At 70.5% G+C, this 54,901-nt stretch carries 60 protein-coding genes (2 of these 60 running past the window's edge); 20 read left to right on the plus strand and 40 right to left on the minus strand.

Going from position 1 to position 54,901, the window contains the following annotated elements:
- Window positions 1-790 carry the 5' portion of a 23S rRNA (adenine(2503)-C(2))-methyltransferase RlmN gene (rlmN, locus tag ACFW0G_RS22435; protein WP_378327307.1) on the minus strand. Its footprint begins 317 nt before the window's first position, so 790 of the gene's 1,107 nt are visible here — the first part of the coding sequence; its start codon is at window positions 788-790; its stop codon lies off the left edge, out of view.
- Window positions 791-908: 118 nt separating this feature from the next.
- Here rlmN and ACFW0G_RS22440 point away from each other — a divergent pair, with 118 nt between their 5' ends.
- A complete protein-coding gene (locus ACFW0G_RS22440; RefSeq protein ID WP_378327308.1) occupies window positions 909-1,511 on the plus strand; it encodes a PadR family transcriptional regulator in 603 nt (200 codons plus the stop codon).
- On the opposite strand, the gene ACFW0G_RS22445 is transcribed toward ACFW0G_RS22440, so the two are convergent.
- Window positions 1,451-2,290, minus strand: a complete 840-nt coding sequence (locus ACFW0G_RS22445) for a class I SAM-dependent methyltransferase (RefSeq protein ID WP_378327309.1) — start codon at window positions 2,288-2,290, stop codon at window positions 1,451-1,453. The two genes, ACFW0G_RS22440 and ACFW0G_RS22445, sit on opposite strands and share 61 nt — an antisense overlap.
- A gap of 117 nt (window positions 2,291-2,407) precedes the next feature.
- Here ACFW0G_RS22445 and ACFW0G_RS22450 point away from each other — a divergent pair, with 117 nt between their 5' ends.
- Window positions 2,408-3,253, plus strand: coding sequence for a VOC family protein (locus ACFW0G_RS22450; protein ID WP_378327310.1), 846 nt, complete (start codon window positions 2,408-2,410; stop codon window positions 3,251-3,253).
- A 29-nt stretch (window positions 3,254-3,282) separates the two neighbouring features.
- Here ACFW0G_RS22450 and ACFW0G_RS22455 read toward each other — a convergent pair whose 3' ends face one another.
- The 6 genes from ACFW0G_RS22455 to rpsB form a co-directional block, all read right to left on the minus strand.
- The gene (locus ACFW0G_RS22455; RefSeq protein ID WP_378327311.1) at window positions 3,283-4,608 is read right to left on the minus strand and encodes an MFS transporter; all 1,326 of its coding nucleotides are present in this window, start codon (window positions 4,606-4,608) and stop codon (window positions 3,283-3,285) included.
- A gap of 69 nt (window positions 4,609-4,677) precedes the next feature.
- Window positions 4,678-5,583, minus strand: a complete 906-nt coding sequence (locus ACFW0G_RS22460; RefSeq protein WP_378327312.1) for a phosphatidate cytidylyltransferase — start codon at window positions 5,581-5,583, stop codon at window positions 4,678-4,680.
- A complete protein-coding gene (frr, locus tag ACFW0G_RS22465) occupies window positions 5,583-6,140 on the minus strand; it encodes a ribosome recycling factor (protein ID WP_378327313.1) in 558 nt (185 codons plus the stop codon). Before frr ends, ACFW0G_RS22460 begins: the two co-directional genes overlap by 1 nt.
- A 51-nt stretch (window positions 6,141-6,191) precedes the next feature.
- Entirely contained in the window at window positions 6,192-6,935 is a 744-nt protein-coding gene (gene pyrH / locus ACFW0G_RS22470; RefSeq protein WP_378327367.1) for a UMP kinase, read from the minus strand.
- 164 nt (window positions 6,936-7,099) lie between these two features.
- Window positions 7,100-7,915 carry a translation elongation factor Ts gene (tsf, locus tag ACFW0G_RS22475; protein ID WP_378327314.1) on the minus strand — a complete coding sequence of 272 codons (816 nt, stop codon included), beginning with the start codon at window positions 7,913-7,915 and terminating at the stop codon, window positions 7,100-7,102.
- A gap of 93 nt (window positions 7,916-8,008) precedes the next feature.
- Window positions 8,009-8,869 (minus strand): 30S ribosomal protein S2, encoded by an 861-nt coding sequence (gene rpsB, locus ACFW0G_RS22480; RefSeq protein ID WP_378327315.1) that lies wholly within the window; start codon window positions 8,867-8,869, stop codon window positions 8,009-8,011.
- A gap of 371 nt (window positions 8,870-9,240) precedes the next feature.
- On the opposite strand from rpsB, the gene ACFW0G_RS22485 reads away from it, so the two are divergent.
- Window positions 9,241-9,846 carry a murein hydrolase activator EnvC family protein gene (locus ACFW0G_RS22485; protein WP_378327316.1) on the plus strand — a complete coding sequence of 202 codons (606 nt, stop codon included), beginning with the start codon at window positions 9,241-9,243 and terminating at the stop codon, window positions 9,844-9,846.
- Here ACFW0G_RS22485 and ACFW0G_RS22490 read toward each other — a convergent pair.
- The 18 genes from ACFW0G_RS22490 to ffh all read right to left on the minus strand — a co-directional run bounded on the left by ACFW0G_RS22490 (window position 9,803) and on the right by ffh (window position 25,388).
- Entirely contained in the window at window positions 9,803-10,651 is an 849-nt protein-coding gene (locus ACFW0G_RS22490) for a FliA/WhiG family RNA polymerase sigma factor (RefSeq protein ID WP_378327317.1), read from the minus strand. The two genes, ACFW0G_RS22485 and ACFW0G_RS22490, sit on opposite strands and share 44 nt — an antisense overlap.
- 109 nt (window positions 10,652-10,760) lie before the next feature.
- The gene (locus ACFW0G_RS22495; RefSeq protein ID WP_378327318.1) at window positions 10,761-11,759 is read right to left on the minus strand and encodes a tyrosine recombinase XerC; all 999 of its coding nucleotides are present in this window, start codon (window positions 11,757-11,759) and stop codon (window positions 10,761-10,763) included.
- 90 nt (window positions 11,760-11,849) lie between these two features.
- Window positions 11,850-12,992, minus strand: a complete 1,143-nt coding sequence (dprA, locus tag ACFW0G_RS22500; RefSeq protein WP_378327319.1) for a DNA-processing protein DprA — start codon at window positions 12,990-12,992, stop codon at window positions 11,850-11,852.
- Between the two features lie 292 nt (window positions 12,993-13,284).
- Window positions 13,285-14,799 (minus strand): YifB family Mg chelatase-like AAA ATPase, encoded by a 1,515-nt coding sequence (locus ACFW0G_RS22505; protein WP_378327320.1) that lies wholly within the window; start codon window positions 14,797-14,799, stop codon window positions 13,285-13,287.
- Window positions 14,800-15,195 (minus strand): YraN family protein, encoded by a 396-nt coding sequence (locus ACFW0G_RS22510; RefSeq protein ID WP_378327321.1) that lies wholly within the window; start codon window positions 15,193-15,195, stop codon window positions 14,800-14,802.
- Window positions 15,196-15,398: 203 nt separating this feature from the next.
- Window positions 15,399-15,722 (minus strand): DUF2469 domain-containing protein, encoded by a 324-nt coding sequence (locus ACFW0G_RS22515; RefSeq protein WP_003096226.1) that lies wholly within the window; start codon window positions 15,720-15,722, stop codon window positions 15,399-15,401.
- Window positions 15,719-16,498, minus strand: a complete 780-nt coding sequence (locus ACFW0G_RS22520; protein ID WP_378327368.1) for a ribonuclease HII — start codon at window positions 16,496-16,498, stop codon at window positions 15,719-15,721. Before ACFW0G_RS22520 ends, ACFW0G_RS22515 begins: the two co-directional genes overlap by 4 nt.
- 78 nt (window positions 16,499-16,576) lie before the next feature.
- Window positions 16,577-17,527: a signal peptidase I gene (lepB, locus tag ACFW0G_RS22525; protein ID WP_378327322.1), complete on the minus strand. Its 951-nt coding sequence runs from the start codon at window positions 17,525-17,527 to the stop codon at window positions 16,577-16,579.
- A 31-nt stretch (window positions 17,528-17,558) separates the two neighbouring features.
- Complete coding sequence (gene rplS / locus ACFW0G_RS22530) at window positions 17,559-17,927, minus strand: 50S ribosomal protein L19 (protein WP_378327323.1); 369 nt, start codon at window positions 17,925-17,927, stop codon at window positions 17,559-17,561.
- A gap of 175 nt (window positions 17,928-18,102) precedes the next feature.
- Window positions 18,103-18,843 carry a tRNA (guanosine(37)-N1)-methyltransferase TrmD gene (gene trmD / locus ACFW0G_RS22535; protein WP_378327369.1) on the minus strand — a complete coding sequence of 247 codons (741 nt, stop codon included), beginning with the start codon at window positions 18,841-18,843 and terminating at the stop codon, window positions 18,103-18,105.
- Between the two features lie 5 nt (window positions 18,844-18,848).
- Entirely contained in the window at window positions 18,849-19,559 is a 711-nt protein-coding gene (locus ACFW0G_RS22540; RefSeq protein WP_378327324.1) for a hypothetical protein, read from the minus strand.
- 80 nt (window positions 19,560-19,639) lie between these two features.
- Complete coding sequence (gene rimM, locus ACFW0G_RS22545; RefSeq protein ID WP_378327325.1) at window positions 19,640-20,155, minus strand: ribosome maturation factor RimM; 516 nt, start codon at window positions 20,153-20,155, stop codon at window positions 19,640-19,642.
- 19 nt (window positions 20,156-20,174) lie between these two features.
- Complete coding sequence (locus tag ACFW0G_RS22550; protein WP_003103110.1) at window positions 20,175-20,414, minus strand: RNA-binding protein; 240 nt, start codon at window positions 20,412-20,414, stop codon at window positions 20,175-20,177.
- Window positions 20,411-20,851 (minus strand): 30S ribosomal protein S16, encoded by a 441-nt coding sequence (gene rpsP, locus ACFW0G_RS22555; protein WP_378327326.1) that lies wholly within the window; start codon window positions 20,849-20,851, stop codon window positions 20,411-20,413. The genes ACFW0G_RS22550 and rpsP overlap by 4 nt, the downstream gene beginning before the upstream one ends.
- Before the next feature lie 171 nt (window positions 20,852-21,022).
- The gene (locus ACFW0G_RS22560; protein WP_378327327.1) at window positions 21,023-21,811 is read right to left on the minus strand and encodes a CPBP family intramembrane glutamic endopeptidase; all 789 of its coding nucleotides are present in this window, start codon (window positions 21,809-21,811) and stop codon (window positions 21,023-21,025) included.
- Window positions 21,812-21,966: 155 nt separating this feature from the next.
- On the minus strand, window positions 21,967-22,737 hold the full coding sequence (locus ACFW0G_RS22565; protein ID WP_378327328.1) for a CPBP family intramembrane glutamic endopeptidase: 771 nt from the start codon (window positions 22,735-22,737) through the stop codon (window positions 21,967-21,969).
- A 44-nt stretch (window positions 22,738-22,781) separates the two neighbouring features.
- The gene (locus tag ACFW0G_RS22570) at window positions 22,782-23,855 is read right to left on the minus strand and encodes an amidohydrolase family protein (RefSeq protein WP_378327329.1); all 1,074 of its coding nucleotides are present in this window, start codon (window positions 23,853-23,855) and stop codon (window positions 22,782-22,784) included.
- Window positions 23,856-25,388, minus strand: coding sequence for a signal recognition particle protein (ffh, locus tag ACFW0G_RS22575; RefSeq protein ID WP_378327330.1), 1,533 nt, complete (start codon window positions 25,386-25,388; stop codon window positions 23,856-23,858).
- 209 nt (window positions 25,389-25,597) lie between these two features.
- Here ffh and ACFW0G_RS22580 point away from each other — a divergent pair, with 209 nt between their 5' ends.
- The 3 genes from ACFW0G_RS22580 to ACFW0G_RS22590 all read left to right on the plus strand — a co-directional run bounded on the left by ACFW0G_RS22580 (window position 25,598) and on the right by ACFW0G_RS22590 (window position 29,128).
- Window positions 25,598-27,391, plus strand: a complete 1,794-nt coding sequence (locus tag ACFW0G_RS22580; RefSeq protein WP_378327331.1) for an ABC transporter ATP-binding protein — start codon at window positions 25,598-25,600, stop codon at window positions 27,389-27,391.
- A 10-nt stretch (window positions 27,392-27,401) separates the two neighbouring features.
- Window positions 27,402-27,848, plus strand: coding sequence for a MarR family winged helix-turn-helix transcriptional regulator (locus ACFW0G_RS22585; protein ID WP_378327332.1), 447 nt, complete (start codon window positions 27,402-27,404; stop codon window positions 27,846-27,848).
- A gap of 80 nt (window positions 27,849-27,928) precedes the next feature.
- On the plus strand, window positions 27,929-29,128 hold the full coding sequence (locus ACFW0G_RS22590; RefSeq protein ID WP_378327333.1) for a nucleotide disphospho-sugar-binding domain-containing protein: 1,200 nt from the start codon (window positions 27,929-27,931) through the stop codon (window positions 29,126-29,128).
- A 271-nt stretch (window positions 29,129-29,399) separates the two neighbouring features.
- On the opposite strand, the gene ACFW0G_RS22595 is transcribed toward ACFW0G_RS22590, so the two are convergent.
- The 3 genes from ACFW0G_RS22595 to ACFW0G_RS22605 all read right to left on the minus strand — a co-directional run bounded on the left by ACFW0G_RS22595 (window position 29,400) and on the right by ACFW0G_RS22605 (window position 31,228).
- Window positions 29,400-30,284 carry a Ku protein gene (locus tag ACFW0G_RS22595; RefSeq protein WP_378327334.1) on the minus strand — a complete coding sequence of 295 codons (885 nt, stop codon included), beginning with the start codon at window positions 30,282-30,284 and terminating at the stop codon, window positions 29,400-29,402.
- Window positions 30,285-30,336: 52 nt separating this feature from the next.
- On the minus strand, window positions 30,337-30,714 hold the full coding sequence (locus tag ACFW0G_RS22600; RefSeq protein WP_378327335.1) for a hypothetical protein: 378 nt from the start codon (window positions 30,712-30,714) through the stop codon (window positions 30,337-30,339).
- 94 nt (window positions 30,715-30,808) lie between these two features.
- Window positions 30,809-31,228 (minus strand): MarR family winged helix-turn-helix transcriptional regulator, encoded by a 420-nt coding sequence (locus ACFW0G_RS22605; RefSeq protein WP_378327336.1) that lies wholly within the window; start codon window positions 31,226-31,228, stop codon window positions 30,809-30,811.
- A 178-nt stretch (window positions 31,229-31,406) separates the two neighbouring features.
- On the opposite strand from ACFW0G_RS22605, the gene ACFW0G_RS22610 reads away from it, so the two are divergent.
- Window positions 31,407-32,105 carry an SDR family NAD(P)-dependent oxidoreductase gene (locus tag ACFW0G_RS22610; protein WP_378327337.1) on the plus strand — a complete coding sequence of 233 codons (699 nt, stop codon included), beginning with the start codon at window positions 31,407-31,409 and terminating at the stop codon, window positions 32,103-32,105.
- 12 nt (window positions 32,106-32,117) lie between these two features.
- Here the strand turns inward: ACFW0G_RS22610 and ACFW0G_RS22615 are convergent, their stop codons facing one another.
- Genes ACFW0G_RS22615 through ACFW0G_RS22630 form a run of 4 tightly spaced genes read right to left on the minus strand, consistent with a single transcriptional unit; the run spans window position 32,118 to window position 36,824 of the window.
- Complete coding sequence (locus ACFW0G_RS22615) at window positions 32,118-32,738, minus strand: maleylpyruvate isomerase family mycothiol-dependent enzyme (RefSeq protein ID WP_378327338.1); 621 nt, start codon at window positions 32,736-32,738, stop codon at window positions 32,118-32,120.
- Between the two features lie 43 nt (window positions 32,739-32,781).
- On the minus strand, window positions 32,782-35,094 hold the full coding sequence (locus ACFW0G_RS22620; RefSeq protein WP_378327339.1) for a [protein-PII] uridylyltransferase: 2,313 nt from the start codon (window positions 35,092-35,094) through the stop codon (window positions 32,782-32,784).
- Between the two features lie 9 nt (window positions 35,095-35,103).
- Window positions 35,104-35,442 carry a P-II family nitrogen regulator gene (locus tag ACFW0G_RS22625; RefSeq protein WP_378327340.1) on the minus strand — a complete coding sequence of 113 codons (339 nt, stop codon included), beginning with the start codon at window positions 35,440-35,442 and terminating at the stop codon, window positions 35,104-35,106.
- Window positions 35,439-36,824, minus strand: a complete 1,386-nt coding sequence (locus ACFW0G_RS22630) for an ammonium transporter (protein ID WP_378327341.1) — start codon at window positions 36,822-36,824, stop codon at window positions 35,439-35,441. Before ACFW0G_RS22630 ends, ACFW0G_RS22625 begins: the two co-directional genes overlap by 4 nt.
- A gap of 174 nt (window positions 36,825-36,998) precedes the next feature.
- Between ACFW0G_RS22630 and ACFW0G_RS22635 the strand changes: the two genes are divergently transcribed.
- From ACFW0G_RS22635 to ACFW0G_RS22645, 3 genes are all read left to right on the plus strand, one after another.
- The gene (locus ACFW0G_RS22635; RefSeq protein ID WP_378327342.1) at window positions 36,999-37,859 is read left to right on the plus strand and encodes a putative RNA methyltransferase; all 861 of its coding nucleotides are present in this window, start codon (window positions 36,999-37,001) and stop codon (window positions 37,857-37,859) included.
- On the plus strand, window positions 37,856-38,485 hold the full coding sequence (locus tag ACFW0G_RS22640; RefSeq protein ID WP_378327343.1) for a (2Fe-2S)-binding protein: 630 nt from the start codon (window positions 37,856-37,858) through the stop codon (window positions 38,483-38,485). Before ACFW0G_RS22635 ends, ACFW0G_RS22640 begins: the two co-directional genes overlap by 4 nt.
- 96 nt (window positions 38,486-38,581) lie before the next feature.
- Window positions 38,582-39,010, plus strand: coding sequence for an RICIN domain-containing protein (locus ACFW0G_RS22645; RefSeq protein WP_378327344.1), 429 nt, complete (start codon window positions 38,582-38,584; stop codon window positions 39,008-39,010).
- Here the strand turns inward: ACFW0G_RS22645 and ACFW0G_RS22650 are convergent.
- On the minus strand, window positions 39,007-39,615 hold the full coding sequence (locus ACFW0G_RS22650) for a TetR/AcrR family transcriptional regulator (protein WP_378327345.1): 609 nt from the start codon (window positions 39,613-39,615) through the stop codon (window positions 39,007-39,009). The two genes, ACFW0G_RS22645 and ACFW0G_RS22650, sit on opposite strands and share 4 nt — an antisense overlap.
- A 90-nt stretch (window positions 39,616-39,705) precedes the next feature.
- On the opposite strand from ACFW0G_RS22650, the gene ACFW0G_RS22655 reads away from it, so the two are divergent.
- The 6 genes from ACFW0G_RS22655 (at window position 39,706) to ACFW0G_RS22680 (ending at window position 44,643) form a co-directional block, all read left to right on the plus strand.
- A complete protein-coding gene (locus ACFW0G_RS22655; protein WP_378327346.1) occupies window positions 39,706-41,232 on the plus strand; it encodes an FAD-dependent oxidoreductase in 1,527 nt (508 codons plus the stop codon).
- A gap of 15 nt (window positions 41,233-41,247) precedes the next feature.
- On the plus strand, window positions 41,248-42,537 hold the full coding sequence (locus ACFW0G_RS22660) for an O-acetylhomoserine aminocarboxypropyltransferase/cysteine synthase family protein (RefSeq protein WP_378327347.1): 1,290 nt from the start codon (window positions 41,248-41,250) through the stop codon (window positions 42,535-42,537).
- Window positions 42,534-43,010 carry a CoA-binding protein gene (locus ACFW0G_RS22665; protein WP_378327348.1) on the plus strand — a complete coding sequence of 159 codons (477 nt, stop codon included), beginning with the start codon at window positions 42,534-42,536 and terminating at the stop codon, window positions 43,008-43,010. Before ACFW0G_RS22660 ends, ACFW0G_RS22665 begins: the two co-directional genes overlap by 4 nt.
- Before the next feature lie 9 nt (window positions 43,011-43,019).
- Window positions 43,020-43,517, plus strand: coding sequence for a GNAT family N-acetyltransferase (locus ACFW0G_RS22670; protein ID WP_378327349.1), 498 nt, complete (start codon window positions 43,020-43,022; stop codon window positions 43,515-43,517).
- Window positions 43,518-43,569: 52 nt separating this feature from the next.
- Window positions 43,570-44,325, plus strand: a complete 756-nt coding sequence (locus tag ACFW0G_RS22675; RefSeq protein WP_378327350.1) for an MBL fold metallo-hydrolase — start codon at window positions 43,570-43,572, stop codon at window positions 44,323-44,325.
- Between the two features lie 144 nt (window positions 44,326-44,469).
- Window positions 44,470-44,643, plus strand: a complete 174-nt coding sequence (locus ACFW0G_RS22680; RefSeq protein ID WP_378327351.1) for a hypothetical protein — start codon at window positions 44,470-44,472, stop codon at window positions 44,641-44,643.
- Between the two features lie 776 nt (window positions 44,644-45,419).
- Here ACFW0G_RS22680 and alc read toward each other — a convergent pair.
- Window positions 45,420-46,439: an allantoicase gene (gene alc / locus ACFW0G_RS22685; RefSeq protein ID WP_378327370.1), complete on the minus strand. Its 1,020-nt coding sequence runs from the start codon at window positions 46,437-46,439 to the stop codon at window positions 45,420-45,422.
- A gap of 1 nt (window position 46,440) precedes the next feature.
- Window positions 46,441-47,766 carry an allantoinase AllB gene (gene allB, locus ACFW0G_RS22690; protein ID WP_378327352.1) on the minus strand — a complete coding sequence of 442 codons (1,326 nt, stop codon included), beginning with the start codon at window positions 47,764-47,766 and terminating at the stop codon, window positions 46,441-46,443.
- An 80-nt stretch (window positions 47,767-47,846) separates the two neighbouring features.
- Between allB and uraD the strand changes: the two genes are divergently transcribed.
- From uraD to ACFW0G_RS22710, 4 genes are read left to right on the plus strand one after another with little or no spacing between them, the layout of a single operon-like run.
- On the plus strand, window positions 47,847-48,338 hold the full coding sequence (gene uraD, locus ACFW0G_RS22695; protein ID WP_378327353.1) for a 2-oxo-4-hydroxy-4-carboxy-5-ureidoimidazoline decarboxylase: 492 nt from the start codon (window positions 47,847-47,849) through the stop codon (window positions 48,336-48,338).
- A complete protein-coding gene (uraH, locus tag ACFW0G_RS22700; RefSeq protein ID WP_378327354.1) occupies window positions 48,335-48,661 on the plus strand; it encodes a hydroxyisourate hydrolase in 327 nt (108 codons plus the stop codon). The genes uraD and uraH overlap by 4 nt, the downstream gene beginning before the upstream one ends.
- A gap of 2 nt (window positions 48,662-48,663) precedes the next feature.
- The gene (gene pucL, locus ACFW0G_RS22705; RefSeq protein ID WP_378327355.1) at window positions 48,664-49,539 is read left to right on the plus strand and encodes a factor-independent urate hydroxylase; all 876 of its coding nucleotides are present in this window, start codon (window positions 48,664-48,666) and stop codon (window positions 49,537-49,539) included.
- A gap of 57 nt (window positions 49,540-49,596) precedes the next feature.
- Window positions 49,597-50,148, plus strand: a complete 552-nt coding sequence (locus ACFW0G_RS22710) for a TetR/AcrR family transcriptional regulator (RefSeq protein ID WP_378327371.1) — start codon at window positions 49,597-49,599, stop codon at window positions 50,146-50,148.
- Window positions 50,149-50,152: 4 nt separating this feature from the next.
- Here the strand turns inward: ACFW0G_RS22710 and ACFW0G_RS22715 are convergent, their stop codons facing one another.
- The 4 genes from ACFW0G_RS22715 to ACFW0G_RS22730 form a co-directional block, all read right to left on the minus strand.
- A complete protein-coding gene (locus ACFW0G_RS22715; RefSeq protein WP_378327356.1) occupies window positions 50,153-51,166 on the minus strand; it encodes an NADPH:quinone reductase in 1,014 nt (337 codons plus the stop codon).
- 112 nt (window positions 51,167-51,278) lie between these two features.
- Window positions 51,279-52,004 carry an MgtC/SapB family protein gene (locus ACFW0G_RS22720; protein WP_378327357.1) on the minus strand — a complete coding sequence of 242 codons (726 nt, stop codon included), beginning with the start codon at window positions 52,002-52,004 and terminating at the stop codon, window positions 51,279-51,281.
- A 104-nt stretch (window positions 52,005-52,108) separates the two neighbouring features.
- Window positions 52,109-54,400, minus strand: coding sequence for a xanthine dehydrogenase subunit D (pucD, locus tag ACFW0G_RS22725; protein WP_378327358.1), 2,292 nt, complete (start codon window positions 54,398-54,400; stop codon window positions 52,109-52,111).
- Window positions 54,397-54,901 carry the final stretch of an 8-oxoguanine deaminase gene (locus ACFW0G_RS22730; protein ID WP_378327359.1) on the minus strand. 836 nt of this gene lie beyond the right edge of the window, so the window shows 505 of its 1,341 coding nt (coding positions 837-1,341); its start codon lies off the right edge, out of view — the gene reads right to left on this strand; it ends in the stop codon at window positions 54,397-54,399. Before ACFW0G_RS22730 ends, pucD begins: the two co-directional genes overlap by 4 nt.

Here is a 54,901-nt window from a genome sequence, read left to right on the forward strand (position 1 = left end):
GAACCTCGTCCACCGACCACCGGTTGTTCACCGGCACCAGCGTGTCCCGCAGCTCGTCATCCGGAGTGTGCAACGAAACCGCCAGCCGCACCTGCATCTTCTCGTCCGCCAGCTTCCGGATCGCCGGAGCAAGGCCCACCGTCGACACCGTCACCGAACGCTGCGAGATCCCCAAACCCGACGGCGCGGGGTCCGTGATCCGGCGCACCGCGGCCACCACCCGCTTGTAGTTGGCGAGGGGCTCGCCCATGCCCATGAAGACGATGTTCGACAGGCGGCCGGGGCCGCCGGGCATGAGGCCGTCGCGCATGACCGCTGCCGCGGAGCGGACCTGGTCGACGATCTCCGCCGTCGACAGGTTGCGATCGAGACCGCCCTGGCCGGTCGCGCAGAAGGGGCAGGCCATGCCACAGCCGGCCTGGCTCGAGATGCACAGCGTCGCGCGGTCCGGGTAGCGCATCAGGACGCTCTCCAGCAGCGTGCCGTCGTGCGCGCGCCACAGGGTCTTGCGCGTGGTGCCCTCGTCCGTGGTGAGCGCGCGGACCTCGGTCAGCAGCGGCGGCATGAGCTCGCCGACGAGCCGTTGCCGGGCCGCGGCCGGGATGTCGGTCATCGCCTCGGGGTCGACGGTGAGGCGGGCGAAGTAGTGGTTGGAGAGCTGCTTGGCGCGGAACGGCTTCTCACCGAGCGCGGCCACGGCCTCGGCGCGTTCGGCGGCCGAGAGGTCGGCGAGGTGACGCGGCGGGAGGCCGCGCTTGGGCGCGTCGAAGACGAGGGGGAGGGCAGTCATAGCACGTCCAGTGTCCCATGCCGGGCGTTGCGGGCCACGTCACACCATCGATGTTGCCAAACGACAGGTTCCGATATATCGTGAACGTGTCGGAATACTTCGAGAAAGGACTCAGATCATGAGACGACACCAACGATTCCCTCGCGAACGTGGCCGGGCGGACTTCGGGCCGTGGGCCCGTGGCGGCTTCGGCGACTTCCCCCCGGGGCGCGGGCACGGCTCGCGTGGACGGCGGGGAGGCGGACGGCGCAGCAGGCGCGGCGACGTCCGGGCCGCGATCCTGGCGCTGCTCGCGGAGCAGCCCCGGCACGGCTACGAGATCATCCGGGAAATCGGCGAACGCAGCGGCGGCTTCTGGAAGCCGAGCCCCGGCTCGGTCTATCCGACGCTGCAGATGCTGGCCGACGAAGGACTCGTCCTCAGCAAGGACGAGCACGGCAAGAAGCTCTTCGAGCTGACCGACGAGGGCCGCGCCGCCGCCGAGCGGCAGGACTCCACGCCGCCGTGGGAGCACATCGCCCACGACGTCGACCCGAACGAGGTCGGGCTCCGCAAGGCGGGCGCCGGACTGGCCGCCGCGGTCGTCCAGGTGATGCGCGCCGGTTCCGAGAGCCAGCAGGCCCGCGCGGCGGACGTGCTGAACGAAGCGCGTCGCTCGATCTACGCCATTTTGGGTGAGGTCGAAGAGGACGCACCCGAGTCCCCGGCGGCGGCCGAGTGACCGGGCAGGGCGAGGCCGGTGGGCTTGACGCGCACATGGACGCGATAGCCCACCGGCAGCGTCATTTCCGCGCTCCCGGCGTGGAATTCCCTGGCGTTGCGGCGATGCACCTCGGCGATCGCCCGCGCCGCGACCTTCGCGCTGAACTCGATCTTCAGCACTGACTCCATCGCGGCGGCGTCTTCGAACCGCCAGCGCGTCGCCACCCGGCGGCACCGGAACCCCGCCCGGTCGAAGAACCGCTCGACGGCGGGCGGGTCGTAGGCCGGCAGATCCTCACGCATCCAGCTCCCGTACGGATCGCTGGTGACGTCGAGGTCCACGATCAGGATCGCGCCACCCGGCCGCAGCACGCGTTCGGCTTCGCGGAGCCCCGGCTCGCAGCCCGGCCCGAAGAAGTACGCGGTGCGCGCGTGCACCACGTCCACGCAGGCGTCGCCGACGGGAAGCCGTTGCGCCCGGCCCTGCCGGACCTCGGCGTTCGCCAGGTCCCGCACCCGTTCGGCGGCGTCGCGGGCGAGCGGTTCGTGGGGCTCGACACCGAGCACGGAACGAGCGTCGCGGGCGAAGTACGGCAAATGGAAACCGTCGCCGCAGCCCACGTCGAGCACGTCACGGCCGGCCCAGTCGTACTCCTCGCGCAGCACCCGCCAGATCTCGCCGTCGATGTCCTGCGCACGGTTCTCCACCTCGTAAGCCCGCTGGTAGTACCAGATGTTCGGGCTCGGCACGACCTCGGACCGCCGGGCCTGCGCCACGGACCGGGGCAACCACCGCACTTCGGATCTCCCTTTCCGGTAGTCGGCAGGAGGATCCTCGATCTTCCGGCATCGAAACTTGGCGAAAAACTTATGCGACCCCTCTAGACTCCACCGAAGCCCGGAGGGAGACCCAGTATGCCGTCAGGTCCGCCCAGCCCACCATCCCCGGTCGCCACCGGGCTTCCCTGCTGGATCGAGCTCGGCTGCCAGGACGAGGCCGCGGCGCAACGGTTCTACAGCGGGCTCTTCGGCTGGCAGTACACGACCAAACGGGACCCGGCGACGCCGGACCGGCGCTACTCCATCGCGACCTCCGGCGGGATCCAGGCCAGCGGTCTGTACCGCGCGAGCGCCCAGAGCCCGCAAGGCTGGGTCCCGCATCTGGCGGTGCCGCACACCGCGAGCGCCGCGGAGTGGGTCGTCCACCTCGGCGGCCGGGTGACGCTCGGGCCGCTCCCGATTCCCCATCGCGGCGCGATCCTGCACGTGATCGACGCCTGCGGCGCACCGCTGGTGCTGTGGGAGGTTCCGCCGGACTGGCAGTTCGCGACCGGACGCCCCAACACCTTCAGCGGCGCCGACCTCAACACCCACGACGGCGCGTCCGCCGATCACTTCTACTGCAAGCTGTTCACGTACTCGAGCCATCAGATCGGCGACGGCGAGTCGATGGACTACGCGGAATGGATGGTAGAGCACGAGCCCGTGCTCTACCGCTACGTCATGGGCCCGGAATACCGCCGCGACACTCCCCCGCACTGGCTCGTCTACTTCGACGTCGACCCGGTCCGCGGCAGTGACGCCGCGGCCGCCGACGCACTCGCCCTCGGCGGCGCCGTCGTCATCGAGCCCTACGACACCCCGTTCGGCCGAGTGGCGATCCTCGCCGACCCGGACGGTTCGGTGTTCGCGGTAATCGACCACTCGCGCGCGGCCGAGACCTGGGGCAGCGCCGAGGTCGACGACCCCTACGACGACTGATCCCGCGCGGCGGGAGCAAGGGACCTTTGCTATCGCCGGACGCCGAGAGCGAGCAACGCGATCACGACGTACCCGGCCGCGACCAGCCACATGGCCGTGCCGGGAAGCAGGCCTCCGACGAGCGCGACACCGACAGCACCGCCGGTCTGCCGTGACGCGTTGAGTACCCCGGCGGCGAGTCCTGCCTTGTCCGGCAACGCGTTCATCGCCACCGACGTCATCGCGGGCATCGCCAGCGAGCAGCAGCCGTAGATCGCCGAGAAGACGATCAGCACGAGCACCGACCGGCCGGCGGGCAGCAGCGCGAACCCGATCGAACCGGCGAGCCCGGCCAGCGCACCGGCGACGATCGGGAGGCGCGCGCCGAACCGGCTGGTGAGCCTGCCGGAGAAGAACGCGTTGATCCCGACCACTGCGGTCAGCGGCACCAGCGCCAGCCCCGCGGGCAGCGCGCCCAGTGTCCACACCCGTTGCAGGAACAGCGCGAGGCAGAACAATGCGCCGTACATGCCGAAGTTGAACAGACCGCCGATCGCGGTCGCGACCGCGAAGTTCCGTACGCGCAGCGCACCCGGCGGAAGCACCGGCGCGGGCACGATCCGTTCCACGATAACGAAAAGCGCACCGCATACCACCCCGGCCCCCAGCAGCACGAGCGTCGGGGCGGCAAGCCACCCGGCATGGCCCGACTCGATGAACCCGGCCACGAGGCACGCCAGCGCGGCCGTGCCGAAAACCTGGCCCATACCGTCGATGCGTGTGCGCGCCCGCAACGGCGTCTCGGTCACCGCGCGGCGCGTCAGCACGATCGCGAGCAACCCGACCGGGACGTTGACCGCGAACACCAGCCGCCAGTCGGCCAGCCCCACCGCGAGCCCGCCCAGCAGCGGCCCCGCGGCGAGCCCGATCCCGCTCATCCCGCCCCATACGCCCAGTGCTCGTGCCCGCGCGCCGGCGTCGGGAAACTGATGCGCGATGAGCGCCAGCGACGAGGGCAGCAACGCCGCGGCCCCGGCACCCTGCACCGCGCGGGCGGCGATCAGCCAGGGCAGTGAACCCGCTGCGGCACAAGCGATCGAGGCGAGGACGAACACGGCGACGCCCGCCTCGAACACCCGCCGCGCACCCCAGCGGTCCCCCGCCGCGCCCCAGGTGAGCAGGAACGCCGCGAGCGTCACCGTGTAGGCGTCGACGACCCATTGCAGCGCGGCCGTGGACGGTTCGGCGTAGTCGGCGCTGATCGCCGGGAGCGCGAGGTTCACGATCGTCGCGTCCAGCGTGATCATGAAGAAGCCGAGGCAGACCGCGGTGAGCGCGAGCCGGGCCGGTGCCTGCGGTGTGGTCTCGGTGATCATGCCTTCAGTGAACCGCCGGAACGGTTCGGCGGTCGCCGAAAAATCCCCTTCCCTGCCCGCGGAACGGGCTCAGGGAGTGGGGACGAACGCCGAAAGCAGCAGCCAGGAAACGACCGCCGAGGGCAGCAAGGAGTCCAGGCGGTCCATCAGCCCGCCGTGGCCGGGCAGCATCGTGCCCATGTCCTTGATCCCGAGGTCACGCTTGATGAGCGACTCGACGAGGTCGCCGAGCGTCGCGGTCAGCACGACCGCCACGCCGAACAGCATGCCCTGCCAGGCGTGGCCGTTCAGCAGCAGGCTGAGCGACAGCGCGCCGGCGACCAGGCCCGCGACCATCGACCCGGCGAAGCCCTCCCAGGTCTTCTTCGGGCTGATGGACGGTGCCATCGGGTGTTTCCCGCCGAGGACACCGGCGATGTAGCCGCCGGTGTCGGAGGCGACGACGCAGATCATGAAGGTGAGTACCCGGCCGACGCCGTCGCCGGGGTCGACGAGCATCGCCGCGAACGCGCCGAACAGCGGGAGGTACGCGGCGGCGAACACCGAGGCACCGATGTCCCGCAGGTAGCCCTGCGCGCCGCCGGGCAGCCGCCACAACAGACACGCCAGCACCGTCAGCACGAACGCGGTGATCATGCCCTCGCGGCCGAACGGCCAGGCGAGCCAGATCATCGCCTGCCCGCCGACGAGCACCGGGACGAGCGCGACCCGGATGTCCGCGGCCCGGCGCAGTGCCCCGGCGAGCTCGACGGTGCCGACGCCGATCGCGATGGCCACGATGCCGATGAACAGATGACGGACGGTGAGCAAGGAAACGATGATCGCCGCGCCCAGCACCACGCCGACGGCGATGGCCGCGGGGAGATTGCGGCCTGCTTTGGAAACCTTCTTCGGCGGTTCCGGCTGCTCCACCGGATCCGGCTCGGGTTCCGGGGTGTCCACCCGGTCCTCGCGCTCCTCGCTCACCTGTGCCATCAGACCTCGAGCAGCTCGGCTTCCTTGTGTTTCACCAGGTCGTCGACCTGGTGCACGTAGGTGTCGGTGAGGTTCTGCAGCTCCTTCTCCGCGTGCACGACCTCGTCCTCACCCGCCTCGCCGTCCTTCTTGATACGGTCCAGCTCTTCCTTCGCCTTACGACGGATGCTGCGGATGGAGACGCGGGCGTCCTCACCCTTGCCCTTGGCGACCTTCACCATCTCCTTGCGCCGCTCCTCGGTGAGCTGCGGGATGACGATGCGGATCACGTTGCCGTCGTTGCTCGGGTTGACACCGAGGTCGGACTCGCGGATCGCCTTCTCGATCGCGGCCAGCTGGGTCGTGTCGTAAGGCTTGATCAGCGCCATCCGGGCCTCGGGGACGTTCACGCTGGCGAGCTGGTTCAGCGGGGTCGGCGCACCGTAGTACTCGACGACGATGCGCGAGAACATCGACGGGGTGGCCCGGCCGGTGCGTACCGACGTCAGGTCCTCCTTCGCGACGGACACCGCTTTTTCCATCTTCTCCTCGGCGTCGAGGAGGGTCTCGTCGATCACGGCTACTCCCGGTGGTTGTGATGGTGGGCGCTGCGATAGATCCCAGCAGGTCTAGGCCGATACCCCGTCAGCGGGGGTACTGACCAGGGTGCCGATCCTCTCACCACTGACCGCACGGGCGATGTTCCCCTCGGTGAGCAGGTTGAACACGATGATCGGCATGTTGTTGTCCATGCAGAGGCTGAACGCGGTGGCGTCGGCGACCTTGAGATCCCGCTCGAGCACCTCGCGGTGGCTGATCTCGTGGAACATCTTGGCACTCGGGTCGCTCTTCGGGTCGGCGGTGTAGACCCCGTCGACGGCCTTGGCCATCAGGACCGCCTCGCAGCCGAGCTCGAGCGCGCGCTGGGCGGCCGCCGTGTCGGTGGAGAAGTAGGGCATGCCGACCCCGGCGCCGAAGATGACGACGCGGCCCTTCTCCAGGTGCCGCTCGGCACGGCGCGGGATGTAGGGCTCGGCGACCTGGCCCATGGTGATCGCGGTCTGCACGCGGGTGGGCAGGCCCTCCTTCTCGAGGAAGTCCTGCAGCGCCAAGCAGTTCATCACGGTGCCGAGCATCGCCATGTAGTCGGCGCGATCGCGGTCCATGCCACGCTGGGACAGCTCGGCGCCGCGGAAGTAGTTGCCGCCGCCGATGACCACGGCGATCTGGACCCCGGTCCGCGCGACCGCGGCGATCTGCCGGGCGACCGAGTGCACCACATCCGGGTCGACGCCGATGGAACCACCACCGAACATCTCGCCGCCCAGCTTCAGCAGCACCCGCCGATAGCCGCCCTCGACCCGGTCACCCATTCTCACGCGCCTCCTGTTGTGTGCTCATGGACCCGCTTCGCGAATCCCGCCAGACCCACCTGTGCCCCGTCCCCGATGAGCGGAGACGGGGCACAGTGGTGTCGAACTCCGCAGACGTACTCTCTCCCGCGGAGGCGGCGTCAACCCTAGCCGTACGGCTTCGATCAGGCCTGGCCGACCTCGAACCGGGCGAACCGGGTCAGGGTCACGCCCGCCTCGTCCAGCAAGGCCTTCACGGTCTTCTTGTTGTCCTTGACCGACGGCTGCTCGAGCAGGACGTTGTCCTTGTAGTAGGCGTTGACCTTGCCCTCGACGATCTTCGGCAGCGCCTGCTCCGGCTTGCCTTCCTCGCGGGCGGTCTGGTCGGCGATGCGGCGCTCGTTCTCGATGATCTCGGCCGGCACCTCCTCGCGGGTCAGGTACTTCGCGCGCAGCGCGGCGACCTGCATGGCGGCGCCGCGGGCGGCGTCGACGTCGTCACCGGTGAACTCGACCAGCACGCCCACGGCGGGGGGCAGGTCCGAGCCGCGGCGGTGCAGGTAGGTCGCGGTCTTGCCCTCGAAGGCCACGACCCTGCGCAGCTCCAGCTTCTCGCCGATGCGGGCCGACAGCTCCTGCACGACCTCGTTGACCGGCTTGCCGTCCAGGTCGGCCGCCTTCAGCGCCTCGACGTCGCTGGTCTTGAGGCCCTTGGCGACCTCGACGATCCGGGCGGCCAGCTGCTGGAAGTCGTCGTTCTTGGCGACGAAGTCGGTCTCGGAGTCCAGCTCGATCAGCACGCCACCGTCACCGGTGACGAGGCCCTCGGCGGTGGCGCGCTCGGCGCGCTTGCCGACGTCCTTGGCACCCTTGATGCGCAGGAACTCGACAGCCTTGTCGAAGTCGCCCTCGTTCTCCTCGAGCGCCTTCTTGCAGTCCATCATGCCGGCGCCGGTCATCTCGCGCAGGCGCTTCACGTCAGCGGCGGTGTAGTTCGCCATCGTGCGTAATCCGTCCTTTTTCAGGTACGTGAAATCTTGTGCGGGGGTCGAAACCCGTGCGGCCGGGGCGGCCGGCCGCACGGGCACGGAGCGTCAGGAGGAGGCGGTGGCCTGCTCGGCCTCGGCCTTGGCGGCCTCGGTCGTGTCCGCGGCGGCGGCCTCGGTGTTCTCGGCGCCGGCGAGCAGCTCCTTCTCCCACTCGGCCAGCGGCTCGTCCGAGGCGACACCCGGCTCCGGCTTCGCGTCGGCCGAAGCGCCGTTGCGGCTGGAACGGGCCATCAGACCGGCGGCGGCGGCCTCGGCGACGACCTTGGTCAGCAGCGCGGCGGACCGGATCGCGTCGTCGTTGCCCGGGATCGGGTAGTCGACCTCGTCCGGGTCGCAGTTGGTGTCGAGGATCGCGACGACCGGGATGTTGAGCTTGCGAGCCTCGCCGACGGCGATGTGCTCCTTCTTGGTGTCGACGATCCACACCGCGCTCGGCACCTTGGCCATGTCACGGATACCGCCGAGGGTCTTCTCCAGCTTTTCCTTCTCGCGGGTCAGCGTCAGGATCTCGCGCTTGGTGAGACCGGCGAAGCCACCGGTCTGCTCCTGGGCCTCGAGCTCCTTGAGGCGCAGGAGACGCTTGTGCACGGTCTGGAAGTTGGTCAGCATGCCGCCGAGCCAGCGCTGGTTCACGTACGGCATGCCGACGCGGGTGGCCTCGTTGGCGATGGCCTCCTGCGCCTGCTTCTTCGTGCCGACGAACATGATCGTGCCGCCGTGCGCGACGGTCTCCTTGATGAACTCGAAGGCACGGTCGATGTAGCTCAGCGTCTGCTGCAGGTCGATGATGTAGATGCCGTTGCGCTCGGTGAAGATGTAGCGCTTCATCTTCGGGTTCCACCGACGGGTCTGGTGCCCGAAGTGCACGCCGCTGTCGAGCAGCTGCTTCATGGTGACGACGGCCATTGCCGGAATCACACCTCTTCTGTGTCGTGCGCGCCGGTGGTCGTGCCGGCACGCTGCTCGGTTTTGTCGCGATCGGCCGGGTGGCCGCTCGCCCTGGTGCAGTGCCGGAACCCGGACCCCGTGGTGAAAACCCCAGGGACCGCCGGGCGCCGTGCGTCCTCATTCATCCGGCTGAAGAGACTGCCGGTGGACGCGCACGTGCACGCGAAGTCAGTCCGCTCACGCGAACCGCTGAATTGATTCTACCCCCTGCCACCAGCCCTATCCCCACCGGCGGCCCGATCCGGCCCGGTTGTCCACAACGGGTCCGGTTGTCCACAGATTTCCGGCGCCGCCTCCCTGCCCGCCACGTACCCGACACCCTGGGAGCCATGACCGCATCCACCTGCCCCCGCATCCGGCTGCGGCCGATGTTCGCCCTGCTCGTGGCCCTGTTCCTCGGGTTCGCCGGGCTCGTCGCGCCCCCTGCCACCGCCGCGTCGAAAGCCGGGCCACGGCTGTCCTGGCCGCTGTCCCCGGTCCCGAAGGTGACCAGATACTTCGACGCGCCCGGCACCCCGTTCGGCCCGGGCCACCGCGGTGTCGATCTCGCCGCCGCACCCGGCCAGCAAGTACTCACCGCTGCCGAGGGCGTCGTCGTCTTCGCCGGTGTGCTCGCCGGGCGAGGTGTCGTCTCCGTCGACCACGACGGCGGCCTCCGCACCACCTACGAACCCGTCACCCCATCGGTGTCGGCGGGTGAGCAGGTCTATCGCGGCCAGCCGCTGGGCACCGTCGTCGCCGGGCATCCCGGTTGCACAGTGGCCGCGTGCCTGCACTGGGGCGTCCGCCGGGGCCACGAGTATCTGGACCCGCTCGCTCTCACCGGTGAACAGGGCGAAATCCGGCTGAAGCCGTACTTTTCGCGGGAAGACGCTCTTTCCCCCGAGGACGCTAGGGATTCGACTGTTCGACGAGTTTGGCCCGCAGGCGCATGACGGCCCGGGTGTGCAGCTGGCTGACCCGCGACTCGGTCACCCCCAGCACCTTGCCGATCTCCGCGAGCGTCAGGCTCTCGAAGTAGTAGAGGCTCACGACGATCTTGTCCCGCTCGGTCAGCTGCGCGATCGCCTGCGCGAGCTGCCGCCGGTTGTCCTGGTCCACGAGGACCGCCACCGGGTCGACCGCGTCGTCGTCGGGCAGCGAGTCGACGAGCGAACCGCTGTCCTTGCCCGCCGCGACGAGGTCTTCGAGCGCGACGACGCTGGTGAGCTGGAGCTGGCCGTAGAAATCACGCAGATCGTCGACGGTGATGCCGAGTTCCGTGGCGAGCTCGGCGTCGGTCGGGGTGCGGTGCAACCGCGCGCCGAGCCGTTCGAGGGCCCGCTCGGCTTCCTTCGCCTTGCTGCGCACCGCGCGGGGCACCCAGTCCTGGGATCGCAGATCGTCCAGGATCGCACCGCGGATCCGTTGCATCGCATACGTCTCGAACCGCAGGCCCCGGTCGGGATCGAACTTCTCGATCGCGTCGACGAGCCCGAAGATGCCCGACTGGACCAGATCACCGACGTCGACGTGGGTGGGCAGCCCGGTGCCGACCCGGCCCGCGACGTACTTGACCAGCGGCGCGTAGTGCAGCACCAGCCTGTCCCGCGACGCCTGGTCCGGGGTGTCGGCGAACTGCCGCCACAGAGCCTGGATGCCCGCGTCCACGTCATAGCCGGGACGGCCGTCTGCGACGACGTCCCCGGCGCCGTGAGCGGTCACCCCGGCGGCTTCGGTGACATGAGATCCCGCGGTCATTGCACCGTCGTTCTCGACATGCGGCTCAGTATGGTCTCCGTGCTCGTGCGGATGCGCGTGCGCCGCCGGTTCCGGCGCCGACGGTCCGACCGAACCCCCGCCGGCCTTCTCAGGCCCGCGGATGTGCTCGATCATGGATCGCCTTCAACCGGTCGACGGTCACATGAGTGTAGAGCTGCGTCGTAGCAAGCGTAGCGTGACCGAGCAGTTCCTGAACGCTCCTGAGATCGGCGCCGCCTTCCAGCAGATGGGTGGCCGCCGAATGCCGCAGGCCGTGGGGGCCCATATCGAGGGCTCCCGGTACCGACCCGACGGCGTCGTGCACCACCCGCCGGGCGGTCCGAGGGTCCAGCCGCTTGCCCCGCACGCCCAGGAAGAGCGCCTCCTCCCCCGCCGTGGCGACGAGCTCGGGCCGCCCCTCGTCCAGCCAGGCGCGGACGGCTTCGGCCGCGGGTACCCCGAACGGCACCACGCGCTCCTTCCCGCCCTTGCCCAGCACCGTCACGACACGACGGGAGAAGTCGGCCGAGGCGACGTCGAGACCGCACAGCTCGGAAACCCGGATCCCGGTGGCGTAGAGCAGCTCCAGCACCGCGCGATCCCGCAACGCCACCGGATCCCGTTCGGCGGCGCCCGCCTCCGACGCCCGCATCACCTCGCCCGCCTGCTCGGCACGGAGAACTCCGGGCAGGGTGCGATGCGCGCGCGGGGCCGCGAGCCGTCCGCCGGGATCGGCACCCAGATCGCCACGCCGGTGCGCCCACGCCGTGAACGTCCGTGCGGAGGCCGCACGACGGGCCAGCGTCGTCCGGCTCGCTCCCTCGGTGTGCTGCCGGGCCAGCCACCCCCGCAGCGCACCGATGTCCAACGCCGCGAGTTCCCGATCCGGCGCCTTCTCGTCGCCCGCACCGGTGACGAAACCCAGCAGGGACACCGCATCGCCGACGTACGCGCGCACCGTGTGCGCGGAGAGGCCCCGCTCGAGGCTCAGATGCCGCTCGTAGGCGGTGACGACCTCCTGGACCGGCTCGGGCAGCGCGGCACGCAGCGCGCGCAGATCCGGCCGGCGGGCACGGCGGCGGTTCCCGGCGGGATTCGCGGACGGCATGGTGATCACGCTGCGCGATCAGCCGCAGCTGGTCAAGCATCGCCACACCCGATCGCCCCAGGTTCTGTTTCAGGAGCGCGAAGCCGCTCTCTAAGAACGTCGCGGGCATCGCCGCCACCCCACTTCCCCACGCGCCGCGAAACCGTCGATCTCCAGTGCGGGCAGCAGCGCCCGCACCTTGCCCACGGGGACACCGGAGTCGGCCGCGACCTGCTCCGCCGACCGGCCCGCACGGGGCGTGAGCGCGTCGTACACCCGCAACGCGTCCGGGGCGAGCCCGTCGGTGGCCCGCCGCGGGCGCTCCGGTTCGGCCTCGGCACTCCCTAACCGGCCGACCGTTTCGACGATGTCGTCGACCGAAGCGATCAGGGTCGCGTACGACTCGCGGATCAAGGTGTGGCAGCCCACCGACATCGCCGAGCTGACCGGCCCGGGCAGCGCCATCACGACCTTCCCGAGTGCTCCGGCCGTCCCCGCCGTGTTCCGGGCACCGCTGCGCCGCCCTGCCTCGATCACCACCGTGCCCTCGGTCAGGGCCGCGATAAGCCTGTTCCTGACCAGGAAGCGATGTCGCGCAGGCGGGGTACCCGGCGGGTACTCGCTGACGACGGCGCCGCCGTTGGCGGTGATCCGGTTCAGCAGGCTCACGTGCCCGGCCGGGTATCCGGCGTCGAGGGCACAGCCCAGCACCGCCACGGTCGGCCCGCCCGCTGTCAGCGCCCCACGGTGGGCGGCACCGTCGACGCCATACGCAGCGCCCGAGAACACCGCCATGCCCCGGGTCGCCAAGCCGTAGGCGAGTTCCGTCGCCCAGTGCTCGCCGTACGACGTGGCCGCACGCGCCCCCACGATGGCGACGGCTCCGCCGGCGACGTCAGCGAGGGACAGATCCCCGCGTACCCACAACGCGAGTGGCGGGGAACTGCCTTGGACCCCACGCCCCGCCGCGACCGACAAGGAGTGCAACGGCCACGCGGGCCATTCCTCGTCCTCGGGAATGACCAGCCGGGCGCCGGTTCCGGCCGCCCACGCCAGATCGCGTTCGACGAGGTCGTGCTCGCGCCGGGCGCTGGTCTCCTCCCGGATCTTCGGCGGGCAGTCGCCACGGCGGACACGCTCGGCCGCCACCACCGGTCCGTGCGCGCCGACGAACTCGACCAGGCCGGGCGCCGGGGGTTCGGCTACCCGGAGCAGGTACGCCCTGGCTGCCCGCTCGGGCTCGACCGCACTCATGTCGCCTCCCGGTTTCCGGCCGCCGACGCGTGGAACGGCTTCTCCCGCAATGCGAATGTCAGACGTGCTCTGTCCTCAAGGGACAGTCCGCCTGGCTCGGCCACCACCCGGGCACGTGCTTCCGGGCCGGGTGCCGGAGGCCGTTCGTGGTGACGTTCGGGGGCACGCGTCCCGGTATGGGGCCGGTCGCGGGCGTCGTACCCTGGCTCGGGCCGGCAGCACGCTTCGAGCCTGAAGGCCATCCCGGCTCGCCTGCGCCGTGCCGAACCACGGGAAAACCGGCGGAACTTCCTCATGCCGCGCTCCGTTCCCGGAAGCCGAGTGCCGCGGCCACGTGATCGCCGCCGGGCCGGGCCACGCCGTCCAGATCGGCGAGAGTCCAAGCGATCCGCAAGCACCTGTCGGCACCGCGTGCGGTGATGACGCCCCTGTCGAGCGCGCGATCGAGGACGGCGGTGGTGCCGCGGGGAAGACCGAACTCCCGGCGCAAGGCCGGGCCCGGTACCTCGGAGTTCACCCGCCAGCCGTGTTCCCGCCACCGCCTCTCCGCCCGTTCCCTGGCGGAGAGGACCCGCTTCCGCACCGCCTCCGAGCCCTCCGGGCTCTCGACCTCGTGAGCGCTGATGGCCGTCAGTGGACGGAGCCGCACCCGGAGGTCGACCCGGTCCAGCAGCGGGCCGGAGAGCCTGCCGAGATAACGCCGCCGCGCGGTGGCGGAGCAGGTGCAGTCGGTCTCCTTCGGCGGTGCGCAAGGACACGGATTCGTCGCCAGAATCAGCTGGAACCGCGCGGGGTAGGAGACCGCGCCCTTGACCCGCGCGATGCGCACCTCCCCCTCTTCCAGCACCGTGCGCAGGGACTCCAGGCGTTGACCACCGAACTCGCACACTTCGTCGAGGAAGAGCACCCCGCGGTGCGCGCGGCTGATCGCGCCGGGTGAGGCCAGCCCGCTGCCGCCGCCGATGAGCGCGGCGACGGTGATCGAATGATGCGGTGCCACGAACGGCGGCACGGTGACCAGCGGCGCCGTCCGGGACAGCGAGCCGTCGACCGAGTGCACGGCCGTCACCTGGAGGGACTCCTCCGGTGACAACCGGGGCAGCAGACCGGGCAGCCGCTTCGCGAGCAGGGTCTTGCCGACCCCGGGCGGCCCGGTGAGCAGCAGATGATGCCCGCCGGCGGCGGCGACTTCCAGCGCCCACCGGGCCTCGGGCTGCCCGACGACATCGGCCAGATCCGGGACGGAGGACGGCGCGGCCACGGGTTCGGGCGGAGCGGGCGGCTGGAGCTCGGCCTCGCCCTTCAGCCAGGCCACCAGATCGGCCAGCCGGGACGCGCCCGCGACCTCGACCCCGTCGACGAGCGCCGCCTCGAACAGCGATTCCACCGGGACGACGGCTCGGGCGAACCCCGCCGCGCGAGCGGCCAGCAGCCCGGGCAGGACACCGCGCACCGGGCGGATCCGGCCGTCGAGGGCCAGTTCGCCGAGCAGTACCGTGCCGAGCAGACGTGTCGCCGGAACCGCGCCCAGTGCGGCCAGTACCGCGGCCGCGATCCCGAGGTCGTACCCGGAGCCGACCTTGGGCAGATTCGCCGGCGAGAGCCCGAGCGTCACCTTCCCGTCCGGCCACGGCTGACCGGAGTTCCGGACCGCGGACCGCACCCGGTCCTTGGCCTCGCGCAGCCCGGCGTCGGGCAGCCCGACCAGGGTCACGCGGCTCAGCCCGCCGCCGAGATCCGCCTCGATCTCGATCATCTTGCCGTCGATCCCGAGCACCGCGACCGACCAGGCCTTCGCGATCGGCATCTAGAACGCCGCCTTGAGATGCCGGACGCTCGGGCGCTCCCCGGGACTCGCGAGCACGGTGACGACGTCGTAGCGCGTCCGGCACCAGCCGAGGTGGAAGGTGCGCAGCCACTGCGCGGCGGCCCGCCGGACCCGCTCGGTCTTCTCCGGGGTCACGGTCTCCGACGGCAGGCCGTACTCGGTGCTCGATCGGGTCTTGACCTCGCAGAACACGACTCTGGACCGGTCGGTGAGAACGAGGTCTAGCTCGCCCTCGCGACAGCTCCAGTTCCGGCTGAGCAGGACCAGCCCGGCGCGTTGCAGATAGTCCGCTGCCAGCTGTTCGCCCCATCGGCCGAAGTCGCGGCGCCAGTGCGCCCCGGCTTCGTACCCGGGATGGCGTGCCAAACCCGTCATCGTGCCCCCTCGGCTTTCCGTGATCCCGGACGACCGGCGGGTGGCCGGACCGTCACGGTGCGTGTGTGATCAACGGTGCCAGGGTGATCGGGGCGAGCACCAGGCTCGATCGTCCGCCCTGTGGACAACCGGGGTGCTGTGGATGAACAGGCCCGTCACGGTGCCCGTGACGGCGAAACTGTCGGTGGGAGGTGCTAGGGGGCTCAGCCCGAGAAGGGGCCGTCCTCGGGCAGCCGGAGGTCGGGTTTGTCGAGCTCCTCGACGTTGACGTCCTTGAAGGTGATGACCCGGACGTGCTTGACGAACCGGGCCGGGCGGTACATGTCCCACACCCAGGCGTCCGACATCCGGACCTCGAAGTACACTTCGCCGCCGCCGTCCCTGACCTGCACATCCACCGCGTTGGCCAGGTAGAACCGCCGCTCGGTCTCCACCACGTACGAGAACTGACCGACGATGTCGCGGTACTCGCGGTACAGCGAGAGCTCCATCTCGGTCTCGTACTTCTCGAGATCCTCAGCGCTCATGAAACCCGCGCCCCTCCTCGCGATCGTCCTGCCGCGCGTGCGGCGGAGCGTTCATTGTTACCCACCTGGCGGGCCAGGGCACGGACCGGCACGCTCGGGTTTTCCAGCGCGGCGTAGGTGAGCACCACCCGGTGCGGCGGGGTGAGGCCGTGCGCGGCGGCCGCGGTGGCGACATTCGTGTAGGACCAGCGGTGTGCCGCACTCGGCCCGTGCTCGGTCAGCGCGGCGATGTGGTCGGCCGTGCTGTAGCCCTTGTGCACGTCGAAGCCGTAGTGCGGCAGGTCCTCGTGCAGGCCCGCCATGATGCGGTCCCTGGTCACCTTCGCCAGCACGGACGCCGCGGCGATGCTGGCCACGGACCGGTCGCCCTTGATCACCGCCACGCTCGGCGCGGGCATACCCGGCACGGGAAAGCCGTCGATCAGCACATACCCCGGGTTCTCGCGCAAGCCCACCACCGCGCGCCGCATCGCCTCGAGGTTCATCACCCGGATCCCGTACAGGTCGACCTCGGTGGACGGGACGACGACGACCCGGTAGTCCAGTGCCCTGGCCAGCACCCGGTCGTAGACCCGGTCCCGCGCCTTGGCGGTGAGCATCTTCGAGTCGGTCAGCTCGGGAAGACGGGCCGCGTCGCCCGGTTTCAGGACACAGGACGCGACGACGAGCGGGCCCGCGCATGCACCCGCCCCCGCCTCGTCGACTCCGGCGACCGGGCCGAGGCCCCGGCGTTCGAGGGCGCCCTGGAGGCCCCAGAAGAGCTCGCCGCGCACCACGGCGCGGGGTGGCCGCAGCGGCTCGGCCGCGGCGCGGGGAACGGGAACTGTCAAGGCTGGATTACCCCGTCCGGGAAGTCAGGTCCGGCGTTTCCGTCCGGCGGCCGCCTTGCGGACGCCCGCGGTCAGCTTCCTGCCCACGAACAGCGTGGGCCACGCGGCCGCGACGCCGACGCCGAGCGGGAGACCGCTCTGCCACGCCGGGGCGCCCAGTGCGACCGCCTGCGCGTTCTCCTGCGGGTTGTGGTCGGTGATGCCGCCCCAGCGGTTCGGCGGGAGCACGATGATCCGCGCCTTGCCGATGACGTCGGCCACCGGAACCGCCCCCGCCGGCCCGCCGCCACCCTGGAACCGCGAGTCGTTGGAGTTGTTCCGGTTGTCGCCCATCACCCACAGGCTGCCGTCCGGCACCTTCACCGGCGGGAACGACGACTGGGTCTGCTGGCTCGGGTCGTCCCAGTGGATGTAGGGCTCGTCGAGCGCCTTGCCGTCCACGATGACGCGGTTCTGCGTGTCGCAGCACTGCACGGTCTGGCCGCCGGTCGCGATCACCCGCTTGACGAAGTCGCGTTCGTCCGGCGGGGCGAACCCGACCAGCGAGCCGAGCCCGCGCAGCGCGCGCACCACGAAGTTGCTCGGCTCCTGCGGCGGGATCTCGTTCTGCGTCCAGGCGGGCGGGCCCTTGAAGACCACCACGTCACCCGGGGAGGGATCGGTGAAGTCGTAGGTCACCCTGTCGACCAGGATGCGGTCGCCGGTGCAGCCGGTGCACCCGTGCAGCGTGGCCTCCATCGATCCCGAGGGGATCATGAACACCTTCGCGAGGAACGTCTGGATCAGGATCGTGAGCACCAGGGCGATCACGAGCAGGATCGGCAGTTCCTTCCAGAACGACCGCTTCTTCTTCGAACGGGGCTTCGCCCGCCGATGTGCCCCGTGGCGCTCCTCGGAGCGGGAACGCCACGGACGCTCCTGTTCCGGGCGTTCGGGCTCATCCTCGGGCGCGTTCTGGGACACGGGTTCGACCACGGAGCCAGGCTACCGGTAACCGAGCTGAGGCTCAGGAAGCCGAGGTGGTCTCGCGGCTCTCGCGGCGCTCCTTGATCTTCGCGGCCTTGCCGCGCAGGTCGCGCAGGTAGTACAGCTTGGCCCGGCGGACGTCACCGCGCTTGAAGACCTCGACCTTGGCGAGGTTCGGCGAGTGCACCGGGAAGGTGCGCTCGACGCCGACGCCGAAGGAGACCTTGCGGACGGTGAAGGTCTCGCGGATGCCCGCGCCCTGGCGGCGGATGACGACGCCCTGGAAGATCTGGTTCCGCTCGCGGTTGCCCTCGATGACGCGGACGTGGACCTTCAGCGTGTCGCCCGGGCGGAAAGCCGGGATGTCGGAACGCAGTGACTGCGCGTCCAGCGCGTCCAGGGTGTTCATCGGTGGTCCGTCCTCGTCGATTCGTATGGCTGGTGTTCACGGGTCCCGGGCGCGCGCGGTAGTACGACTGCGGCCGTTCCCGGGAGCTGTCGGCGGGCTCGTGGACGACGGGGTCCACTCACACCAACCGGTCAAGTATGACAGAGCCGTCGGCTCGCACTCGCCAGGGGGCGACCTAGTCCCCCGCCAGCCCGTCGAGCACAGCACGATCGTGCTGGTCCAGGCTGTCTTCCGGCAGCGCCGCGAGCAGATCGGGGCGACGCCGGGCGGTCCGCTCCAGTGCCTGGTCGCGCCGCCAGCGGTCGATCAGCGCGTGGTTTCCCGAGCGCAGGACCTCCGGGACGGCGAGGTCGCGCCACACCTCCGGCCGGGTGTAGCTGGGGCCTTCCAGCAGACCGTCGGAGAACGAGTCCTCGGCGGCCGAGCGCGCGTTGCCGAGGACCCCCGGCAGCAGGCGGACGACGGCCTCGACCATGACCAGCACCGCGGCCTCGCCGCCGACGAGCACGTAGTCGCCGATGGACACCTCGTCCACCGGCATGCGGCGCGCGGCGTCGTCGACGACCCGCTGGTCGATGCCCTCGTAGCGGCCGCACGCGAACACCAGGTGCTCCTCGGCCGCGTACGCGTGCGCGAGTTCCTGGGTGAACGGCCTGCCGGCCGGGGTCGGCACGACGAGCCTGCTCTTTTCGCCGCAGACCTCGTCCAGCGCGGGGCCCCAGATCTGCGGTTTCATCACCATGCCGGGACCGCCGCCGTACGGCGCGTCGTCGACGGCACGGTGCACGTCGTGCGTCCAGTTCCGCAGGTCGTGGACGCCGATCTCGATGAGCCCGCGGTCGATCGCCCTGCCGAGCAGCGCGGCCCGCAGCGGGTCGAGGTACTCGGGGAAGATCGTGACGACGTCGATGCGCACGCGGGTCACCAGTTCCAGTACTGCGTCGCCTCGGCGTGCCACGGCGACGGGACCTGCTGGTCGATCTGGAAGGCCATGCCGAGTCCCTGCGCGATCTTGATGTCGCGGCGGAGCGTCTCGCGGACCGGGGAACCCGCGGGCAGGCCGTTGTTGTCCGACCACGCCTCGCTCTGCGTCACGCAGGTCCGCGTGCCGGACCGGGCCGACGAGCACGGCGCGGGAGCGCCCCAGGTCTGGGTGTGCGTGAACTGGAAGGTCTTGCCCGAGCTTTCCTCGGTGATCGTGCCCTCGGCACGCAGCTGGTAGTTCGCCGCGGGGACGTTCCAGAGCACGTAGTGCTGGCGGTCGCCGTCGGAAGGGATGGCGACGCAGTTGGTGCCCGCGGCGTCGCACCGCGATTCGCTGATGACGCGCTGGCGGTAGTACGTCCCGTTGCCGCCCCAGCCGTCGAGGAGCACCCAGTCGCCGGAGCGGACGAAGTGCTCGGCGTAGGACGGCGGCCAGGTCTTCGGGTCACCCCACGAGATGTGCGACTCGTTCGCCGACTGCGGGGACCACGCCCACTGGAACGCCTGCTCCCCCGGCGGCGCGTACTGCCCGGCGCTGCGCTGGAACATCATCGAGAAGTCGCCGTAGACCGGACCCGCGGCCTGCGCTGCCGGGGTCAGCAGCGCGGCGAACGCCAGCAGGACGGCACCGATAACGGCAGTTCGCATGGTTCCCCTCACCATCTTGCGGGACACCCGCACCCGATCGGTACTCGTGAGCGGGCTCCGCGATTGTCGTTCACGATGCCTCAATCGGCGTCCAGCAGGCCCTCGGGCGGGTCGAGCACGACGCGCCCGCCCGCGACGTCGACCAGCGGCACGATGGCCTTGACGAACGGCACCAGCACGGAGTCCCCGTCGCGGTCGAGTTCGAGCAGCTCGCCGCCGGGCGAGTGCACCACCTCGACGACCTTCCCGACCACCGATCCGTCGGTCAGCTCGGCGCGGAGACCGGCCAGCTCGTGGTCGTAGAACTCGTCGGGGTCCTCGATCGGCGGCAGCGCGTCGGTGTCGGCGAACAGCATCGCGCCCCGCAGCGTCTCGGCGACATCGCGGGTGAGGACCTCCTCGAAACGCACCAGCAGCCGCCCGCTGTGTTCGCGGGCGGCTGCCACGGTGAGTGCCCTGCTGCTGCCGTCACGCAGCTTCGTCGTCACGACCGCGCCGATCGCGAAACGCCTCTCCGGCGAGTCGGTACGCACGTCCACGGCGAGTTCGCCCCGGATGCCGTGCGCCTTGGCGACGCGGCCGACCACGACGTCCATGTCGATCTTCCCGTGCTGGTCAGCGGTCGGTGTCGACGACGTCCACGCGGACGCCCCGGCCACCGATGCCGCCCATCACGGTGCGCAGAGCGGTCGCGGTGCGACCACCCCGGCCAATCACCTTGCCCAGGTCGTCAGGGTGCACGTGCACCTCGAGCGTGCGGCCACGACGCGTGGTCAGCAGCTCGACCCGGACCTCGTCCGGGTTGTCGACGATGCCCCGGACCAGGTGCTCGAGGGAGTCGGCCAGGAAGCTCACGCCTCGCTCTTCTCGCCCTCAGCCTCGGCCTTGTCGGCGTCGGCCTTCTTCGACGACTTCTTCTTGGCGGTGATGGCCTCGGTGGCGGGCTCCTCACCGGCCGCGGCGAGCGCCGCGTTGAACAGGTCCTGCTTGGACGGCTTCGGCTCCTTGACCTTCAGGGTGCCCTCGGCGCCCGGCAGGCCCTTGAACTTCTGCCAGTCGCCGGTGATCTCCAGGATGCGCTGCACCGGCTCGGTCGGCTGCGCGCCGACACCCAGCCAGTACTGGGCGCGCTCGGAGTCGACCTCGATGAAGCTGGGCTCTTCCTTCGGGTGGTACTTGCCGATCGTCTCGATGGCCTTGCCGTCCCGGCGGGTACGCGCGTCGGCGATGATGATGCGGTAGTACGGCGCACGGATCTTGCCGAGGCGCTGCAGCTTGATCTTGACGGCCACGGGTGTGGGTACTCCTCAGTTCTCTCGATGCAAGGGCGGGCACACACGAACCGAGTGGGGATACGGACGCGGGCACCCAAAGGTCGACAGCTCCCGCGCGGTGAGAGGGTCCGGCGGAAGCGGGCAAGCGAACATTCTGCCAGATCGGCCCCCCGGCCCGTGCAGCCGGGCTCAGAACGAGGCCAGTCCGAGCGCCGAGACCAGGATCGCCACCGCGGGCAGGAAGTTGTTCATCTGGTGCGCCACGACACTGCCGAGCAGCCGCCCGGTGCACAGCCTCGCCAGGCCGATCGGCACCGAGATGAGCAGCAGCAACGTGGTCCGCAGCGGTTCGAGGTGGCTGACCGCGAACACCGCGGTGGACAACAGGAACGCCGCAACCCTGCCCCAGCGCTCGCTGCGCCACTGCAGCCGCTCGACCGCGCCCCAGAGCAGGCCGCGGTAGATGACCTCCTCGCAGATCGGGCCGATCAGCCAGAGGTAGACGAACATCACGATGGCGGCGGACACCGACATCTTCCGGTTCTCGACCAGCGCGCTGATCGCCGACGACGCGTTCGCGTTGCCGACGATCTGGGTCCAGACGTAGGCCCCCAGCGTCGTGCAGACCAGCCCGACGCAGCCGAACTTGAGCCCGACGCGCACGTCCGAGAGGTTCCACGAAAGCCGCAGGTCCACGCGCGGGCCGTTGCCGCGGACGTAGGTGATCAGCACCGCGGCGCCCGCCGCGATCATGGTCGGCAGCATCGTGCCGAGCAGGACGACCCGCATGGGCAGCGGCTGGCCCGGTGCCTCGCCGACGATGGCGCTGATGAAGGCCGCCGAGGCGATCAGCACGGCTTCCACGAGCAGGAAGGCGCCGAATCCCCAGCGGTGGGACGGGGGCGGGGCGGCGCTCAGTACGTCCTCCGATAACGGCGCGGTACCCGGAAGGGATTCCCCGGATTGGGAAGTCGTCACGCCGGTCCTCCGGTGTTCTGTTCGGCTGCCGCGACGAGCCTAACCGTCTCCACGATCCCGTACAGTGCCGACCACGTTACCCACAGCTGATCAATTCGGCCACGCGTTCACGCTACGTCGCATCAGGTGACGTGCATGTCTCAAATGACACATGATCAGTGGAGCGCCAGCGGGAGACCACCCGTTCCGACGAACAGGAACACCGCGGGCGGCAGGTTGTTCGCCGCGTGCGCGACGACCGCGGCGCCGACGCGGCCGCTGAGGTACCGGGCCAGCCCGATCGCCAGCCCCTGTCCGAACAGCGCGAGCACGCGGGCCGGCTCGCCGTGCAGCTGGGCGAACACCAGCGCGGTCAGCACCAGCACCACCCACCGCGGGATCCGGTAGCAGGACAAGCCGTTCCACAGCGTGCCGCGCACGAGCAGCTCCTCGGTGACCGGTGCCCCCGCGACCACGATCACCGCGGCCAGCACCAGCCACACGGTGTCGCCGCGGTAGGTGTCGGCGAGGTCGGTGAGCGGGCTGTCGCTCACGTCGGTGCTGTCCCCGGTGCCGTACACCGCGATCGAGAGCAGGTTCAACCCGAACCCGGCGACGAGCGCGAGCACCCCGCAGGCGAGGCCGATCCGGACGTCGCGCCAGGTGGGCAGCAGCCCGAAGTCCTCGCGCAGCCCCGCGCCCCAGATCCGCGAACCCGCGACGGGGCCGAGGCCGAGCAGCAGGTTCGGCAGGAACGCCAGCAGCAGCAACGGGCCGATGTCGTGCAGCTCCAGCGGATCGAACTCGCCGAGGTGGCGGTTCATGACCACGGTGATCGCCAGGTTGACCACGTGGTAACCGGCGATGCCCGCGAAGAACGCGAGGAACCCCCAGTGGGCGCCGAGGACGAGACCCGCGCGCCGCCGCGCTCCCTCCGGACCATCCACGGACGTCACGCTAAAGGTGCTTGCCCCGCAAGGAAAACAGGGGGTCAGGCGAAAACCGTGCCGCCCAGCACGATGTGTGTGGGATGCCGCAGCACGCCGAGGTCCTCGCGCGGATCGGCCGGGTAGACGAGCAAGTCGGCTGGAGCGCCGTCGGCGATGCCCGGATGGCCGAGCCAGTCCCTCGCCGCCCACGACGCCTGGCCCAGCGCCTGTTCGGCGGGCATCCCGGCCTTGTGCAGCGCCTCGATCTCGTCGACGAGCCTGCCGTGTTCGACCATGCCGCCCGCGTCGCTGCCCGCGAAGACGCGTACACCCGCCTCGACGGCCGAGGCGACCATCTCGCCGACACCGGCGTGGAGCGCGCGCATGTGCGCCGCGTACGCCGGGTACTTGCCCGCCTTGTCCGCGATGCCGGGGAAGTTCTCGATCTGGATCAGCGTCGGCACGAGCGCGATGTCCCGGCGCGCCAGCTCGTCGAGCTGCTCCGGGCTCAGCTCGGTGCCGTGTTCGAGGCAGTCGATCCCGGCCGCGATCAGGCCCGGCAGCGCTTCCTGGCCGAACACGTGCGCGGTGACGCAAGCGCCCTCGGCGTGCGCGGCCGCGATCGCCTCGGCCAGCACGTCGTCCGGCCACAGCGGCGCGAGGTCGCCGGCGCCGCGGTCGATCCAGTCCCCGACCAGCTTGACCCAGCCGTCGCCGTCGCGGGCCTGCTCGACCACCGCGGCGGGCAGCTGCGCCGGATCGTCCAGTTCGAGGCCGAACCCGGGGATGTACCGCTTGCGCAGCGCGAGATGCTGCCCGGCGCGGATGATCGTCGGCAGGTCGGCGCGGGCCTGCAAGGGCCGGACGTCCAGTGGGAGACCGCAGTCGCGGATCAGCAACGTCCCCGCGTCCCGGTCCGCGGCGGCCTGCTCTGCGGCTTCCGCCAGCGTCGCGGGGCCGTGCGCGGCGAGCCCCGGATGGCAGTGCGCGTCGACCAGGCCCGGCACGAGAAAGCCTTCCCGCGTCAGGGTTTCCGCGCCCGGCACGCGAGTGAACGAGATCCGCCCGCCGTCGATCCACAGCTCACCCGGTTCGCCGCCGGGCAGGATCACCCCGGCCAGGTGCAGTGCGGTCACTTACTTCTGCTTGGGCAGCTTGAACTTCGACGGGTCGAAGCCCGGGACGTCGTTCATGCCGCCGAGCTGCGAGAGATCGGGCGCACCGCCGGGCATGCCTCCACCGGGCGGCAGCATCGGCATGCCGCCGGGGAAGCCACCGCGGACCTTGGGCTGCGTCGGGCCGCGGCCCTTGCCCTTCTTCCCCTTCTTGCCCTTGCGCGACTTGCTGCCGCCACCACCGCCGAAGCCGAACTTCCCGGCCATCTGCGCCATCATCTTGCGGGCCTCGAAGAACCGGTTGACCAGGTCGTTGACCTCGCGCACGGTGACGCCGGAGCCGTTGGCGATGCGCAGCCGCCGGGAGCCGTTGATCAGCTTCGGATCGTCCCGCTCGGCCGGGGTCATGCCGCGGATGATCGCCTGGAGCTTGTCGAGGTGCTTGTCGTCGACCTGCGCGAGCTGGTCCTTCATCTGCCCGGCACCGGGCAGCATGCCGAGCAGGTTGCCGATCGGGCCCATCTTGCGGACCGCGAGCATCTGCTCGAGGAAGTCCTCCAGGGTCAGCTGGCCGCTGGTCAGCTTCTGCGCCGCCTGCTCGGCCTGCTCCTGGTCGAAGGCCTGCTCGGCCTGCTCGATCAGGGTGAGCATGTCGCCCATGCCGAGGATCCGCGACGCCATCCTGTCCGGGTGGAAGGTGTCGAAGTCCTCGAGCTTCTCGCCGTTGGAGGCGAAGAGGATCGGCTGGCCGGTGACCTCGCGGACGGACAGCGCCGCGCCACCGCGGGCGTCGCCGTCGAGCTTGGTGAGCACGACGCCGGTGAAGCCGACGCCGTCGCGGAACGCCTCCGCGGTGGTGACCGCGTCCTGGCCGATCATCGCGTCGACGACGAACAGGACCTCGTCCGGCTCGACCGCGTCGCGGATGTCCGCGGCCTGCTTCATCAGCTCCTCGTCGACACCGAGACGACCGGCGGTGTCGACCACGACGACGTCGTGCTGGGCGTGGCGGGCCTCGGCGATCGCGCGGCGGGCGACGTCGACCGGGTCGCCGACACCGTTCCCGGGCTCGGGCGCGAACGTGACGACCCCGGCGCGCTCACCGACGACCTGGAGCTGGGTGACGGCGTTGGGGCGCTGGAGGTCACAGGCGACGAGCATCGGCGCGTGGCCCTGCTTCTTCAGCCACAGCGCGAGCTTCCCGGCGAGCGTGGTCTTACCGGCACCCTGCAGACCCGCCAGCATGATCACCGTCGGCGGGGTCTTCGCGAGGTTCAGCCGCCGCGTCTCGCCGCCGAGGATCCCGACGAGCTCCTCGTTGACGATCTTGATGACCTGCTGCGCCGGGTTCAGCGCGCCATGGACCTCGGCACCCTTGGCCCGTTCCTTGACCTTCGCGATGAACGCCTTGACCACGGGCAGCGCGACGTCGGCCTCGAGCAGGGCGATGCGGATCTCGCGCGCGGTGGCGTCGATGTCGGCGTCGGACAGCCTGCCCTTGCGCGACAGGGTCTGCAGGGCCGCTGTGAGGCGGTCGGAGAGGGTGTCGAACACGGGTGTGCACGCTCCAGCTGAGTCGTCGTTGCGCGCCGGACCTGGCCCGGCATCTTCCGAGGGTAGTCGTTCCACGGATGCGGCCTCCGGGGTACCGCGACCTCGGCCCAACCACTTCCTCCGCACTCGTTAAGTATTTGACTGTCATTTTTCCTGGCAGACCACGAAAATCAGTAGCCAAGGCCCCTCAATTTAGTAAACATACATGTATGACTTCTGCGACGAGCACCCGCGCGATGCTCACGGAACCGGCCGAAGACGCCACCGAGCACGTCCCGTTCCGGCGCATCGCGGGCCTGTTCGGGCCGCACCGGCGGGCGATGGCGGGGCTGCTGGTGCTGCTCGTGCTGCAGGCGGGCCTGGGCATCGTTTCGCCGTTCCTGCTTCGCGAGATCCTCGACGACGCCCTGCCGCACCGGGACACGCTGCTGCTGAGCCTGCTCGCGGCCGGGATGATCCTGGCCTCGCTCGGCAGCGGGTCGCTCGGCGTCGCGACGACCGGGCTGGCCAACACCATCGGCCAGCGGGTCATGAACGAACTGCGGGTCTCGGTCTACGGCCACCTGCAGCGGATGTCGCTGGCGTTCTTCACGCGGACGAAGACCGGCGAAGTGCTCTCGCGCGTCTTCAACGACATCGGCGGCGTGGACAACGTGATCACCACGACGGCCGGTTCGGTGGTGCAGAACGGCACCACGACGCTCGCGATCGCCGGCGCCCTGCTCCTGCTCGACTGGCAGCTCGCGCTGCTGTCGCTGGTCGTGGTGCCGTTGTTCCTGCTGTTCACGCTGCGGCTCGGCAAGAAGCGCCGCACGCTCGCCCGCGGCCGGACGCGCCGGATGGCGCGGCTGACCACCATGGTCGAGGAGTCGCTGTCGGTCGCCGGGGTGCTGCTCGGCAAGACGATGGGCAACGAGCGGGCACTGCGTGAGCGGTTCGCCGCCGAATCCCGCGAGATCGCGTCGCTGGAGCGCAACGCCGCGCTGGCCGGACGCTGGCAGGTCGCCGCGCGCACGATGAGCCTGACGATCATCCCGGCGCTGGTGTACTGGATCGCCGGGCTCGCGCTCGCCGGCGGCGCGACGCCGTTTTCGCTGGGCACCGTGGTCGCGTTCACGAGCCTGCTCAACCGGCTCGTCGCGCCGGCGACGGCGATGCAGTCGATCGGGCAGAACGTGGCGACGTCCAAGGCGTTGTTCGCGCGGATCTTCGAAGTCCTGGACCTGCCGGTCGAAATCGCCGACACATCCGACGCGAAGAAGCTGGAGCTGCGCCGGGGCGACGTCTCGATGCGCGGGGTCTCGTTCCGGTACGAAGAAGGTGCCGCGTGGACCCTGCGCGACATCGATCTCGACGTCCCGGCGGGGACCACGACCGCGCTCGTCGGTTCCACCGGCTCGGGGAAGACGACGCTCGCGTACCTCGTGGCACGGCTGTACGACGTCACCGAGGGGCGAGTGAGCATCGACGGCGCCGACGTCCGCGACGTCACCCTCGCCTCGCTCGCGAACGGAATCGGTCTCGTGTCGCAGGAGACGTACCTGTTCCACGCGTCGGTACGCGAGAACCTGCGGTTCGCCAAACCCGGCGCCACCGACCACGAGATCGAGCGCGCCGCGAAGGCCGCGCACATCCACGACACGCTCGCCGCGCTGCCCGAGGGATACGACACGGTCGTCGGGCAGCGCGGATACCGGTTCTCCGGCGGGGAGAAACAGCGGATGGCGATCGCGCGCATCCTGCTGCGCAACCCGCCCGTGCTCATCCTCGACGAGGCGACGAGCGCGCTCGACAACCGCACGGAACGGTCGGTGCAGGCGGAGCTGGACCGGCTCGCGACCGGCCGCACGACGATCACCATCGCGCATCGTCTGTCCACTGTGGAGCACGCGGACCAGATCGTGGTGCTCGACGCCGGGCGGATCGTGGAGCGCGGCACCCACGACGAGCTGCTGCGGCTCGACGGCCGGTACGCCCGTTTGCTCCGCGAGCCGTCCGCCTAACCTGGGGGTCATGCAGAGCGAAGCCGTCGCGGACCACGAGCTGGCCGAGCTGGCGCGGCACGTCCGGGAGAGCGTCGGCAGGCTCAACTGGCGCATGCGGGCCGAACGCGACAAGGGCGGCCCCGGCCCGGTGGTGCTCGCGGTGCTGAGCAGGCTCTATCGCGCCGGCACGCACAGCCCGAAGGAGCTGGCCGACGCGGAACGGATCCAGCCGCAGTCGCTCACCCGCGTGCTCGCTTCGCTGGCCGAACGCGGCCTCGTCACCCGGACCCCGGATCCGGCGGACGGCAGGCGGTCGCTCATCGACATCACCCCGGCTGGGCGGGTGGAGCTGCGCGAGTACAGCATCGGCCGCGAACGCTGGCTGGCCGACGCGATGGCGCGGACGCTGTCCCCGACCGAACAACAGCTGCTGCGGCTGGCCTCGGAGCTGCTGGTGCGGGTCGCCGACTGCTGAGCGGCTGCCGGAAGTATCCGGTCGTCGCCGCGGCGGCGGCTGGCTAGGCTGCGTCCCGGATCAAGGGGGTAACAGCCAAAATGAAGATCATGTTCTGCGCGGCGCCGGGCTACGGGCTCATGCTGCCGCTCGTCCCGCTCCTCTGGGCCGCCCGCGCGGCGGGTCACGAAATCCTGCTCGCGACGACCTCGGAGATGACCGAGGCCGGTGCCCGGGCCGGCCTCCCTGCCGTCGACGTCTTCCCGGACCGCGACGTCTGGGCCGAACTGATGGCGAGGGTCGGCCCCGGCAGCACACCCCCCGCCGAGGAGGATCTCTCCGAGGAGGAGAAGCTGGTCGCCGCCACCGGGAACCCGTTCGGGGTCTTCACCCTGACGATGACCGAGGGCACGGTCGCCGCGGCCAGGGCGTTCGGTGCCGAGCTGATCGTCACCACGTCCGACCACGCCGCGGGCGCGCTGGCCGCCACCGCGCTCGGCCTCCCGGTGCTCGAAGTCGGCAACCGCGTCTCGTGGTCCATGCGGGACGAGGAATGGCGGCGGGAGCACTCGACTTTCGCCACCGACGACCCGCTTTCGCAGCACCTGGCCGAAAAGCTGGGCTTCGAGGCCGGACCGGCGAAGGTGCTCGCGCGGATCGACCCGCGTGCCCCGAGCATGGGCGGAATGACCGGCGACGAGACGGACCCGCGCGACGGCGCGCCGTGGTGGCCGATGCGGTACGTGCCGTTCAACGGCGGCGCCGTCGCCCCGCCGTGGGTCTTCGAGCACACCGAACGGCCGCGGGTGTGCGTCACGCTGGGCACCGTCGTGCCGTTCCTGTCCGGCACCAGCAACCTGACCGTCGTGGTCGAGGCGCTCGGGGAGCTGGACGTCGAGGTCGTCCTCGCGGCGGGGTCGGCGGATCTCTCCTCGCTCGGCACCCTGCCCGCCAACGTGCGGCCCGCCGGGTTCGTGCCGCTGTCGATGTTCCTGCCGACGTGCTCGCTGATCGTGCACCACGGCGGTTCCGGCACCACCGCCGCGCCGCTGTACTACGGCGTCCCGCAGCTGGTGCTCCCGTCGTTCGCGGACAACTTCCTCTCCGCCGACCGGGTCGCCGAACGCGGGGTCGGGCTGCGCTGCGACGCCGCCACGACCGACGTCGCGACGATGCGGGGCCTGGTGGAGCGGCTGCTCACCGAACCGGCGTTCGCCCAGGCCGCCGCGGAGGTCCGGGACGAGATGGCGAACCAGCCGAGCCCGGCGGCAGTCCTCCAGAAAGCCGTCGCCCTGGTCTGAGCGAGCGTGCGCTGAAGGACGCCTTCGGTGCACCGAGCGCGCTGAAGGACGCTTTCAGTGCACTAGATGCGCTGAAGGCGTCCTTCAGCACCTTCCGGGCCGAACTCCGGAGCCGGGCCGCTCCCCCGCGGACCGGGCCCCGGAGCCCTGGGGGCGGAAGGTTCACCTCCCCGGGAACCGTCCGCGCGAGAAGGAGTCTGCCGGGCGCACCGGCGCCGGGGGCAGCGTGAACTCCCCTATTCCGGGATGAGTAGTCCTACTCAGAACGCGCTCAGCGCGCGGACTTCGCCCGGCCCCGGACCTTCGCCGACGCCTTTTTCGCACGCCCCTTGGCTTTCGCGGCCTTCTCCGCGGCGGCCTTCGCCCGCCCGACGGCGGCTTCCGGCGCCCGCGTGGACTCGACGACGTTCTGCTGCAACGCCGCCAGCAACCGCGTGACGCCCTCGGCCTGCTCGGCGGCGGTCGGCTGGACGACGTCGGAGCCGTCGATCTTCGCCTGGATCAAGGCTTCCAGCGCTTCACGGTAGCGATCGGCGTAGCGGCCGGGGTCGAAATCGCCGGTCAGCTCCTCGATCAGGTTCACCGCGCGCCGCAGTTCCCCTTCGCGCAGCTCGACGTCCTCGTGCAGGAACGGGAAATCGGGCGTGCGGATCTCGTCGGGCCAGAACATGGTTTCGAGCATGATCACCTGGTCACGCACCCGCAGCGCGCCGAGCGTCTCGCGCTGCCGCAGGGCCACCTTGACCACCGCGGCCCGGCCTGACTGCTGCAAAGCCTCGCTGAGCAGCACATACGGCTTCGTGCCCGCCGGTTCCGGCTCCAGGTAGTAGCTCTTCGCGAAGTACACCGGGTCGATCGCCTCCAGCGGCGCGAACCCGCAGACGTCGATCGACTGCGCCGTCGGCAGCGGCAGCCCGGCGAGTTCCTGTTCGGTCAGCAGGACGACGTCGCCACCGGGGACCGGGAAACCCTTGACCATCTCCCCTGCCGGAACCTCGGCGCCGTCGACCTCGCAGACCCGCCGCACCCGGACCCGTCCGCCGTCCGGCTCGTGCACCTGGTGCAGCGCGACGCCGCGTTCCTCGGTGGCCCCGTAAGCCTTCACCGGAATGGCGTAACTGCCGAAGCCGATCGTGCCTTTCCACACCGCCCGCATGGCGCCCACCTCCGCAGCTCCAGGCTAGACACGGGGACGCGGCGGCGGACAGCTACAAACGGGTGTCAGGGCCCACGGATTCGCTCAGACATTCGAATGACGGGACCGCTTCACCGAGCGCGTCGGCCGAACAGCCGACCGCGGTGGCCGCCGCACGGAGTACCTCGGTGACCACCTCGACGTCCACCGGCGGTGCCGCCGCGAGGACGCCCGACCCGGCGTCGACCCGGCCCGCCAGCCCCGCCAGAGCGCTCGCGAGAGCCTGCTGCCCGGCGACCAGCTGGGTGACGACCTCGGCGAGTTCGGCGGCGGTGGCCGCAGAACCGGTGGCGCGCAGGGAATCCGCGAGTTCTTCGGCGCAGGAGCGCAGGTGGGAGGCGACGACGGTCGGGGGCAGCGAAAGCCGCGGGGGATTGTGCTCCAGCACCACTCACCGCCCTTCGCGCCGGAACCCGTCCGAGCCGATCGGTCCGTCATTTTGCCATCGACGCTCCCGGCGGCCCGGCCGACACCCCGAAGCGCGCTCAGCCGGGCGGGAGGACACGGTTCAGCAGGGTGACCAACTGGCGCAGCTCGCCGTCGGCCAGCGCCGCCAGCGGTGTCCCCGCCAGGGCGGCGCGGACCACCTCGTCGCGGACCCGGCGGCCCTTGGCGGTCAGGACCAGCACGCGGGAGCGGCGGTCGGCCGGGTCCACGGCGCGCTCCACCAGGCCCCGGTCGGCGAGCTGGTTGCTCACGAAGGTCAGATTCGGGGCGTTGCAGTGGAGGCGTTCGGCCAGCGCCTTCATCGAGGGCGGCCGCTCGTCCGGGTCGATCGCCCACAACGCCTGGAACGTCGCCGGGGTCAGGCGGTGCTCCGCCAGCACCGGCCCGATCTGCGTGACGGTCCGCATCCAGATGTCGTAGGTCGCGGCGATCGCGGTGACGAGATCGGGCGCGGACATGCCCCCATCCTACCTATGTTTCGAGCCTCGAAGGATTCTGCTACCGTCGATACTTCAAGGCTCGAACTAGTGGAGGATCCTGTGAAAGACGGCTATCGCGGCCTCACCGCGCTCGTCACCGGTGCGTCCAGGGGGCTGGGGCGGGCGTACGCCGAGGAGCTGGTTCGCCGGAGCGCGGGTGATCCTGCTGGCCCGCTCGGAACCGGACCTGCGGGAACTCGCCGAACACCTGGCTGAGCGGCACGGCGGCCCGGTGGCCGAGGTGATCGCCGCCGACCTCACCGCCGAGGACGGTCCGGAGCGGGTCCTCGCGGAGCTGCGCGACCGCGGCCTGATCGTCGACCTGTTGCTCAACAACGCCGGCGCGGGCCCGTTCCTCGACCGCCCGCTCGCACCGCAGCTGCGCTCGGTCGGGCTCAACGTCGGCGGCCTGCTCGCGCTCACCCACGCACTCGGGGCCGAAATGGTCGCGCGCGGCCGCGGCGGCGTCATCAACGTGTCCTCCACCGCCGCTTTCCAGCCCATGCCCTACCAGGCAAGTTATGCCGCGACCAAGGCGTTCGTGCTCTCCTTCACCGAGGCGCTGGCCGTGGAACTGCGCGGCACCGGTGTCCATGTCATGGCCGCGCACCCCGGCCCGATCGCGACCGGCTTCCTCCACGGCACCTCGGCCACGATCAACGCGGCCGTCGCCGCCCGCACGCTCGACGACTACGCCCGGCGGCGCGCGGTGTCCTATCCGGGCCGGGCCGTGAGCCGGGTGCTGAACCGGACCATGGCCTGGTTCCCCCGGCTGCTGCCGCGCGCCGTCGTCACCCGGGCGACCGGAGCACTCAACCGCAAGCTGGGCCTGCACGAGGTCGTCGACCTCGGCTAGCGTCCCGGAGCGTCAGCCGAGGCGGGCCGCGAGTTTCGCTTGTCCTGGCCCGGAAAGCTCGCCCGTGACACCACGACGTCCGGCGAGGGCCATCAGACAGGCTTCGGCGGGCCCTTGGACCACGGGCCCGGAACCGGCGGACCAGTCGAGGTCGGTGGCGACCAGCCGGACACCCCTGATCCGCCAGAACCCCCGGATGACCGGGGCTACCAGCGCCAGCCGCAGTGCGGGCAGCAGCCGCTCCCCCGGGACCTGCCTCGGCAGGCCGAGCGGGCGGCGGATGTCCTGCTGGTGGATGAGGCAGTCGGTCAGCGCGATCCCGCCGCCGAACCCCGCGGTCAACCCGCGCGGTTCGGCGTACTTCCGCAGCAACGCCACCAGCTCGTCCGGGCCGCGCCGCACATACTCGGTCACGCCGACGCTGTTCACCTTGCCGGGCGTGAACCGGCCCTTGGCGAAGCGGCGGACCAGGTCGCGCGGGGTCAGTTCGTCGTAGCTGATCACGTGCGCGACGACGTCGCGGACGCTCCAGCCCTCGCACAGCGTCGGCGCGTCCCATTGCTCCGGTGTCAGCGTTTCGAGGAATGCCGCGAAGTCCAGCCGCTCGTCCCGCGCGAGGCGCTTGATGTCCATGGCAGTTGCCTAGTCTCTCGAAGCGCCCCGCGCAAGACACCGATCACGATGCCGCGGCCAGCACCGCCTGTTCCACTTTCGCGCGCCACTCCGGGTCGATCCGGCCGGTGCGCGGGGTGACGGCGAACGAGTCGACCACCGCGCCGCCCAGTGTCGCGACCTTGGCCCAGCGGACCTCGGCCTCGCAGCGGCGCAGCGCCCCGGCGATCCGGAACAGCAGGCCGATCCGGTCGGTGGCCCGCAGTTCCAGCACGACGGTGTCCGGCCCGCTCGTCTCGTCGTCGAACCACAGCACCTTCGGTTCGGCGACGGACACCGCGCCGCCGTAGTCGCGTTCCTTCGCCGCGAGCCGCTGGGTGAGCGGCAGCGTGCCCGCCACCGCCCGCGCGAACTGCTCACGCAGCAACGTGACGTCGGGCAGCGAACCGAACTTCGGCGACGCCGTGAAGACGCCCGCCCGGCCACCCTCGTGCGCCCGCAGCAATGCCGAGTGCACCTCCAGCGAATTCAGCGCGAGGACCCCGGCCGCGGGCGCGAGCAGTTCGGCCCGCGCGGGGACGGCGAGAACCACGGTGACGATCTTGCCGTGGGCGCTGATGTGGACCTCACCGCGCCCCGAAGCCGCCGCCGCGGAGACCAGTTCCCGCTGTTCGTCGTCCATCGGCCCGGGTTCCGAGAAACCCTTGCCCCGCAAGACTTCCTCACAGCCGGACACGAGTTCGGCGAGCAGCCTGGCCTTCCAGTCGGTCCACACGCCCGGTCCGGTCGCGAGCGAATCGGCCTTGGTCAGCGCGTGCAGCAACTCGATGAGCAGGGTGTCATTTTCCAACGTCTTGACCACGCGAGAAACCGTCGCCGGGTCGCCGATGTCCCGCCGCGTCGCGGTGTGCGGCAGGAGCAGATGGTGCCGCACCATCGCGGACACCGTCGCGGCGTCCTTTTCGGACAGTCCGAGCCTGGTCGCGACCTGTGCCGAGATCGCCGCGCCCAGCTCGGAGTGGTCCGCATCGCGGCCCTTCCCGATGTCGTGCAGCAACGCGCCGATGAGCAGCAGGTCCGGCCGCGCCACCGTGGTGGTCAGCTTCGCCGCCTCGACACACGCCCGCACCAGGTGCCGGTCGACGGTCCAGGCGTGCACCGGCGATCGCGGCGGCAGGTCGCGCACCGCGCCCCATTCCGGGAACAGCCGCGCCCAGAGGCCGGTCCGGTCCAGCGCCTCGACGGCGTCGACCATCCCCTCCCCCGCGCCCAGCAGCTCCACCAGCGCGTTCAGCGCGTCCTCCGGCCACGGCGCCCGCAGTTCCGGCGCCGACTCCGCGAGCGCCCGCAACGTCCCGTGGGCAATCGGTTTCCCGGTCCGCGCGGAAGCCGCGGCGACCCGCAGCAGCAACGCCGGATCACGCGCGGGAACGGCGTCCCGCGCGAGCGAGACCTCGTTCCCGTGCAGCACAACACCTTCCGCCAACGGCGTTCGCACCGGACGCCGTCCGAACCGCGACTTCGATGGCTCCACAGTGGATCGCAGCGCGACGTCGACCGCATACGCGATCGTCCGGCCCGCCCCGGAAAGCTTACGCGCCAAGGTGAATCGATCGCCGAAGCCGAGTTCGGCGGCGACAAGCTCGGCCTCCGGCGCGGCCAGCACGTCCCGCTCACGCCGCAGTTCGCGCCGCAGCTCGGTGCGGACGTCGAGCAGGAGTTCCTTCGCCGCAAGGAGTTCTTCGCCGGGACGCGCGGTCAGCTGGGCCGCCGCCAGCGCTTCGAGCACCGCGAAGTCCCGCAGTCCGCCCCTGCCATGTTTGAGATCCGGCTCCGCGGACTGCGCGATTTCGCCGCTGCGCCGCCAGCGCAGCCGCACCGCCTCGGCCAGCTCGTCGAGCCGCTTGCGCGCGGTCCGCCGCCACTGGTCCCGCGCCGCCGACGCGAGCCGCTGCGTCAGGTCGGCGTCTCCGGCGATGTGCCGGGCGTCGAGCAGGCCCATCGCGGTGCGCAGATCCTCCGAGGCGACCTTGACCGCCTCGCCGGGTGTGCGCACCGAATGGTCGAGCCCGACCTTCGCGTCCCAGAGCGGGTACCACAGCGCGTCCGCGATCTTCCCGACGTCGGGATTCCCGTTGTGCACCAGCACGAGATCGAGATCGGAGAACGGCACCAGCTCGCGGCGGCCGAGGCCGCCGACGGCGACCAGCGCGACACCGGGATCGGCGGTGTCGACACCGGCCGCCGTGGCGCCCTTGCCGAGCCAGAATTCGTAGAGGTCGACCAGGGCGGCGCGCAACGCCGCCGCGCCCAGCCGTCCATGCCTGCCCTCGAGCAGCCGCTCGGTGGCCTTGACCAGCTCACCCCCGTCGGTCATCCGAATCGCCTATAGGGCGTCCGAGCCGCGTTCGCCGGTCCGTACCCGGATCACCGTGTCGACCGGGGTGACCCACACCTTGCCGTCGCCGATCTTGCCGGTGTGCGCGGCGGTGGTGATCGCCGTGAGCACCTTCTCGACGTTCGAATCGTCGGTGACGACCTCGATCTTCAGCTTGGCCACGAAGTCCACCGAGTACTCCGCGCCGCGGTAGACCTCGGTGTGTCCCTTCTGACGGCCGTAGCCCTGCACCTCGCTGACCGTCATGCCGAGCACGCCCAGCTGCTCCAGCGCGGATCGGACGTCGTCGAGCGTGAACGGCTTGACAATCGCGGTGATCAGCTTCATGCCTTGCTCTCCTCGAGTTTCGTGGCGGTCGCGGACTTCGCCGGGAAGGGGCTCGGGTGGCCGAAGCCGCCGCCCATGCCCGTGAAGTCGTACGCGCTCTCCGCGTGCTGGGCCTCATCGATACCACTGACCTCGTCCTCGGCGCTGACGCGGAAGCCGCCCGCCTTCTTGATCACCCAGCCGATGAGGAAGGACAGCACGAACGAGTAGACGAGCACCGCGCCCGCGGCGAGTGCCTGCTTGCCCAGCTGGCCGAGACCGCCGCCGTAGAACAGGCCGTCGGCACCGGCGGAGTTGACGCTCTTGGTGGCGAAGAACCCGATCAGCAGCGTGCCGACGAGACCGCCGACGAGGTGGACGCCGACGACGTCGAGCGAGTCGTCGAACCCGAAGCGGTACTTGAGGCTGACGGCCAGCGCGCACAGCACACCGGCGATGACGCCGATCGCGATCGCGCCCAGCGGGCTGACGAACCCGGCGGCCGGGGTGATCGCGACCAGGCCCGCGACGGCGCCCGAAGCGGCGCCCAGCGTGGTCGGCTTGCCGAACTTGAGCTGCTCGACCAGCAGCCAGCCGAGGACCGCGGCGGCGGTGGCGACGGTCGTGTTGGTGAACGCGACGGCCGCGACGTCGTTGGCGGCCAGCGCCGAACCGGCGTTGAAGCCGTACCAGCCGAACCACAGCAGGCTCGCGCCGAGCAACACGAACGGCACGTTGTGCGGGCGTCCGGTGTCCTTCGGCCAGCCCTTGCGGCGGCCGAGCACGATGGCGAGCGCGAGGCCCGCTGCACCAGCGTTGATGTGGACCGCGGTACCACCGGCGAAGTCGAGTGCCTTGAGCTTGTTGGCGATCCAGCCACCGGCGTTCTCCGCGCCCATGAAGCCGTCGAACGAGAACACCCAGTGCGCGACCGGGAAGTACACGACGGTCACCCAGATCGCGACGAACAGCGTCCAGCCCCAGAACTTGGCGCGGTCGGCGATGGCGCCGGAAATCAGCGCGGGGGTGATGACCGCGAACATCAGCTGGAACATCACGAACGCGAGCACCGGCAGCGCGTCCGGCCCCGGCCACGCGACGGCGGGCGCGGTGTCGGTCGCCGCGACGGCGAGACCGGCCAGCTTGCCGACCGTGTTGGACAGTCCCGCGAGGTCGAAGTTACCGAGCAGGCCCCCGAACGCGTCGTTGCCGAAGGCCATCGAGAAGCCGTACAGCACCCACAGCACTCCGACGACGGCGAGTGCGATGAAGTTCATCATCAGCATGTTCAGGACGCTCTTCGCGCGGACCATGCCGCCGTAGAAGAACGCCAGTCCTGGGGTCATGAGCATGACCAGCGCGGCGCTGACCAGTACCCACGCTGTATCTCCTGCGTTCAGCACAATCTTCCTCCCGTGCCGTGGGTGTCTGACGGGGAAGTTTTGGTGCGCGGTGTTTCACCGGGCGCCGAATCAGGTTTCACGTGGGTGAACTGTGGTCGCCCTCTTGTTACGTCCAGGTTTCCCGTCACCTGTGGTGTCCTGTCCGATTGCGAAACGTCGTGGTCGAATATCCCCATGACTCACCCCGCGCAGGCCAATGACCCACTGCCACCTCGCGTCGTGGACGCCCTGCGCTGCTCGGTGTGCGGGGACCCGGTCGGGTTAGCCGATCGCACGCTGCGTTGCGCCGAGCGTCACTCGTTCGACTTAGCGAAGCAGGGTTACGTGAACCTGTTGCACGCGCGAATCCCGGCCGGGACGGCCGACACCGCGCCGATGGTCGCGGCGCGCGCGGCGTTCCTGGAATCCGGCGTCTACCAGCCGCTCGCCGAGGTCATCGCGAAGCTCGCGGCGAGGCACGCCGGCGACGGCCTGATCGTCGACGCTGGCGCGGGCACCGGTTATTACCTCGCCCACGCGCTCGACGCCGCGCCGAAGGCCGCCGGCCTCGCACTCGACGTCTCCGCGATCGCGCTGCGCCGCGCCGCCCGCGCGCACGAACGCGCCGGAGCGGCGGTGTGGAACCTGTGGGAGCCGTGGCCGGTGGCCGACGAGGTGGCGTCGATGGTGCTCAACGTCTTCGCGCCGCGTAACGCCCAGCAGTTCCACCGCGTGCTGGCGCCCGGCGGCCTGCTGGTGGTCGCGACGCCCACGGCGGGACATCTGCGCGAACTCGGCGATCTCGTGCTCGATGTGGACGAACGGAAGGACGAACGGCTGGAGCGCAGCCTGCGCGAATACTTCACCCGGACGAGTCGGATCGAGGTCACCAATCGGGTGGAATTCTCGCCGGAACTGGTGCGCGAGGTCGTCGACATGGGCCCGACCGCGCATCACTTGACCGACGACCGGCGCGCCCGCCTCGAAGCGCTCTCCTCCCCGCTCGACGTCACGACGTCCTTCGCGGTGTCGGTCTACCGCGCGGTGACGGAATGACCCCGGACCTGACCGAGCCCGCCACCCTGCTCGCCGATCCCGCGTGGGTCCGCGCGCGGATCGGCGGCGCGGCGAAACTCTACGGCTGCGCGCGGCCGGAAGTGCTCGGGACGATCTGGTGGTACTCGCTGTCGTCGGTGCTGGTGGCGCCGTCGCTGGAGTCACTGATCGCGACCGGTGTCGCGATGGATCCTTCGCTGGACGCCGTTTCGCTGGACATGGTTTCGGACGGCCGATTCCTCGGCGCGCGTTCGTCCCGCCCGTTGTCCGCGGATCTGGCTGAACTGGGCGCCGCGTTCTCGGCCACTTTGGGGACCGCGATCCGTACCATCGCTTCCGTCTCGGGAGCGAATCCCCGGGCGCTGGGGGCGATCGCCACGGATTCCATCGGCAACCGTCTACTGTGGACGTCCGATCCGGAACGCGCGATGGGTTTGGCTGCCCCGCTGGTGTCCGCGATCGGGCTCGGGATGCCGTCGCCACGCTTCATCCGCGTGGGCCGTTCGCCGGTCGTGCGGCGGGCTTCGTGCTGTCTGATCTACGAGGCCGGGAACCCGAAGTGCACCAGCTGTCCGCGCCAGACCCCCGCCGAACGCGACCGACGGTTACGCGCCGCCCTGGGCTGAGGCCCACGTCCGTTCCCCGGTCGGGCGACTTCCCACGGTCACCACCGCACGGTAGGCAGAGAGTGAACCTGTCACCACTGTGAGGAGTGTCCGTCGATGCGTGCGCGTGTGCTGGTCCCAGCGGTCCTGCTCGCCACCATGTCGTTCTCCGGCACGGCCTCGGCCGATCCGCCGTATCAGCTCAAGCACGCCCACACCGGCTACTGCCTCGGCGAGGACGGCGGCCTCGTCGACACCTACCGCTGCGACCCGAAGCACCAGTGGCGCGTCTCGGGCAGCATGGTGTTCGAGGACGTCGCCTCGAAACACTGTCTCGAAGTGGGCCGCAACGGCAGGTCGGTGTACACCAGCGCCTGCGACGGCGCGCCCGCGCAGCGCTGGACATTGCGCGGCGAGGGCCGTTCGAAGGGGCTTCTCGAGAACGCGAGCAGCCACACCTGTTTGTCCTACGACTTCAAGAAGGTCACCGCCGAACCCTGCGACGCCGCGAAGGGCCAGGAGCAGACCTGGGACGTCGACGACTAGACATAATGTCGGACGAGGGGCAGGAAGATCTCATCGAGGATCGACCGGATGCGTGCGGGCTTCACGGGTTTGAGGTCCATGAGCAGGTCGTGACGCACGAGGTCGAACGGCAGGGCGAGCACCGCGGCGGGGATCCGTTCCAGGTCGATCTCGCCGCGGTCATGGGCACGCTGGTAGATGGTCCGGACGCGCACCAGCCGTTGGTCGCCGATGATCCGGTCGCGCACCTTGGTGGGAGTGAGCCCGGCTCCGGCCAGTAGTCCCGAGACGACCGCGGCCACGGCGATGGCGAAGAAGGCGGCGCGAGCCTGCCCCATGCCGGTCAGTGCTTCGAGGAGGTCGCCGCGCAGGGAGCCGGTGTCGGGGACGTCGACCGGGTGACTGTCCCGGTAGTGCTCCAGCGCGGCGAGCACGAGCTCGTCCTTGTTGGCCCAGCGGCGGTACAGCACGGCGACGCCGGTGCCGGCACGGGAGGCGACGGACTCCATGGTCAGCTTTGCGAAGCCGGCTTCGACCAGCTCGTCCCAGGCCGCGTCCAGCAGCGCGGCCTCGAGTTCGGGTCCGCGACGGCGTTGGCGGGAGGGCGCGTCGTCAGGTGGGGTCATGGCCCCATCATAAGGAAGGTTTGCATTCCTTATCGACCCCCTCTACTCTCATAAGAGATGGATTCAACTCTTACAGAGGGGGACGAGAAGATGCCAGAGACCACGGTGTTGATCGTCGGCGCCGGTCCGACCGGGCTGACGCTGGCCTGCGAACTCGCCCGCGGCGGCGTCTCGTTCCGGCTGATCGAGGCCGCCCCCGGCCCGCGACCCGGCTCGCGCGGCAAGGGCGTCCAGCCACGCACCCTTGAGGTGTTCGACGATCTCGGCATCGTCGATCGCGTGCTCGCCCACGGCCGGATGGCGATGCCGATCCGGTCGACCGCTCCCGATGGCCAGGTGACGACGAGCGGCGGCGAGACGCTGGAGCATCGCCCCGACATTCCTTATGCGGCAAGCCTGATCACACCCGAGTGGCGGATCGAGGAAGCGCTGAGGCTGCGGCTGGCGGAGTTCGGCGGAGCGGTGGAGTTCGGCAGTGCGTTCGAGAGCTTCGAGCAGTCGGACGAGGGTGTGTCGGCGGTGATCGTCAAGGGCGGCGAGGCGGAGACGGTCACCGCGCGCTGGCTGGTCGGCTGCGACGGCGGCCACAGCATCGTCCGCAAGCAGGCCGGTATCGCTTTCGAGGGCGAGACCCGCGAGGAGGTGCGGATGATCGTCGCCGACGTCGAGGTCGACGGCCTCGATCGCGACGCCTGGCACATGTGGCTGTGCGACGAGGGCCTCATCACCCTCTGCCCGCTGCCCTCGACCAACGCCTTCCAGTACCAGGCCAGCATCGGGCCGGGACAGAACCCCGAACTCAGCCTCGCGAACATGCAGACGATCTTCGATCGGCGGAGCGGCCGCACCGGCATCCGCCTCCACGAGCCGGAGTGGTCGTCGTTGTGGCGCGCCAACGTCCGCCTCGTCGACCGTTATCGCGAGGGTCGCGTGTTCCTCGCCGGCGACGCGGCGCACATCCACTCCCCCGCCGGCGGACAGGGGATGAACACCGGCATCCAGGACTCGCACAACCTCGGCTGGAAGTTCGCGGCGGTCGCCAGCGGCGCCTCGCCGACGTTGCTCGACAGCTACGAAGCCGAGCGGCGGCCAGTCGCGGCGGGCGTGCTCGCGCTCTCGGACGCCCGCCTGAGGCAGACGATCGAGAAGAAGGCCATCCCCGTCCGCCGCGATGCGAACACGATGCAGCTCCGCGTGAATTATCGCGGCTCTGCCCTGGCGCGCGACGACCGCGACGAGACTGCCTCGCTCCGCGCCGGTGACCGCGCCCCCGATGCGACCAAGCTGACGACAGTGGACGGCGAACACCGGCTGTTCGAGATGACGCGCGGCGGGCGCTTCACCTTGCTGAGCTTCGGGGCCACACCTGCGGTCGAAGCCTCTTCGTTCGACCTCAAGACCCTCCAGGTCGTCGGGCAACCGACCGGTCCCGGCGACATCGCCGACACCGAAGGCCACCTCGCCGACGCCTACGGCGCGACCGACCGCACCCTCGTGTTGATCCGTCCCGACGGCTATGTCGCGCTGATCTCCGATGCCGGTGACGTCTCGGCGGTGCCGGACTATCTCGCCGCGGTCCACCGGCTGGGAATCGATGGCCACGACCTGGAACGCTGAGTACCGTGGCGCTCGATGAGCGAACGTACGTGGGGCTTCCGGACCCGCGCGCTGCACGCGGGCGGCACCCCTGATCCGGCGACCGGTGCCCGCGCCGTGCCGATCTACCAGACGACCAGTTTCGTGTTCGAGGACGCCACGGACGCGGCGAATCTGTTCGCGTTGCAGAAGTACGGCAATGTCTACAGCCGCATCGGCAATCCGACCGTGGCCGCGTTCGAGGAGCGGATCGCCAGCCTCGAAGGCGCGATCGGCGGCGTCGCGACCGGCAGCGGGCAGGCCGCGGAGTTCCTGACGTTCTCCGCGCTCGCCGAGGCCGGTGACCACATCGTGTCCGCGAGCGGGCTCTACGGCGGGACGGTCACGCAGCTCACCGGGACGTTGGCACGCTTCGGCGTCGAGACGACATTCGTGAGCGGTGACCGCGTCGAGGACTACGCGGCGGCGATCACCGACAGGACGCGGCTGCTCTACACCGAGGTCGTCGGTAATCCGAGCGGTGCGATCGCCGACATCGCCGGGCTGGCCGATCTCGCGCACTCACACGACATTCCGCTCGTGGTGGACGCGACACTCGCGACGCCGTACCTGTGCCGTCCGATCGAACACGGCGCCGACATCGTGCTGCACTCGGCGACGAAGTTCCTCGGCGGGCACGGCACCACGCTCGGCGGGATCGTCGTGGAATCCGGGAAGTTCAACTGGGGCAACGGAAAGTTCCCCCGGATGACCGAGGTCGTCGACAGCTACGGCGGTCTGAAGTACTGGGAGAACTTCGGCGAATACGCTTTCTGCACGCGGCTGCGAGCGGAGCAGTTGCGCGATATCGGAGCAGTGCTCTCGCCGCATTCGGCTTTCCTTCTGCTGCAAGGCGTCGAGACCCTGCCGCAGCGGATGGACGCGCACGTGGCCAACGCCAGCGCGGTCGCCGAATACCTGGAACTCGACGACCGCGTCGAGTGGGTCGGCTATGCCGGACTGCCCGGACATCCGCACCACTCGCTCGCCCAGCGATACCTGCCGCTCGGGCCCGGCGCGGTGTTCTCCTTCGGGGTCCGGGGCGGGCGCGCGGCGGGCGAGAAGTTCGTCGAGTCGGTCGAGCTGCTTTCCCATCTGGCCAACGTCGGCGACGCGCGGACGCTGGTGATCCATCCGGCGTCGACCACGCACGCACAGCTGTCGGACGAGCAGCTGCGGGCCGCGGGGGTCAGGCCGGACCTGATCCGGTTGTCGATCGGGCTGGAGGACGTCGAAGACATCCTCTGGGATCTCGACCAGGCGCTGGACAAGGCGGTGGCCGGATGACGTACGACGTCTCGGCCGTCGAACGGCGGCGCATCCTGGGGCGGACCAAGTCGGTGACTCTGGTCGGAGCGTCCGCGAATCCGGCCAGGCCGAGCTACTTCGTCGCGACGTACCTGCTGTCCTCGACGCGCTACGAGGTCAACTTTGTGAACCCGCGGCTGGACACGCTGCTCGGACGGCCGGTGTACCCGTCGCTGAAGGACGTCCCGGGCGAGGTGGACCTGGTCAGCGTGTTCCGCAAGCACGACGACCTGCCGCAGGTGGCCGAAGAAGTCATCGACGTCGGCGCGCGGACGTTGTGGCTCCAGCTCGGGCTGTGGCACGAGGACGTCGCAGCGCGAGGCCGTGAGTCCGGTTTGGACGTTGTGATGAACAGGTGTGTGAAGATCGAGCACGCTCGCTTCGCCGGTGGACTGCACCTGGCCGGGTTCAACACCGGGGTGATCAGCTCGCGACGGCAGTCGGCGCCCTAGGGTGACCGGATGATCGAGATTCGGGAGGCCGGACCGGACGACGGCGACGTGCTCGGTGAGATCCACACTGCGGCGTGGAAGGTGGCGTACGCGCCGTCCTTCGATCCGGAGTTCGCCGAGCAAGCCCTCCGGAGCAGGCGAGGTCGCTGGCACGCACGGATCGCCGAAGGCGCGGGAACGCTGTTGCTCGGCGAACTCGACGGGCGTCCGATGGCGTTGTCCTATTCGCTCCCGTCTTCGGAACGGCCGGGTTTCGCCGAGATCTCCAGCTTCTACGGCCACCCCGACGGCTGGGGCAGTGGCATCGCCGCCGCGTTGATGACCGAGACGTTGCGGCGCCTGTCCGACGACGGCTTCGCCCAGGTGCATCTGTGGACGTGGCGCGACACTCCGCAGTCTCGCCGCTTCTACCGTAAGTGCGGCTTCAGCGAGTCCGGGGAGACACGTCTCTTCGACTACGGCGCGGGCAACCTGATCGACCAGGTCGAATACTCACGGGCCTGCTGAGCGGGTCTCGTCGCCGGGAAGTTCTCCGGCGCTCGCGGTGTTGTCGCTGCACGTGACCTTTGCTGTGACCTTCGTCGGCGGGCCGACCGCCGTTCTCGAGCTGGGCGGCGCCCGGTTCCTCACCGATCCGACGTTCAGCGGCCCCGGCGTGCAGGGCGGTGCGCCCGGCCGTCCGCTGACCAAGACCGAAGAGCCCGCGCTCGGCGCGTCCGAGGTGGGCCGCATCGACGCGGTGCTGCTCTCGCACGACGAGCATGCCGACAACCTCGACCCGGCAGGCCGGGAGTTCCTGGCTTCCGTGCCGGTGACCTTCACGACCACCGGCGGGGCGTCGCGACTGGGCGGCGTCGCGCGCGGCCTGAAGCCGTGGGAATCCGCGCGGGTCGGCGCGGTCGAGGTCGTCGCCGTCCCGGCGTTGCACGGCCCGCCCGGCGCGGAGCCTGTGACCGGCCAGGTGATCGGCTTCCTGCTGCGCGGCGAGGATCTGCCGACGGTGTACGTGAGCGGCGACAACGCGTCACTGGACGTCGTGCGCGAGATCGCGGGCATCGCCGGGCCGGTGGAGTTCGCCGTGCTCTTCGGCGGCGCGGCGCGGACAGCGTTGTTCGACGGCGCTCCCCTGACGCTGACCAGTCTCGACGCCGTCGAAGCCACCCGGATCCTGGCGGCCGACGTGGTGGTCCCGCTGCATCTGCGTGGGTGGGAACACTTCAGCGAAGGCCCCTCGGACATGGCTTCCGCGTTCGCGGCGGCGGGGTTGGCGGACCGGCTGCGGCTGCTCGACCCCGGCGAACGCGCCGTGTGGTAACCGGCCGCGCTGGGCTCGGTGCCCGCGCCGCATGGTCGCGGGCAGCCCAGCGCGTGGTGACGGCGGCCCGGCGCGTAGAAACTCTAACCGCCGAGCGCGCCGCGTGGTGATCAGCCGTCCCGGCGCGTGTGAGAGGCTCGGGACATGGCGAAACCGAGCGGGCTGCAGGTCCGGAACATCATCGCGGCCGTGCTGATGGCGGCGGCGTTCGTGTGGAACCTCGTGATCGGCGGCCCGTGGTGGGTCAGCGCGATCGTCGGCGTCGCCTTCGTCCTCTCCATCGCCTCGGCCTACCTCAACCGCCCCGGCGCCCGCTGACCTGCTTTCCCCCGCGCGGCGTGTGCTGCCCCGGCTTGTGCTGAAGGACGCCTTCGGTGCGTTCGGCGCGCTGAAGGGCGCTTTCAGTGCGCTGGATGCACTGAAAGCGCCCTTCAGCACACCTGCCCCAGGTGACCGTTTTGCCGCCGCTGCCCCGGTCTGCTGTGCCGGTAAGTCCACCTTGCGGGCGTCTGACGCCTGCAAGGTGGCCTTACCGGCAGTCGACGTGCCCGCGGGTAGCGGCGATTCGTTCGCGTCACCGCGGATGCGGGATGGGTGTCCCTCGGCGGTGGTGCGCCAGCCCGGATGCCGCGAATGCGTCGTTCGGGACATGGGTCGGCCGAGCATGTCCCGAACGCGTCGTTCGGGACGATCAACGTCTCCAGCGCGTCGTTCGGGACACAGCCTCCACCGGCGGACGTGCTGTGAGGGACCCCTTACCAGCGCTCAACACCGGTAAGGAGTCCTTCACAGCAATCACCGCCACCCTTGCCCGGCACGGTCCGTGAATGCCACATTGAGGGACTCTGAGTCCCTCAATGTGGCATTCACGGACACCAAGCGCACGAACGGACCGCTCGCGACACCCCGCCCGCCCGGGCATCGAGATTTCCTTGTCCCGTAAGGGTTTCCGGAGCCATCCACAGCACAGGTCGCATGTGGACAATCCCCGGCCCCACGTCCGATCGCCGGGATTTTGTCGTACCGGGGCGATAGACTGTTGCAGGGCTGCCCCCCTTGGGGAGGGTGGGGGAGGGGGTTAGGCGCGAGGGGGGTCAGGAAGTGGTGTCGCGGTAGCGGGTTTCCAGGGTGGCGCGGCCTTGGGGGGTGAGGTCGCCGTGGAGGCGGAGGCGGGCGAGGCCGCCGTCCGGGTAGATGTCGAGGCGGGCTTCGGTGATCTCGGGCGAGCCGGGAACGGCGAAGCGGTGGCGGGTGTCGGGTTGCAGGCGGGTCTTCGGCAGCACCGGTTGCCAGGGGCCGTCGCCGTCGCGGCCGCTCAGTGCGGCCCAGCCGGGGGCGTTGCCCTTGAGGTTGCTCGTGTCCAGGTCGACGAAGCGGACGACGCCGGCGCCCGCGAGGCGCACGGTCACCCAGTCGTTGCCGTCGTCGCGGCGGCGCGCGGTTTCCCAGCCTTCGGCCTGGTGTGCGGCAAAGCCGGGTGAGAACAGGTTGCTCGGCGACGAGTAGAACATGTTGCTGCAGCCGGTGCACTCGGCGCCGTTCTCCAGCGCCGCCAGGTCCAGCGCGCCGGGGTCCAGCAGCGCCGGATCCGGCACCGGCGAGCCGTGCACCCGCAGCCGCGCGACGCCGCCGTCCGGGTGCATGGTCAGCCGGACGTGCGTGTAGCGCCGGGTACCACCCACAGCGAAGAGGTTCTCCGTGTGTCCTTCGGCGGGCGCCCGGTCCACCAGGGTGTCCCAGTCCACTTCGGACAGTTCGGCAGCGGACGGGTACCCAGGGACAGCGCAGGCCTCGACGGAGACGAACGGCGGATAGTTCCCCTTGAAGAACGCCGTGTCGACGACGACGCCGGAGACCACGCCGGCCAGCCCCAGCCGCAGCACGGCCTGGTCGTCGCCCGGCGAGCGGTGCCGCCGGGTCTCCCAGCCGTCGTACACCTGGCCCCGCGGCCCGAAGGTTTCCGGCCGATGCTCCGGTTTCCACGGGTTGACCAGGTTCTCCTTCTCGGCGAACAACTCGTCGGTCGCCCACATCACGGTCCCGCCGAAGCGGCGCGAGGCCAGATCCGGCTGAGCTGTCCATTCCGGACGGTCGTACGGCACGTTCGCCTCCAGGTCAGCAGTTCCCACGTTCCAGCAGCATCCCACGCGGTTCCTCGCCGACCGAGGCCCCGCGCAGCCAGGTACTCCGCACCACGCCGGCCAGCGGACGCCCGTGGTAGGCGCTCACCGGGTTGCGGTGCTCCAGTTTCGCGACGTCCACGACAAAGGCCTCATCCGGTGCGAACACGCAGAAATCGGCGTCGCAGCCCACGGCCAGCCGTCCCTTGCGCCGCATGCCTGCCTGCGCCGCGGGACGCGCGGCCATCCAGCGAACGACGTCCGTGAGCGTGAACCCGCGTTGCCGTGCCTGCGTCCACACCGCGGGCAACCCGAGCTGCAGGCTGGAGATCCCGCCCCACGCCAGCCCGAAATCCCTGCTGTCGAAGCATTTCAGCTCCGGCGTGCACGGCGAATGATCACTCACCACGCAGTCGATCACGCCGTCCGCGAGCCCCTGCCACAGCCGCTCCCGATTGGCCGCCTCACGGATCGGCGGACAGCATTTGAACTGCGTGGCGCCGTCGCGAATCTCCTCCGCGGTGAAGGTCAGGTAGTGCGGGCACGTCTCCGCACTCACCGCGACACCCGCGGACCGCGCGGAGGCAAGCAGGGCCAAAGCGTCCGAAGAGGACAGATGGAGGATGTGCGCCCGCGCCCCCGCCCGGCGAGCCTCCTCGATGACCTGCGAGATCGCCGTGTTCTCCGCGACGCGCGGGCGCGAGCGCAGGAAGTCCGCGTACTCCGGCCCGTGTGGTTCCGGGGCGCTGTCGATCTCGTGCGCGTCCTCGGCGTGCACGATCGTCAACGCGCCAAGCGAGGCCAGCTCCCCCATCGCCGAAGCCAGCCCGCGCGCGTCCAGCGGCGGGAACTCGTCGACGCCGGAATGCAGGAGAAAACACTTGAACCCGAACACTCCGGCCTCGTGCAGCCCTCGCAGCTCGGCGCGGTTACCGGGGATGGCACCGCCCCAGAACCCGACGTCGACGTGCACCCGTCCCGCCGCGGCCCGGCGCTTCACCTCCAGCGCCGCGACGTCGACCGTGGGCGGAAGACTGTTGAGCGGCATGTCGACAATCGTGGTGACCCCGCCCGCCGCCGCGGCCCGCGTCGCCGTCTCGAAGCCCTCCCATTCGGCGCGGCCGGGATCGTTGACGTGCACATGCGTGTCGACCAGGCCGGGCAGCAGCACGACGTCCGGGCCGAGGCCCAGCACCCGATCGCCGTCCAGCGGCGCGTCGAAGGGTTCGAGCGCGACGATCCGGCCGCCATCGACACCGATGCTCGCGGCGACCTCGCCGTCCTCGGTGATCGCCCGCGCCGCGCGTACCACCAGCTCCATCCGCGAATCCCTTCCCCGCACGGGTTTTCCCGGTCCAGAATGGCACGCCGATCAAGCCCGAGCCTGCTAACGTCGGTTCCGTGCCGACCGACCTCGCCGCGTTCAACACCGCCGACGCCGCCCGGGTCCGGCCGCTGCTGACCGCCTGTTTGGCGGTACCCCGCTGGGTGGACACACTGCTCGCGGGCAGGCCGTACCCCGATCTCGCCGCGTTGTTCGCGGCCGCCGACCAGGTGACACCCCTGATGCCGGGCGAGATCCGCGACGCGATGTCCGCGCATCCCCGCATCGGTGAGAAACCCGCGAAAAACGGCGACGCGGCCGAATGGTCCCGTTCGGAACAGTCCGGTGTGGACGACGCGGCCGCGGAGGCGTTCGCGGGCGCCAACGCCGAATACAAGGCCAGGTTCGGCCACGTCTACCTGGTGTGCGCGAACGGCCGTGACGGCGAGGAGCTGCTGACCGACCTCGTGCACCGGCTCCGCAACGACCCCGAAACCGAACTCCGCAAAGCGGGCGAGGAACTCGCGAAAATCGGCAGGCTACGGCTGGAAAAGGCGGTGACGTCTTGAGTCTCATCACCACGCACGTCCTCGACACGGCGGCGGGCAGCCCGGCCATAGGGATCGCCGTCCGGCTGGAACACCACGACGTCGCGGGCTGGAGCCCCGTCGCCGAGGGCCGCACCGACGACGACGGTCGCGTCCGCGAACTGGGCCCGGACACCCTCGCGCCCGGGACCTATCGGCTGCTCTTCGAGACCGGCGCCTACCTCGGCCAGGACGCGTTCTTCCCCGAGGTGACGATCGCCTTCCGGGTCGCCGACGGTTCGGCGCATCACCACGTGCCACTGCTGCTGAGCCCGTACGCGTACTCGACCTACCGAGGGAGCTGATCGTGGCCGTCTCGCTGGGCCCCAACCAGTACGGCAAGGCCGAGGTCCGGCTGGTCACGGTGCGCCGGGACGGGCCGGTGCACCACCTCAAGGACCTCACCGTGTCGACGGCCCTGCGCGGCGACCTGGCCGCGACGCATCTGACCGGCGACAACTCGGCCGTCCTCGCCACCGACACGCAGAAGAACACCGTCTACGCCTTCGCGAAGCAGCAGCCGGTCGGCGAGATCGAGGACTTCGCGCTGCGGCTGGCCCGGCATTTCGTCGCGACAACCGAGAAGATCACGGGCGCGCGTATCGCCATCGCCGAACACGGCTGGGACCGCATCCCTGTCGGCAACACCGGACATGACCACGCGTTCACCCGCTCCGGCGGGGAAAGCCGCACCACGACGGTCACCGTGGAAGACGGCCGCGCGTGGGTGGTGTCCGGTGTGGACGGTCTCGTCGTGCTGAAATCCACCGGCTCGGAGTTCCACGGCTTCCCCCGCGACCAGTACACGACGCTCGCCGAGACCGACGACCGCATCCTCGCCACCGCCGTCACCGCGCGCTGGCGTTATCAGAACGACGGGATCGACTGGGCGGCGGCGCACGAGGAGATCCGGCGGGTCATGCTGGAGACGTTCGCGACCAAGCACAGCCTGTCACTCCAGCAGACGTTGTACGCGATGGGCGAGGCCGCGCTGCGCGCACGTCCCGAAGTGGCCGAGATCCGGCTTTCCCTGCCGAACAAGCACCACTTCCTGGTCGATCTGGCCCCGTTCGGGCTGACGAACGACAACGAGGTCTTCTACGCCGCGGATCGGCCGTATGGGCTCATCGAGGGCACGGTGCTGCGCGACGACGCCGAAGACCCCGGCCCAGCCTGGAGTTGATAGACCGCTCTAGCGTGGGCGTATCCTGAGCGGGTGGCAGGGACCAAGGACCGCATCATGGCCGCCGGCGCGGAGTTGTTCCGGCGCAACGGGTACACCGGCACCGGCGTGAAGCAGATCGTCGAGGCCGCGAACGCCCCGTTCGGCTCGTTGTACCACTTCTTCCCCGGCGGGAAGGAGCAGCTCGGCGAGGAGGTCATCCGCACCTCCGGGATGATGTACATCCAGGTGCTCGAAATCTTCCTCGAACCGGCGCCGGACCTGGTCAGCGGCATCGAGGCGGCCTTCGCGGGCGCCGCGGCCACGCTGCGCGAGACCGGCTACGCCGACGCCTGCCCCATCGCGACCGTGGCGCTGGAAGTGGCCAGCACCAACGAACAGCTGCGGATCGCGACGGCGGACGTGTTCGAGGCGTGGCTCAAGGCGGGCACCGAGCGGTTCGGGCAGTTCGGGCTGGGCGAGGACGCCGCGCGGACGTTGACGATGACGCTGGTCACCAGCCTCGAAGGCGCGTTCGTGCTGAGCCGCTCGCTGCGCAGCACCGAACCCATCGCGATCGCAGGCTCCGCCGTCGTGGACGTCGCGCGCCGTCTCCTCGCCGAGGCATGAGCCGTCAGGGGACGGTGACGAGGGCCTTCCCGACGACGCCCTGTTCGACGGCGCTGTGCGCGTCCGCGAGCCGACCCAGCGGGAAGCGATGGAGCGGCAATCCGGCCTCTTCCCCGACTCGCAAGGCGCCCGCAGCCATCGCCGCCGTGACATCGGCGACCGCGTGCTCCTTCGCCATCGCCGGGACGGTGTAGACGAAAACCCCCTGCCAGCGCAGGTTCGACGGAAGCGTTTCGAGCACCGGCACGGAAAGCGGTTCCCCGGCGTTGCCCGAGTAGAAGGCGATGACGGCGCCCGGCGCGGTGACCGCGACGTCGAGCGCGGCGTTGGCGGCGGGCGCGACCTCCACGATGATGTCCACACCCTGCGGCGCGACGGCCCGGATCTCCGTGACGGCGTCTCGCGCGCGGTAGTCGATCACGTGATCCGCGCCCGCCGCGCGGGCCAGCGTGGCCTTGGCGGGCCCGCTGACCGTGGTGATCACCCGCGCGCCCGCCCAGCGGGCGAGCTGGATGGCCGCGTTGCCGACCGCGCCCGCACCGCCCGCGACCAGGACGGTGGTGTCGCGCAGGGCGCCCGGTGCGATCCGGCCCGGTCCACCGTCGGCGACCGTCAGCGCGCGATGCGCGGTCAGGGCCGGGATCCCGGCGGAAGCGCCGAGTTCGAACGAAGCGTGGTCAGGCAGGGCGACGGCTTGCCGGTCGGGGACGAGCGTGTACTGCTGCGCCGTGCCCCAGGCCCGCTGCCACGCGGCTTCCCAGATCCACACGCGCTGCCCGATCCGGTCCGCGTCGACGTCCGGGCCGACGGCGTCGATCACCCCGGCGCCGTCCTGATGCGGCACCTGTTCGGTGATCCCGGCGGGCAGCTCACGCTGACGGCTCCGCCAGTCCGTGGGGTTGACGCCGGAGACGTGCACTCGCACCCGGACCTCGCCCGGCCCCGGCTCGGGCACCGGACGTTCGACCAGCTCGAAAACCTCGGGACCACCTGCGGCCGTCCTGACGACGGCCTTCATCGCACCCACCACACTTCCGCCAACCGGCATGATCATCGGCGTATTCCCCAGGCCGTGAAGGCCTCCTTACCGGCGCTCAGGGTTGTGAAGGAGGCCTTCACGGAACGTCGCGCTACTCGCCGTTCTTGGGTTCCGGGGCCTCGCTGCGAACGTCCCAGCGCACGCTGGTGACCGACGGCTCCAGCGAAAGCCTGCTCACCGCCGACTCCATCTGCTTGTCGTCCCGCTGCTCCGCCGACAGCTCGGCCCGCACCTCGACGAGCCCTTCGGTCTCGGTGTTGCTGCTCTGCACCGAGGCGAGCCGGAAGTCGGTCCGGCCGAGCGCCTGGACCAGCAACGCGCGCACGTGAGCCTCGGAATCGTCCCGGGTCACCGCGCGGAAGTCGTAGACGGACGGCGTTTCGTCGCCGGATTCCGGCCTGCGGTCGATCGCCCGGCCCAGCGGGCGCAAGGCCAGGTTGACCGCGACGACCACGACCGTCCCGGCCACGGCTACCGAGTACAGCCCCGCTCCGGCCAGCGAACCGACGGCCGCCGAGCACCACAACGTCGCGGCGGTGTTCAGGCCGCGGATCGAAAGCCCGTCCCGCAGGATGACGCCCGCGCCGAGAAAGCCGATACCGGACACGATCTGCGCGGCGACCCGCGTCGGGTCCGCCGTCCCCGCGAGCCCGCCGAAACCATAGGACGAGAGCAGCACGAACAGCGTCGCACCCGCCGCGACGAGCGCGTTCGTGCGCAGGCCCGCCATCCGTGCGCGGTACTGCCGTTCGACGCCGATGACGACGCCGAGGCCCACCCCGGTCCCCAGCCGCAGCACCATTTCCACAGTGGTCATGCACACGGCCTTCGATCTCGGAGTAGCGCCCCGGGGACAGCGCGCCCAGTAGACCGCACCCCGATCACACAGTCAAATACTTGCACAAGTAATTGACCGTACGTTCACCGTGTGTTCCCCGTTCCGGTGAGATGCTCCGGCCGCACGGGAACGCGGGTGAGCGCGAGACCGGTCGCCGCGCGGATCGCCGCGACGATCGCGGGTGTCGAGGAGATCGTCGGCGGTTCCCCGACCCCGCGCAACCCGTAGGGCGCGTGCGGGTCAGGGCGCTCCAGCACGTCGATCGTCATCGGCGGCATGTCCAGCACGGTCGGGATCAGGTAGTCGGTGAACGACGGGTTGCGGATCCTGCCGCCGTCGATCTGGATCTCCTCCATCACCGCGAGCCCGAGGCCCTGCGCGGAGCCGCCCTGGATCTGGCCGAGCACGGCCTGCGGGTTGAGCGCCTTGCCGACGTCCTGCGCGCAGTCCAGCGCGACGACCTTGACCAGCCCGAGTTCGATGTCGACGTCGACCACCGCGCGGTGCGCGGCGAACGCGTACTGGACGTGCGCGGTGCCCTGCCCGGTCTCGGGATCGACCGCCGCGGTGGGCCGGTGCCGCCACTCCACCGTCTCATCGAACGCCACGTCCGCCAGCACCTCGGGCAGATCGGCAAGGACCCGGCCGTCCGCCGCGACGACCTTCCCTCCGGCGAGCCGCAGCTTTCCCGCCACGCCAAGGACTTCCCGCGCGTGCCCGGTCAGCTTGCCCCGCACGGCCGTGCACGCGGCCCGCACCGCGCCGCCGGTGACGTAGGTCTGCCGGGACGCCGACGTCGAGCCGCCGCTGCCGATCGACGTGTCCATCGGCAGGATCGTCACCCGCTCGACGCCGAGTTCGGTCCGGACGATCTGCTGCATCACCGTGACGAGCCCCTGGCCGACCTCGGCCGCGGCGGTGTGCACGGTCGCGGCCGGTTCCCCGCCGACGAGTTCCAGCCGCACCCGCGCGGTCGAATAGTCGTCGAACCCTTCGGAGAAACAGACGTTCTTGATACCCACCGCGTAACCGACCCCGCGCACGACGCCCTCGCCGTGAGTCGTGTTCGAGACACCACCGGGCAGCCGCCGCAGGTCGAATTCCTCGTTCCCGGCAGGCATCGGCATCGCCCGTACCCGGTCCAGCAGCTCCGCGACCGGCGCGGCCGAGTCGACGATCTGCCCGGTCGGCATGGTCGAGCCCTCGCTCATCGCGTTGCGGACGCGGAGTTCGACCGGGTCGAGGCCGCAGGCTTCGGCCAGTCTGTCCATTTGGGACTCGTAGCCGAACGCCGCCTGCACCGCGCCGAACCCGCGCATCGCGCCACACGGCGGGTTGTTCGTGTAGACACCCCAGCAATCGACCGTCACGTTGTCCACTGTGTACGGTCCGATGCCGAGTGTCGCCGCGTTCGCCACCACCGCGCCGGTCGAGGACGCGTACGCGCCGCCGTCGAGGTAGATGCGCGCCTTGACGTACACCAGACGCCCGTCGCGATCCGCGCCGTGCTCGTAGTACAGCTTCGCCGGATGGCGGTGGACGTGGCCGTAGAAGGATTCCTCGCGGTTGTAGACCATCTTGACCGGCTTGCCGGTGTGCAACGCCAGCAGACAGGCGTGCACCTGCATCGAGAGGTCTTCCCTGCCGCCGAACGCGCCGCCGACCCCGCCGAGCGTGAGCCGCACCTTCTCCACCGGCAGGCCCAGCGCCGCGACGATCTGCTGCTGATCGACGTGCAACCACTGCGTCGCCACGTAAAGGTCGATGCCGCCTTCGGTGTCCGGCACGGCAAGCCCCGACTCCGGGCCCAGGAAGGCCTGGTCCTGCATGCCGACCTCATAGACGCCGGAGACGACGACGTCGGCTTGCGCGTCCTGCTCGCCGCGCCGGACCTTCATGTGCCGCACCACGTTCCCGTCCGCGTGCAGCCGTGCCCCTTCCCCGGCGGCGGCGGATTCGGCGTCGGTCACCGGGGCCAGCACGTCGTAGGTCACGGAGATCCGGGCGATCGCGCGGCGCGCGGTCTCCGGGTGGTCGGCGGCGACGAGCGCGACCGGCTCGCCCTGGTAGCGCACGACGTCGTCGGCGAGCACCGGCTGGTCGGCGTGTTCGAGGCCGTAGCGATTCACGCCAGGAACGTCCTCGTGCGTCAGCACGGCGTAAACCCCAGGCACCGCAAGTGCTTCCGCGATGTCGATGCCGGTGATGCGCGCGTACGGATGCGGGCTGCGCAGCGTCGCGCCCCACAGCATGTCCTCGTGCCACAGGTCGGACGCGTAGGCGAACTCGCCGCGGACCTTGCCGACGCCGTCGGGCCGCTGCGGGCTGGCACCGACCCCGCTCGCGGTCCCGGCCGCCGCCTCCGTGGTGGTCATCGCCGTTCCCGCAGCCGGGCGCTCGCCGCGGCGAGTTCGCGGGCGATCGACGGCTCGTCGGCGTGGTCGAGCAGGCCGTCGCTCACCACCTGGCGCCCGCCGACGAACAGCCGCCGCACCGGTGGCGTCGTGCCCAGTACCAGCGCGGCCACCGGGTCTTCGATGCCCGCGTAGTGCAGCCCGTTCAGGTCCCACACCACGAGATCCGCGAGTTTGCCCTGCTCGATCGAGCCGAGTTCGCGTTCCCGCCCGAGGCAGCGCGCCCCGCCCATCGTGCCCATCCACAACGCCTCGCGCGTGGTCAGCGCACGCGGCCCGCCGCGTTGCCTCGCCTGCAACAGCGCCTGGTGCAGCTCCTCGCCCAGCCCGCCGGACTCGTTGGACGCCGCGCCGTCCGCCCCGAGCCCGACCGCCACTCCCGCGTCGAGAAGCTCGCGCACGGGCGCGATCCCGGCGCCGATGCGGCCGTTCGACGTCGGGCAGTGGCCCGCCCCGGTCCCG

This window comes from Amycolatopsis sp. NPDC058986 (assembly GCF_042741125.1).
In the GTDB taxonomy this organism is placed as follows: Bacteria; Actinomycetota; Actinomycetes; order Mycobacteriales; family Pseudonocardiaceae; genus Amycolatopsis.

Bases quoted from the DNA above. Each gene is read 5' to 3' on its own strand.
- ACFW0G_RS22615 (WP_378327338.1), bottom strand. From the start codon at position 32,738: ATGGACATCAAGCGCCTCGCGCGGGACGAGCGGCTGGACTTCGCGGCA.
- ACFW0G_RS22640 (WP_378327343.1), top strand. From the start codon at position 37,856: ATGACCCCGGACCTGACCGAGCCCGCCACCCTGCTCGCCGATCCCGCG.
- tsf (WP_378327314.1), bottom strand. From the start codon at position 7,915: ATGGCGAACTACACCGCCGCTGACGTGAAGCGCCTGCGCGAGATGACC.
- ACFW0G_RS22595 (WP_378327334.1), bottom strand. From the start codon at position 30,284: ATGCGGGCGGTGTGGAAAGGCACGATCGGCTTCGGCAGTTACGCCATT.
- ACFW0G_RS22490 (WP_378327317.1), bottom strand. From the start codon at position 10,651: ATGACCGCGGGATCTCATGTCACCGAAGCCGCCGGGGTGACCGCTCAC.
- ACFW0G_RS22450 (WP_378327310.1), top strand. From the start codon at position 2,408: ATGCCGTCAGGTCCGCCCAGCCCACCATCCCCGGTCGCCACCGGGCTT.
- ACFW0G_RS22650 (WP_378327345.1), bottom strand. From the start codon at position 39,615: ATGACCCCACCTGACGACGCGCCCTCCCGCCAACGCCGTCGCGGACCC.
- ACFW0G_RS22495 (WP_378327318.1), bottom strand. From the start codon at position 11,759: ATGCCGTCCGCGAATCCCGCCGGGAACCGCCGCCGTGCCCGCCGGCCG.
- ACFW0G_RS22510 (WP_378327321.1), bottom strand. From the start codon at position 15,195: ATGACGGGTTTGGCACGCCATCCCGGGTACGAAGCCGGGGCGCACTGG.
- ACFW0G_RS22440 (WP_378327308.1), top strand. From the start codon at position 909: ATGAGACGACACCAACGATTCCCTCGCGAACGTGGCCGGGCGGACTTC.
- ACFW0G_RS22620 (WP_378327339.1), bottom strand. From the start codon at position 35,094: ATGACCGACGGGGGTGAGCTGGTCAAGGCCACCGAGCGGCTGCTCGAG.
- pyrH (WP_378327367.1), bottom strand. From the start codon at position 6,935: ATGGGTGACCGGGTCGAGGGCGGCTATCGGCGGGTGCTGCTGAAGCTG.
- ACFW0G_RS22460 (WP_378327312.1), bottom strand. From the start codon at position 5,583: ATGGCACAGGTGAGCGAGGAGCGCGAGGACCGGGTGGACACCCCGGAA.
- ACFW0G_RS22625 (WP_378327340.1), bottom strand. From the start codon at position 35,442: ATGAAGCTGATCACCGCGATTGTCAAGCCGTTCACGCTCGACGACGTC.
- ACFW0G_RS22720 (WP_378327357.1), bottom strand. From the start codon at position 52,004: ATGACCACTGTGGAAATGGTGCTGCGGCTGGGGACCGGGGTGGGCCTC.
- ACFW0G_RS22655 (WP_378327346.1), top strand. From the start codon at position 39,706: ATGCCAGAGACCACGGTGTTGATCGTCGGCGCCGGTCCGACCGGGCTG.
- pucD (WP_378327358.1), bottom strand. From the start codon at position 54,400: ATGACCACCACGGAGGCGGCGGCCGGGACCGCGAGCGGGGTCGGTGCC.
- ACFW0G_RS22665 (WP_378327348.1), top strand. From the start codon at position 42,534: ATGACGTACGACGTCTCGGCCGTCGAACGGCGGCGCATCCTGGGGCGG.
- ACFW0G_RS22580 (WP_378327331.1), top strand. From the start codon at position 25,598: ATGACTTCTGCGACGAGCACCCGCGCGATGCTCACGGAACCGGCCGAA.
- rplS (WP_378327323.1), bottom strand. From the start codon at position 17,927: ATGAACACCCTGGACGCGCTGGACGCGCAGTCACTGCGTTCCGACATC.
- rimM (WP_378327325.1), bottom strand. From the start codon at position 20,155: ATGGACGTCGTGGTCGGCCGCGTCGCCAAGGCGCACGGCATCCGGGGC.
- ACFW0G_RS22515 (WP_003096226.1), bottom strand. From the start codon at position 15,722: ATGAGCGCTGAGGATCTCGAGAAGTACGAGACCGAGATGGAGCTCTCG.
- ACFW0G_RS22485 (WP_378327316.1), top strand. From the start codon at position 9,241: ATGACCGCATCCACCTGCCCCCGCATCCGGCTGCGGCCGATGTTCGCC.
- ACFW0G_RS22635 (WP_378327342.1), top strand. From the start codon at position 36,999: ATGACTCACCCCGCGCAGGCCAATGACCCACTGCCACCTCGCGTCGTG.
- rpsB (WP_378327315.1), bottom strand. From the start codon at position 8,869: ATGGCCGTCGTCACCATGAAGCAGCTGCTCGACAGCGGCGTGCACTTC.
- ACFW0G_RS22645 (WP_378327344.1), top strand. From the start codon at position 38,582: ATGCGTGCGCGTGTGCTGGTCCCAGCGGTCCTGCTCGCCACCATGTCG.
- ACFW0G_RS22670 (WP_378327349.1), top strand. From the start codon at position 43,020: ATGATCGAGATTCGGGAGGCCGGACCGGACGACGGCGACGTGCTCGGT.
- ACFW0G_RS22590 (WP_378327333.1), top strand. From the start codon at position 27,929: ATGAAGATCATGTTCTGCGCGGCGCCGGGCTACGGGCTCATGCTGCCG.
- dprA (WP_378327319.1), bottom strand. From the start codon at position 12,992: ATGAGTGCGGTCGAGCCCGAGCGGGCAGCCAGGGCGTACCTGCTCCGG.
- ACFW0G_RS22660 (WP_378327347.1), top strand. From the start codon at position 41,248: ATGAGCGAACGTACGTGGGGCTTCCGGACCCGCGCGCTGCACGCGGGC.
- ACFW0G_RS22540 (WP_378327324.1), bottom strand. From the start codon at position 19,559: ATGCGAACTGCCGTTATCGGTGCCGTCCTGCTGGCGTTCGCCGCGCTG.
- ACFW0G_RS22585 (WP_378327332.1), top strand. From the start codon at position 27,402: ATGCAGAGCGAAGCCGTCGCGGACCACGAGCTGGCCGAGCTGGCGCGG.
- allB (WP_378327352.1), bottom strand. From the start codon at position 47,766: ATGGAGCTGGTGGTACGCGCGGCGCGGGCGATCACCGAGGACGGCGAG.
- ACFW0G_RS22710 (WP_378327371.1), top strand. From the start codon at position 49,597: ATGGCCGCCGGCGCGGAGTTGTTCCGGCGCAACGGGTACACCGGCACC.
- ACFW0G_RS22505 (WP_378327320.1), bottom strand. From the start codon at position 14,799: ATGCCGATCGCGAAGGCCTGGTCGGTCGCGGTGCTCGGGATCGACGGC.
- ACFW0G_RS22455 (WP_378327311.1), bottom strand. From the start codon at position 4,608: ATGATCACCGAGACCACACCGCAGGCACCGGCCCGGCTCGCGCTCACC.
- ACFW0G_RS22680 (WP_378327351.1), top strand. From the start codon at position 44,470: ATGGCGAAACCGAGCGGGCTGCAGGTCCGGAACATCATCGCGGCCGTG.
- ACFW0G_RS22715 (WP_378327356.1), bottom strand. From the start codon at position 51,166: ATGAAGGCCGTCGTCAGGACGGCCGCAGGTGGTCCCGAGGTTTTCGAG.
- ACFW0G_RS22605 (WP_378327336.1), bottom strand. From the start codon at position 31,228: ATGTCCGCGCCCGATCTCGTCACCGCGATCGCCGCGACCTACGACATC.